The organism is Gordonia asplenii (assembly GCF_012933505.1).
Lineage (GTDB): Bacteria > Actinomycetota > Actinomycetes > Mycobacteriales > Mycobacteriaceae > Gordonia > Gordonia asplenii.
Window position 1 is genome coordinate 115,343 of record NZ_JABBNB010000014.1, and the last position, 55,459, is coordinate 170,801.

At 65.4% G+C, this 55,459-nt stretch carries 56 protein-coding genes, 1 tRNA gene and 1 pseudogene (1 of these 58 only partly in view); 29 read left to right on the forward strand and 29 right to left on the reverse strand.

Features of this window, described 5'->3' with window-relative positions:
- Window positions 1–353 carry the 5' portion of an acyl-CoA thioesterase domain-containing protein gene (locus tag HH308_RS14900; protein ID WP_170195003.1) on the reverse strand. It extends 490 nt beyond the left edge of the window, so the window shows 353 of its 843 coding nt (coding positions 1–353); the start codon lies at window positions 351–353; its stop codon lies off the left edge, out of view.
- Between the two features lie 75 nt (window positions 354–428).
- Here HH308_RS14900 and HH308_RS14905 point away from each other — a divergent pair, with 75 nt between their 5' ends.
- On the forward strand, window positions 429–998 hold the full coding sequence (locus HH308_RS14905; RefSeq protein WP_170195004.1) for an HdeD family acid-resistance protein: 570 nt from the start codon (window positions 429–431) through the stop codon (window positions 996–998).
- Window positions 999–1,171: 173 nt separating this feature from the next.
- Here the strand turns inward: HH308_RS14905 and HH308_RS14910 are convergent, their stop codons facing one another.
- Window positions 1,172–1,726, reverse strand: a complete 555-nt coding sequence (locus HH308_RS14910; protein WP_170195061.1) for a hypothetical protein — start codon at window positions 1,724–1,726, stop codon at window positions 1,172–1,174.
- Window positions 1,727–1,800: 74 nt separating this feature from the next.
- On the opposite strand from HH308_RS14910, the gene HH308_RS14915 reads away from it, so the two are divergent.
- Window positions 1,801–2,712 carry a cation diffusion facilitator family transporter gene (locus tag HH308_RS14915; RefSeq protein WP_170195062.1) on the forward strand — a complete coding sequence of 304 codons (912 nt, stop codon included), beginning with the start codon at window positions 1,801–1,803 and terminating at the stop codon, window positions 2,710–2,712.
- 20 nt (window positions 2,713–2,732) lie between these two features.
- Entirely contained in the window at window positions 2,733–3,128 is a 396-nt protein-coding gene (locus HH308_RS14920) for a DUF5709 domain-containing protein (protein WP_170195005.1), read from the forward strand.
- Between the two features lies 1 nt (window position 3,129).
- Here the strand turns inward: HH308_RS14920 and HH308_RS14925 are convergent, their stop codons facing one another.
- Together HH308_RS14925 and HH308_RS14930 are read right to left on the reverse strand one after the other, a co-directional pair.
- Window positions 3,130–3,858 (reverse strand): Clp protease N-terminal domain-containing protein, encoded by a 729-nt coding sequence (locus HH308_RS14925; RefSeq protein WP_170195006.1) that lies wholly within the window; start codon window positions 3,856–3,858, stop codon window positions 3,130–3,132.
- A 31-nt stretch (window positions 3,859–3,889) separates the two neighbouring features.
- Window positions 3,890–4,825, reverse strand: a complete 936-nt coding sequence (locus tag HH308_RS14930) for an oxygenase MpaB family protein (RefSeq protein ID WP_170195007.1) — start codon at window positions 4,823–4,825, stop codon at window positions 3,890–3,892.
- A gap of 130 nt (window positions 4,826–4,955) precedes the next feature.
- Between HH308_RS14930 and HH308_RS14935 the strand changes: the two genes are divergently transcribed.
- The 8 genes from HH308_RS14935 to HH308_RS14970 all read left to right on the forward strand — a co-directional run bounded on the left by HH308_RS14935 (window position 4,956) and on the right by HH308_RS14970 (window position 14,537).
- The gene (locus tag HH308_RS14935) at window positions 4,956–5,528 is read left to right on the forward strand and encodes a TetR family transcriptional regulator (RefSeq protein WP_246284618.1); all 573 of its coding nucleotides are present in this window, start codon (window positions 4,956–4,958) and stop codon (window positions 5,526–5,528) included.
- A gap of 92 nt (window positions 5,529–5,620) precedes the next feature.
- A complete protein-coding gene (egtB, locus tag HH308_RS14940) occupies window positions 5,621–6,865 on the forward strand; it encodes an ergothioneine biosynthesis protein EgtB (RefSeq protein WP_170195009.1) in 1,245 nt (414 codons plus the stop codon).
- Window positions 6,862–7,830, forward strand: a complete 969-nt coding sequence (egtD, locus tag HH308_RS14945; protein WP_170195010.1) for an L-histidine N(alpha)-methyltransferase — start codon at window positions 6,862–6,864, stop codon at window positions 7,828–7,830. The genes egtB and egtD overlap by 4 nt, the downstream gene beginning before the upstream one ends.
- A gap of 492 nt (window positions 7,831–8,322) precedes the next feature.
- Entirely contained in the window at window positions 8,323–8,703 is a 381-nt protein-coding gene (locus tag HH308_RS14950; RefSeq protein ID WP_170195011.1) for an SHOCT domain-containing protein, read from the forward strand.
- Between the two features lie 76 nt (window positions 8,704–8,779).
- A complete protein-coding gene (locus tag HH308_RS14955) occupies window positions 8,780–9,778 on the forward strand; it encodes an ABC transporter permease (protein ID WP_170195012.1) in 999 nt (332 codons plus the stop codon).
- Window positions 9,779–10,792, forward strand: a complete 1,014-nt coding sequence (locus HH308_RS14960) for an ABC transporter permease (RefSeq protein ID WP_170195013.1) — start codon at window positions 9,779–9,781, stop codon at window positions 10,790–10,792.
- A complete protein-coding gene (locus tag HH308_RS14965) occupies window positions 10,789–12,882 on the forward strand; it encodes a dipeptide ABC transporter ATP-binding protein (protein WP_170195014.1) in 2,094 nt (697 codons plus the stop codon). Before HH308_RS14960 ends, HH308_RS14965 begins: the two co-directional genes overlap by 4 nt.
- A 2-nt stretch (window positions 12,883–12,884) precedes the next feature.
- A complete protein-coding gene (locus HH308_RS14970; RefSeq protein ID WP_170195063.1) occupies window positions 12,885–14,537 on the forward strand; it encodes an ABC transporter family substrate-binding protein in 1,653 nt (550 codons plus the stop codon).
- A 24-nt stretch (window positions 14,538–14,561) separates the two neighbouring features.
- Here the strand turns inward: HH308_RS14970 and HH308_RS14975 are convergent, their stop codons facing one another.
- The 3 genes from HH308_RS14975 to HH308_RS14985 are packed head-to-tail and all read right to left on the reverse strand — an operon-like array spanning window position 14,562 to window position 17,021.
- Window positions 14,562–15,023, reverse strand: coding sequence for a nuclear transport factor 2 family protein (locus HH308_RS14975; RefSeq protein ID WP_170195015.1), 462 nt, complete (start codon window positions 15,021–15,023; stop codon window positions 14,562–14,564).
- Window positions 15,020–15,919 carry an SCO6745 family protein gene (locus HH308_RS14980; protein ID WP_170195016.1) on the reverse strand — a complete coding sequence of 300 codons (900 nt, stop codon included), beginning with the start codon at window positions 15,917–15,919 and terminating at the stop codon, window positions 15,020–15,022. The genes HH308_RS14975 and HH308_RS14980 overlap by 4 nt, the downstream gene beginning before the upstream one ends.
- A 13-nt stretch (window positions 15,920–15,932) precedes the next feature.
- Window positions 15,933–17,021, reverse strand: a complete 1,089-nt coding sequence (locus HH308_RS14985; RefSeq protein WP_170195017.1) for a DMT family transporter — start codon at window positions 17,019–17,021, stop codon at window positions 15,933–15,935.
- Between the two features lie 132 nt (window positions 17,022–17,153).
- On the opposite strand from HH308_RS14985, the gene HH308_RS14990 reads away from it, so the two are divergent.
- Window positions 17,154–18,338, forward strand: coding sequence for an ATP-grasp domain-containing protein (locus tag HH308_RS14990; protein WP_170195018.1), 1,185 nt, complete (start codon window positions 17,154–17,156; stop codon window positions 18,336–18,338).
- Window positions 18,339–18,543: 205 nt separating this feature from the next.
- On the opposite strand, the gene HH308_RS14995 is transcribed toward HH308_RS14990, so the two are convergent.
- Window positions 18,544–20,658, reverse strand: coding sequence for an FAD-dependent oxidoreductase (locus HH308_RS14995; RefSeq protein ID WP_170195019.1), 2,115 nt, complete (start codon window positions 20,656–20,658; stop codon window positions 18,544–18,546).
- A gap of 218 nt (window positions 20,659–20,876) precedes the next feature.
- Here HH308_RS14995 and HH308_RS30445 point away from each other — a divergent pair, with 218 nt between their 5' ends.
- The 4 genes from HH308_RS30445 to HH308_RS15015 are packed head-to-tail and all read left to right on the forward strand — an operon-like array spanning window position 20,877 to window position 24,211.
- On the forward strand, window positions 20,877–21,251 hold the full coding sequence (locus HH308_RS30445; protein ID WP_312870603.1) for a response regulator transcription factor: 375 nt from the start codon (window positions 20,877–20,879) through the stop codon (window positions 21,249–21,251).
- A 34-nt stretch (window positions 21,252–21,285) separates the two neighbouring features.
- Complete coding sequence (locus HH308_RS15005; RefSeq protein ID WP_312870604.1) at window positions 21,286–21,939, forward strand: response regulator transcription factor; 654 nt, start codon at window positions 21,286–21,288, stop codon at window positions 21,937–21,939.
- Window positions 21,909–23,165 carry an ATP-binding protein gene (locus HH308_RS15010; protein WP_170195020.1) on the forward strand — a complete coding sequence of 419 codons (1,257 nt, stop codon included), beginning with the start codon at window positions 21,909–21,911 and terminating at the stop codon, window positions 23,163–23,165. Before HH308_RS15005 ends, HH308_RS15010 begins: the two co-directional genes overlap by 31 nt.
- Window positions 23,162–24,211: a DUF8320 family protein gene (locus HH308_RS15015; protein WP_170195021.1), complete on the forward strand. Its 1,050-nt coding sequence runs from the start codon at window positions 23,162–23,164 to the stop codon at window positions 24,209–24,211. The genes HH308_RS15010 and HH308_RS15015 overlap by 4 nt, the downstream gene beginning before the upstream one ends.
- Window positions 24,212–24,362: 151 nt before the next feature.
- On the opposite strand, the gene HH308_RS15020 is transcribed toward HH308_RS15015, so the two are convergent.
- Both HH308_RS15020 and HH308_RS15025 read right to left on the reverse strand, forming a co-directional pair.
- Complete coding sequence (locus HH308_RS15020; RefSeq protein ID WP_170195022.1) at window positions 24,363–24,707, reverse strand: DUF1801 domain-containing protein; 345 nt, start codon at window positions 24,705–24,707, stop codon at window positions 24,363–24,365.
- Window positions 24,708–24,738: 31 nt separating this feature from the next.
- Window positions 24,739–25,140, reverse strand: a complete 402-nt coding sequence (locus tag HH308_RS15025) for a PaaI family thioesterase (RefSeq protein ID WP_170195023.1) — start codon at window positions 25,138–25,140, stop codon at window positions 24,739–24,741.
- Window positions 25,141–25,277: 137 nt separating this feature from the next.
- Here HH308_RS15025 and HH308_RS15030 point away from each other — a divergent pair, with 137 nt between their 5' ends.
- From HH308_RS15030 to HH308_RS15040, 3 genes are all read left to right on the forward strand, one after another.
- The gene (locus tag HH308_RS15030; protein WP_170195024.1) at window positions 25,278–25,457 is read left to right on the forward strand and encodes a hypothetical protein; all 180 of its coding nucleotides are present in this window, start codon (window positions 25,278–25,280) and stop codon (window positions 25,455–25,457) included.
- 609 nt (window positions 25,458–26,066) lie between these two features.
- Window positions 26,067–27,218, forward strand: coding sequence for a hypothetical protein (locus HH308_RS15035; RefSeq protein WP_170195025.1), 1,152 nt, complete (start codon window positions 26,067–26,069; stop codon window positions 27,216–27,218).
- Window positions 27,219–27,423: 205 nt separating this feature from the next.
- A complete protein-coding gene (locus HH308_RS15040; protein WP_170195026.1) occupies window positions 27,424–27,774 on the forward strand; it encodes a hypothetical protein in 351 nt (116 codons plus the stop codon).
- Window positions 27,775–27,878: 104 nt separating this feature from the next.
- Here the strand turns inward: HH308_RS15040 and HH308_RS15045 are convergent, their stop codons facing one another.
- Window positions 27,879–28,397, reverse strand: a complete 519-nt coding sequence (locus HH308_RS15045; protein WP_170195027.1) for a hypothetical protein — start codon at window positions 28,395–28,397, stop codon at window positions 27,879–27,881.
- A 103-nt stretch (window positions 28,398–28,500) separates the two neighbouring features.
- Here HH308_RS15045 and HH308_RS15050 point away from each other — a divergent pair, with 103 nt between their 5' ends.
- Both HH308_RS15050 and HH308_RS15055 read left to right on the forward strand, forming a co-directional pair.
- Window positions 28,501–28,740, forward strand: coding sequence for a helix-turn-helix domain-containing protein (locus HH308_RS15050; protein ID WP_170195028.1), 240 nt, complete (start codon window positions 28,501–28,503; stop codon window positions 28,738–28,740).
- A gap of 93 nt (window positions 28,741–28,833) precedes the next feature.
- Window positions 28,834–30,261, forward strand: coding sequence for a hypothetical protein (locus tag HH308_RS15055; RefSeq protein WP_170195029.1), 1,428 nt, complete (start codon window positions 28,834–28,836; stop codon window positions 30,259–30,261).
- Here the strand turns inward: HH308_RS15055 and HH308_RS15060 are convergent.
- The 9 genes and pseudogenes from HH308_RS15060 to HH308_RS15095 all read right to left on the reverse strand — a co-directional run bounded on the left by HH308_RS15060 (window position 30,258) and on the right by HH308_RS15095 (window position 35,516).
- Window positions 30,258–30,626, reverse strand: a complete 369-nt coding sequence (locus HH308_RS15060; protein WP_170195030.1) for a tyrosine-type recombinase/integrase — start codon at window positions 30,624–30,626, stop codon at window positions 30,258–30,260. The genes HH308_RS15055 and HH308_RS15060 overlap by 4 nt on opposite strands.
- 125 nt (window positions 30,627–30,751) lie before the next feature.
- Window positions 30,752–31,696 (reverse strand): tyrosine-type recombinase/integrase, encoded by a 945-nt coding sequence (locus tag HH308_RS15065; RefSeq protein ID WP_170195031.1) that lies wholly within the window; start codon window positions 31,694–31,696, stop codon window positions 30,752–30,754.
- A 2-nt stretch (window positions 31,697–31,698) separates the two neighbouring features.
- Window positions 31,699–31,908 (reverse strand): recombinase family protein, encoded by a 210-nt coding sequence (locus tag HH308_RS30195; RefSeq protein ID WP_281362977.1) that lies wholly within the window; start codon window positions 31,906–31,908, stop codon window positions 31,699–31,701.
- Window positions 31,897–32,232 (reverse strand): annotated as a pseudogene (locus HH308_RS30200) (recombinase family protein); the annotation flags it as partial. The pseudogene HH308_RS30200 and the gene HH308_RS30195, both read right to left, overlap by 12 nt.
- Before the next feature lie 95 nt (window positions 32,233–32,327).
- Window positions 32,328–32,540 carry a hypothetical protein gene (locus HH308_RS15075; protein WP_170195032.1) on the reverse strand — a complete coding sequence of 71 codons (213 nt, stop codon included), beginning with the start codon at window positions 32,538–32,540 and terminating at the stop codon, window positions 32,328–32,330.
- Between the two features lie 197 nt (window positions 32,541–32,737).
- Window positions 32,738–33,184, reverse strand: a complete 447-nt coding sequence (locus HH308_RS15080) for a hypothetical protein (protein WP_170195033.1) — start codon at window positions 33,182–33,184, stop codon at window positions 32,738–32,740.
- Window positions 33,185–33,404: 220 nt separating this feature from the next.
- Window positions 33,405–33,638, reverse strand: coding sequence for a hypothetical protein (locus tag HH308_RS15085; protein ID WP_170195034.1), 234 nt, complete (start codon window positions 33,636–33,638; stop codon window positions 33,405–33,407).
- A 508-nt stretch (window positions 33,639–34,146) separates the two neighbouring features.
- Window positions 34,147–34,220: transfer RNA gene (locus HH308_RS15090), tRNA-Gly, on the reverse strand.
- Window positions 34,221–34,274: 54 nt separating this feature from the next.
- Window positions 34,275–35,516 (reverse strand): lipase family protein, encoded by a 1,242-nt coding sequence (locus HH308_RS15095; RefSeq protein WP_312870606.1) that lies wholly within the window; start codon window positions 35,514–35,516, stop codon window positions 34,275–34,277.
- A gap of 96 nt (window positions 35,517–35,612) precedes the next feature.
- On the opposite strand from HH308_RS15095, the gene HH308_RS15100 reads away from it, so the two are divergent.
- The 5 genes from HH308_RS15100 to HH308_RS15120 all read left to right on the forward strand — a co-directional run bounded on the left by HH308_RS15100 (window position 35,613) and on the right by HH308_RS15120 (window position 41,572).
- Window positions 35,613–36,203 (forward strand): serine O-acetyltransferase, encoded by a 591-nt coding sequence (locus tag HH308_RS15100; RefSeq protein ID WP_170195035.1) that lies wholly within the window; start codon window positions 35,613–35,615, stop codon window positions 36,201–36,203.
- Window positions 36,204–36,349: 146 nt separating this feature from the next.
- Entirely contained in the window at window positions 36,350–38,278 is a 1,929-nt protein-coding gene (locus HH308_RS15105) for a carbohydrate-binding domain-containing protein (RefSeq protein ID WP_170195036.1), read from the forward strand.
- Between the two features lie 349 nt (window positions 38,279–38,627).
- Window positions 38,628–39,212 (forward strand): dCTP deaminase, encoded by a 585-nt coding sequence (gene dcd / locus HH308_RS15110; RefSeq protein ID WP_170195037.1) that lies wholly within the window; start codon window positions 38,628–38,630, stop codon window positions 39,210–39,212.
- Between the two features lie 107 nt (window positions 39,213–39,319).
- Complete coding sequence (locus HH308_RS15115; RefSeq protein WP_170195038.1) at window positions 39,320–40,729, forward strand: UDP-glucose dehydrogenase family protein; 1,410 nt, start codon at window positions 39,320–39,322, stop codon at window positions 40,727–40,729.
- Between the two features lie 3 nt (window positions 40,730–40,732).
- Window positions 40,733–41,572, forward strand: a complete 840-nt coding sequence (locus HH308_RS15120) for a hypothetical protein (RefSeq protein WP_170195039.1) — start codon at window positions 40,733–40,735, stop codon at window positions 41,570–41,572.
- 412 nt (window positions 41,573–41,984) lie between these two features.
- Here the strand turns inward: HH308_RS15120 and HH308_RS15125 are convergent, their stop codons facing one another.
- Window positions 41,985–42,743 carry a MerR family transcriptional regulator gene (locus HH308_RS15125; protein WP_170195040.1) on the reverse strand — a complete coding sequence of 253 codons (759 nt, stop codon included), beginning with the start codon at window positions 42,741–42,743 and terminating at the stop codon, window positions 41,985–41,987.
- Between the two features lie 47 nt (window positions 42,744–42,790).
- Window positions 42,791–43,399, reverse strand: coding sequence for a TetR/AcrR family transcriptional regulator (locus tag HH308_RS15130; protein ID WP_170195041.1), 609 nt, complete (start codon window positions 43,397–43,399; stop codon window positions 42,791–42,793).
- 111 nt (window positions 43,400–43,510) lie between these two features.
- On the opposite strand from HH308_RS15130, the gene HH308_RS15135 reads away from it, so the two are divergent.
- Complete coding sequence (locus HH308_RS15135) at window positions 43,511–45,097, forward strand: DHA2 family efflux MFS transporter permease subunit (protein ID WP_170195042.1); 1,587 nt, start codon at window positions 43,511–43,513, stop codon at window positions 45,095–45,097.
- On the opposite strand, the gene HH308_RS15140 is transcribed toward HH308_RS15135, so the two are convergent.
- Genes HH308_RS15140 through HH308_RS15150 form a run of 3 tightly spaced genes read right to left on the reverse strand, consistent with a single transcriptional unit; the run spans window position 45,057 to window position 48,564 of the window.
- On the reverse strand, window positions 45,057–46,592 hold the full coding sequence (locus HH308_RS15140; RefSeq protein WP_170195043.1) for an acyl-CoA synthetase: 1,536 nt from the start codon (window positions 46,590–46,592) through the stop codon (window positions 45,057–45,059). The two genes, HH308_RS15135 and HH308_RS15140, sit on opposite strands and share 41 nt — an antisense overlap.
- A 7-nt stretch (window positions 46,593–46,599) precedes the next feature.
- Complete coding sequence (locus HH308_RS15145; protein WP_170195044.1) at window positions 46,600–47,727, reverse strand: DUF5938 domain-containing protein; 1,128 nt, start codon at window positions 47,725–47,727, stop codon at window positions 46,600–46,602.
- Window positions 47,728–47,772: 45 nt separating this feature from the next.
- On the reverse strand, window positions 47,773–48,564 hold the full coding sequence (locus HH308_RS15150; protein ID WP_170195045.1) for an SDR family NAD(P)-dependent oxidoreductase: 792 nt from the start codon (window positions 48,562–48,564) through the stop codon (window positions 47,773–47,775).
- Between the two features lie 198 nt (window positions 48,565–48,762).
- On the opposite strand from HH308_RS15150, the gene HH308_RS15155 reads away from it, so the two are divergent.
- Window positions 48,763–49,410: a TetR/AcrR family transcriptional regulator gene (locus tag HH308_RS15155; protein WP_170195046.1), complete on the forward strand. Its 648-nt coding sequence runs from the start codon at window positions 48,763–48,765 to the stop codon at window positions 49,408–49,410.
- A 22-nt stretch (window positions 49,411–49,432) separates the two neighbouring features.
- Here HH308_RS15155 and HH308_RS15160 read toward each other — a convergent pair whose 3' ends face one another.
- From HH308_RS15160 to HH308_RS15175, 4 genes are read right to left on the reverse strand one after another with little or no spacing between them, the layout of a single operon-like run.
- Window positions 49,433–50,377 carry a polysaccharide deacetylase family protein gene (locus tag HH308_RS15160; protein ID WP_246284620.1) on the reverse strand — a complete coding sequence of 315 codons (945 nt, stop codon included), beginning with the start codon at window positions 50,375–50,377 and terminating at the stop codon, window positions 49,433–49,435.
- Window positions 50,378–50,422: 45 nt separating this feature from the next.
- Window positions 50,423–51,538: a PDR/VanB family oxidoreductase gene (locus HH308_RS15165; protein ID WP_312870607.1), complete on the reverse strand. Its 1,116-nt coding sequence runs from the start codon at window positions 51,536–51,538 to the stop codon at window positions 50,423–50,425.
- 1 nt (window position 51,539) lies between these two features.
- A complete protein-coding gene (locus HH308_RS15170) occupies window positions 51,540–52,457 on the reverse strand; it encodes a metal-dependent hydrolase (protein WP_170195047.1) in 918 nt (305 codons plus the stop codon).
- 49 nt (window positions 52,458–52,506) lie between these two features.
- Entirely contained in the window at window positions 52,507–54,276 is a 1,770-nt protein-coding gene (locus HH308_RS15175; protein WP_246284621.1) for an SDR family oxidoreductase, read from the reverse strand.
- A 105-nt stretch (window positions 54,277–54,381) separates the two neighbouring features.
- On the opposite strand from HH308_RS15175, the gene HH308_RS15180 reads away from it, so the two are divergent.
- Window positions 54,382–55,119, forward strand: coding sequence for a WecB/TagA/CpsF family glycosyltransferase (locus tag HH308_RS15180; protein ID WP_170195049.1), 738 nt, complete (start codon window positions 54,382–54,384; stop codon window positions 55,117–55,119).
- The last annotated feature ends 340 nt before the right edge of the window (window positions 55,120–55,459 follow it).

The following is a 55,459-nucleotide window of genomic DNA, read 5'->3' on the forward strand; positions in this document are numbered from 1 at the left end:
CCCGGCGGGTTGGCGGACTCGCGGACGAACACCGTCGTCGACCGTGCGACGGTCACCACATCGTCGCCGTCACCCTCCTGCACGACGTCGACTTCGACCGTGCGGATCCGTCCGCCGTCGCGCACGATCCGGCCCACCGCACTCGTCGGGCGGTTGCGAGCAGCCTTGAACAGGTCGATGGTGAACCGCGCCGGCCGGAAACCCTCACGTCCGTACCGTGTTTCGGCGAAGCGCGCGGCGACGCCGCACACCGCCGGGCCGTGCAGCATGTCGTCCGCCCACAGGCTCCGTGAGAAGCGAGTCGGTATCAGTCGACCGTCGTCAGCCGGGGCGAAGAATGCGGTGGGCTCCATCTCGCCATCATGACACCAGCTCGGCAATGTGACCGTAGCCGGGCGCGCGTCGTTCGTCCGGTTTAGGCTTCGGGCATGACATTCGCAATCAATGTTCGGCAGTATCCCGCCGAGCTGATCAATATGGTGCGCACCACGATCATCGTGACGTCGATTCTGGGCATCGCGCTGGGCGTGGCGATTCTGGTGTGGCCCAAGGCAACTCTGCACGTCGCCGCGCTGCTGTTCGGGCTTTCGCTGATCTTCACCGGATTGATGCGCATCTACCAGGCCGCGGTCGCGTCGTTCCTGTCGGCGGGATGGCGAATCCTGTTGGGAGTCTTGGGCGTTGCGATTCTCGCGGTCGGCATCGTCGCGCTGTTCCACCCTGCCGAGTCGCTCTACCTGCTCGCAGTATTCATCGGCGTCGGCTGGCTGATGCAGGGCGTCGGCGAATTGTTCGCCATCGGCAGCGGCGCAAAGCACGCCCCGACCGCGCTGCTGGTGCTGTCGGGAATCATCTCGATCATCGCCGGTGTCGTGATGATCGCGATGCCCGGTCTGGCGCTGGTGACCTTCCTGTGGGTCGGTGCGATCATGCTCATCGCGGTGAGCATCGCGAGCCTGTTCACACTGCCGAAGAAGGTCGACGCGACGCCGGAATAGCTTTGCTGAGAACCAACTTGGCCGCACCCGACTCGGCGACGGTCCGCTCGTTCATCGCGAGGGTCGAGCGGTCTGTCTGACCGGGGAGCGGTGAGTTCGCGTCCCCGTCACAGGTGGTGGAGGGAGCATTGCCCTTCGACATGCGTGAGGGGGACGTTCGCGACACAGCCCGACTACAACTGGAGCCCATCGACGGTCAGGGCCGCCTTCGCCGACGATGCGTCGGCGGCCACGGACTCGATCAGATCGTTGAGGGTGGAGACCACTTCCAGCGAATGCCGCAGGGCGGCGGCGTCGATCAGTGGTGTCGGGTTCACCTCGACGCGGTGCGCGGCGACGGCGCCGATCAACCTGCGGGCCGACATCGGGTCGTCGTCCCACAGGGCGTCGGCGGTAGACAGATACAGCGTCAGCGCCGGCGGCAGCTGACCGACGTGCAGCATCGCCCAGGCCCACAGCTTGGCCACCTCCACGGTGTCCTGCTGGGCCCGACCATGCGTACGAATGTACTTGCCGTGCAACTCTTTACAGAGCGGCATGCTGTCCGACCACAACTCCAGGTGGTACATGCAGCGCACGCAGGAGTGCAGGTTCGCGAGATACATGGGGGAGTATGGTCCTTCGCGTCGTCCGCGGATCTCGCGAAGGACCGAGTATTCGGCGAGTGCGTGCACGTACTCGCCGTGAGCTTCGAGTTCGTCGGCGTCGGCCTGCATCTCTTCGATCATCATGTCATTCTGGCTGTGCGGCGGGCGCTTCGCAGTGGTTCGACGAACAGTTTTCGACGGTGAAAGATGGACTCATGACCCTCGGTGGTTCGGATCCGCGTGCCAGTCTGGTGCGATTCGCGTGGCTCTCGATCGCAGCCGCGATCGTCACCATCGCATTGAAAGTGGGCGCCTGGTACCTCACCGGTTCGGTCGGACTGCTCTCCGACGCCGCCGAGTCGACGGTCAATCTCGTCGCCGCGGTCGTCGCGCTGTTCGCCTTGCGCGTGGCCGCGCGCCCGCCCGACGACGACCACAACTTCGGGCATTCCAAGGCCGAGTATTTCTCCGCGGTCGTCGAGGGCGTGATGATCGTGGTGGCCGCGCTGTTCATCATCGCCACCGCCGTCGACCGGTTGATCAACCCGCGTGACGTCGAGTCCATCGGGATCGGTGTCGCGATCTCGGCGCTGTCCATCGTCGTGAACGCCGGAGTCGCGTGGGTTCTGTTGCGCGCCGGACGAACTCACCGGTCGATCACGCTCACCGCGGACGGCAAACACCTGCTCACCGACGTCGCGACGACGGTCGGCGTCATCGTCGGAATCGTCATCGTCGGACTGACCGGATGGCAGCGGCTCGACCCGATCATCGCGCTCGCGGTGGCGGTCAACATCATCGTCGTCGGGTGGCGGCTGGTCGCCGAATCGACCGCGGGTCTGATGGACACCGCGTTGCCCGACGCCGATGTCGCCGACATCGAAGCGGTGCTCGAGCACTTCCGCGGCGACGGCATCGACTTCCACGACGTGCGGACTCGTGCGGCCGGCCACCAACGATTCGTCCAGCTGCACATGCTGGTGCCCGGCGACTGGTCGGTGCGCGCCGGCCACGACCTCGTCGAGCAGGTGGAGGAGTCGATGCGCGACGCCGTCGAAGATCTGATCATCACGATCCACCTGGAGCCGGTCGAGGATCCGCGCTCGTATGAGTCATGGCGCCGCTGACCGCGTGGCAGACTTGGGCCATGACTGACGACATCGGCGGCACCGACTACGACGTCGACGACGACGACCAGTTGCAGCCGGAGGACACTCTGGAGCAGCTGGGCGTCGACGATGTTCTCGACGAGGGCTACTCGCCGCCGGATCGGGAGCCGTGGGCGGTGCGGCAGGGACTGCTCGACGGTCAGGAGACCCTGGATCAACGGCTTGCCGAGGAAGAACCCGACATCAGCGAATTCGACCCGGTCGCACCGCTTGCGGGCAGCGCAGGAGCGCGGGCCGGTCGACTGGTCGCACCCGACGAAGGGGTCGGCGAAGACTCCGAATCGGAATTGCTGGCCTCCGACGTCGGCATCGACGGAGCCGCGGCCTCCGCCGAGGAAGCCGCGGTCCACTATGTCGACGAGGGCGCCGAATAGCCTACTTCTTGGTGAGTTCGGCCAGCTGGTCGAGTATCGCCTTCTCGAATGAATCCTTTTGTACGCCAGCAGAATTGAGTGCCGGTCCGACGTCGGGGTCGTCGAATGCCGCGATCAGCAGATGCTCGGTCCCGACGTAGTTGTGGCCCAGCCGCAGCGCGACCTGAACTGTCTGCTCCAGTACGGATTTCGCCGCGTCGTCATAGGGGATGAACGCGCGCGCCTGCGTAGCGTCGCCGGGAGACGTGGGCTTCAACGATTCATCGAGGGCGGGTAGGTCGACGCCGAGACCGCTCAGCGCGAGGACGCCGAGCGACTGATCCTCGTCCAGCACGCCGCGGGTCAGATGCGACGGCGACACGAACTCCGCCGACTCTTCGACGGCCAGATTGTGAGCCGTCACCACCGCGTTGCGGGCGCGAGGTGTGAAGCGCGCGAACGGATTCGACGCCGCGTCGTCGGGGGCGCTGGGCGTCTGTCCGACGAACCGCTTCTGCGCGGCCTGCTTGCTGACGCCCATCGACGTGCCGATGGCCGTCCACGACGCCCCCGCGCGGCGCGCCTGGTCGACGAAGTGACCGATCAGCGCGTCGGCGATCTCGCCGAGATGCTCGCCGGCGAGCACGGCGTCGGTCAGTTGTTCGAGGGGGTCGTCGTGGACTTTCCCGATGGTCTCGATGAGGTCGCCGAGGCGCACTCCGGTCAGGTTCTTCTTCGTTGTCTCTGTCATGCGTCAACTGTAGGTTGACGAAGTCGGATCGTCAACTGGCGGTTGACGCTGTGACGACTTTCCCTGATCGAGCCTCGCTCGGTGTCACCACATGTGGGAAGGCGGGAATCGGGCTGCGGCGATGTTCGCGCAGCGTCTGGCCGGTCATCGGCGCCACGAGGCCGATCATGCGTTCGGCGACGATCGGATTGCGGGTGGCGGCGACACCGATGCGTGCGGCCAGCGTCGCGACACGATCGAGCGCAGCGGACTGGTCGAAGCCGCCGGCCTGGCGCATCCACTTGGGTAGCGTCGCGATCGAGATCGGCGCGAGTGCGCGACTGGCCAGCCAGAAGCGTGCGCCGCCGAGGTCGTAGTCGGTGCGCAGCAGGTAGTGCATGCCGCGCAGCGCCACCTGCGAGGTGCACAGTTGCGGCCGCACTCGGGCGAAGTACTCGCGAACCTCGGCGCGGCTGGTCGGGACGTCGGACGGCTTGCAGGTCTGCAGCTGCGCCGCGATCACGCATTCGCGCCAGTATTCGGACTCCTCCTCGGGGGTCAACGGGCCGGGCCCGAACATCTCGTAGCATTTGAGCACCGAATGCCAGCCGGTGACGTGAATCCAGAGCTGCGACGCGGGGTTGTTCGCGGCGAATCGCCTGCCCGAGATCGGTTCGATCCCGGTCATCGCGGCGTGGATCTTCATCAAGTGTTCGGACTCGTAGAGCGCCCGTTGCGCGTCGCCGACTGCCACGGTGAGGAAGTAGGCGAGCGTGTGGTCGAGTCGGACCGCGGGCTTGCGGTAGATGCCTTGCGAATCGGCAACTGCCGCAGCGAGAAACGGGTCGAAATGCTCGAGAACCACCGAACGCTGGAAGCCGATGACCGCGGTCGGCGAGGTCCAGATCTTCCAGGATTGTGAATCGGGACCGAAGAAGCCGTAGTCGTTGACGCGCAGCGGCGGTCGGGTTGCGGGTGTGGAACTCATCGATGTCCTCCTGATTGCTACACCTATGTAGCTAATTACTACAACCATGTATCTTTGATCGGGGAAGGTCAAGAGGTTCGGGTTCGGAGAGGAAGTCGAGATGGCGCCACGACGCCCCTACGCTGCACGGATGTCGATCGAGCAGCGTCGAGATCAGTTGCTCGACGCCGCGCTGGCAATCGTCGTGTCCGACGGTCACGCCGCGGTCACCATGGGCTCCGTCGCCGCGCGCGCCGACGTGACCAGGCCCGTCGTGTACGGCGTATTCGCCGACCGGGCGGCGCTGTTGGCTGCGCTGCTCGACCGCGAGAGCGCGGCCGCCGCCAAACAGGCCGCGGATGTCGTGAGCGGCGACGTGGACGCCGTCCTCGGTGCCGACCTTCCGGTATTCGTCGAGCGCTTTCTGCGCGCGGTACACGAGGCTCCCGCGCGATGGTTCTGCATCGTCATGCCGGTCACCGGGATGCCCGCCGAATTCCATGCCGCGCGTGACGCCGTCCGCAATCGGATCGTCGAGCGAATCGCCGCGGCGGTGCGGCGCCGCGCTCGCGATGCGGATGCGCAGCTTGTCGCCGAGATGATCGTCGGCATGCTCGAATGGGCCGCCAGAACAACCCTCGCCCAGCCCGACGACTACCCGCCCGAGCGCTTCGCCGCGGCATTCGCGCCGGTCGCGGCGTTGCTGGAGGCGGTCGACGCGTGATCGGTTGTCGCTGATCGGGATTGCGCATACGGTGGACGTCGGCCCTGATTCATGCCGTCAACTCTGATCATGCCGTCAACTCTGGGAGTGTCATGAGCACCGTTGCACCGCCGCATCCACTACTCGACAGGTTCACCTCGGTGCGGGCGCTGACCGATACGCTGACCGCGACCCTGTCGGCCGAGGATCAGACACCGCAGTCGATGACCGCCGCCAGCCCGGTGAAATGGCATCGCGCACATGTCACTTGGTTCTTCGAAGAGTTCATTCTCTGGGCGCAACCGGGCTACGCCGTCTACGACGACACCTATCGCTACTTGTTCAACAGCTACTACGAGGCCGTCGGCGCACGCCATCCCCGCCCCGACCGCGGGCTCGTCACGCGGCCGGGCATCGACGACATCACGCGCTACCGCGAGCACGTCGACGCCGCGTTGATCGATCTGCTCCAACGTGGCGATCTGGACGAATCTGCTTGTGCGCTGATCGAATTGGGCTGCAATCACGAGCAGCAGCATCAAGAGTTGATTCTCATGGATCTCAAACATCTGTTGTCGCGCAATGCTTTCGAACCCGTTTATGTCGACCGGCCGATCGAATCATCCGGTGCCGCGGAGTCGATCACCTGGCGGTCGATCGCAACGGGATTGCAGCAGATCGGATCCGACGGGGCACCCGCCTTCGCCTACGACAACGAGGGGCCGCGGCACACCGTGTACCTCACCGGCGCCGAAATCGCCTCGCGCGCAGTCACAAACGCCGACTGGCTGGAGTTCATCGCCGACGACGGCTACCGCCGCGCCGACCTGTGGTTGTCCGATGGTTGGGCCACTGTCAACGAAACAGGCTGGGCCGCACCGGAATACTGGGAATACAACCCCGACGACCCGGCGTCGTCGACGACGTTCACCCTGTCCGGCCGGCGTCCCATCGTCCTCGACGAACCGGTGCTGCACGTGTCCTTCTACGAGGCCGACGCCTACGCGCGCTGGGCGGGTGCCCGACTGCCCACCGAATTCGAATGGGAAGTCGCCGCAACCGATTCGGAGTCCAGGCGCGGCCAACTCCTCGATCCCGCGCGTTGTCACCCCGGTCCGGCGGGCCAGGCGATGGTCGGGGACGTGTGGGAATGGACCGCGTCCGCGTATCTGCCCTATCCGGGATTCGTCCCGGCCAACGGTGCGGTGGGCGAATACAACGGCAAGTTCATGTCCGACCAACACGTGCTCCGCGGAGCGAGCGCCGTCACGCCGGCCGGCCACGAGCGCATCACCTACCGGAACTTCTTTCCGGCATCGTCGCGGTGGGCCTTCACCGGGCTGCGGTTGGCCCGATGACCGCACTCGACGCCGGACTGATCGCCGACGCCGCGACCCTGTGGAACAACCCGCCGACGCTTCCGACGAAATGGCTCTACGACGAGCGGGGCAGCAAACTCTTCGACGAGATCACCCGCCTGCCCGAGTACTACCCGACTCGACGTGAGACGGAGATACTCGCCGCCCACAGCGTCGACATCGCACAGCGCACCGATGCCACCCTGGTAGCCGAATTCGGTTCGGGCACATCGACGAAGTCCCGGTTGGTGTTGACCGCCTTCGCCGACCGCGCGGCGGCGAAGGGACGATCGCTGAGCTATGTGCCGATCGATGTGAGCGCCGAGGTCTTGGTGCAAGCCGCGCGGGAGCTGTCGGCGGATTACCCGACGGTCGACGTCGAACCGCTGCTCGCCGACTTCACCCGCCCGCTCGAACTTCCGCCGTCGGACGGGCCGCGACTCGCGATGTTCCTCGGCGGCACCATCGGCAACTTCGACGCCGGCGGTCGCGCCGATTTCTTCGCGCGTATCGCTGCGGCGCTGAATCCGGGCGATTTCTTCCTACTCGGTGCCGACCTCGTCAAAGACACCGGTCGACTCGTGGCCGCCTACGACGACAAAGCCGGGGTGACAGCCGATTTCAATCGCAACATCGTCGAAGTGTTGCGAACGTCGCTGAACGCGACCGGACTCTACGCCGACGACTTCGATCACATCGCACGGTGGAATCCGCGCGAACATCGGATCGAGATGTGGCTGCGCGCCCGGCGCGACGTCGACGCGCATTTCGCCGCGCTGAACCGCGATTGGCACCTGCCGCGGGGAACCGAGGTGCTCACGGAGATAAGCACTAAATTCGACGTCGGCGCGCTCGGCGGGGAATTGGCGTCGGCCGGGTTGACCGAGCAGGACTCGTGGACCGATTCGCACGGCGACTTCGTCGTGATGTTGGTGGGGCTGCGGGCGCGTCGCGCTCTGGACTGACGAAGGAGTAGCGTCGCGATGCTCGTACCACTGAGTGAGGTGGTACCGATGGCATCGCGGTGCTGCGAGTGAGGAGGGAAGAGCGCGAGATCAGCGCCTGCAGCGCTGCGAGCGGAGCGAGCCAATACTGCTGCGGGCGCGTCGCGCTCTGGACTGACGAAGGAGTAGCGTCGCGATGCTCGTACCACTGAGTGAGGTGGTACTGATGGCATCGCGGTGCTGCGAGTGAGGAGGGAAGAGCGCGAGATCAGCGCCTGCAGCGCTGCGAGCGGAGCGAGCCAATACTATTGCGGGCGCGTCGCGCTCTGGACTGACGAAGGAGTAGCGTCGCGATGCTCGTACCACTGAGTGAGGTGGTACTGATGGCATCGCGGTGCTGCGAGTGAGGAGGGAAGAGCGCGAGATCAGCGCCCGCAGCACTGCGAGCGGAGCGAGCCAATACTATTGCCATGCCGACTCGGCATGGTGCCGAGTCGTTCGAAGGAGCTCGTCATGTGGGATACAGTCTGGGGATTTTTCTGGCATACGATCGTGATCTTCGCGTTCGTCGCCTACCTCATCGTGCTCTGGCACATCGTCACCGACCTTTTCCGGAACAAGAAGACGTCCGGATTCGCGAAGGCCATTTGGATCATCTTCCTGATCGTTCTGCCGTATTTGACCGCCATCGTCTACCTGCTGATCAACGGCTCGGGCATGGCGCACCGTGAGAAGGCGGCGTACGACGAGGCGAAGGAACAGTCGGACGCATACATCAAGAACGTCGCGGGCCACAGCCCGGCGCAGCAGATCGCTGACGCGAAGGCGCTGTTGGAATCCGGTGCGATCACCCAGGAGGAGTTCGACACGCTCAAGGCCAAGGCGTTGAGCTGACCTCATCGATCGTTAGCCAGTCGTACGGGCGCCCGTTACCTCACCGTAGCGGGCGCCCGCTGCTATTCTCGCCGCTGTGATCGCATATGTCGCAAAGCGAGTGGCGTCGTGGGCGGCGCTGGTCTTCATTGCGACAAATCTCGCCTTCTTCCTAGCCAGTGCCTTTCTCGACCCACGGTCCAACTATGCGGCCCGACGCCCCCCGCTTCCCGAGTCGGTGGTCGACACGACGCTGAACTCCTACAATCTCAACGACAAGACGCCGATTCTCGAACGCTGGTGGAATTGGTTGTCGGGCATACTCTTTCACTGGAATTGGGGAACGACGCCGGTCGGCGTGAGCGTCAACGAGCAGGTGTCCTTCCGTATCTGGTCGTCGGTGCAGCTGGTCGCGGGAGCGACGGTGATCGCGACCGTGCTGGGCATCGGGCTCGGCGTGTACACCGCGCTGCGGCAATACAAACTGGCCGATCGGGCCTGGCAGCTGGTCTCGATCGTGATGATCAACATTCCGGTCGCCGTCGCCGGCCTCGCCGTCGTGCTCATCGGCATCGCGATCAACCAGGGAACCGGTGACACCGTCTTCTTCGTGTCCGGGGCGTCGAGCATCGACGTCCACGGGTTCTGGCCGGTGCTGACCGACCGCGTCGCGCACCTGATCCTGCCGACTGTCACCCTCGTCGTCGTGCAGTACGCGGGCTTGCACTTCCTGCAGCGAACACTGTTGCTGGACACCATCAATGCGGACTTCGTGCGGACCGCGCGGGCCAAGGGCCTCACCCGAACCAAGGCGGTGCGGCGGCACGCACTGCGGACGGCGATCATTCCGGTCGCGGTCGGCGTCGCATTCGCGGTGCCCGCGGTGTTCACCGGCGCGGTGATCACCGAGACGATCTTCGGATGGGAGGGGATGGGCCGCTACTTCGTGACGTCGATCGGAACCAATGACGTCCACGGGGCGGTCGCGGTGGCCGCTTTCGGCGCATTCGCGACGGCCGTCGGCGCGATCCTCGCCGACGTCGTCGTCGTGTATCTGGATCCGCGAGTTCGTATCGCCCGGGGAGGTGCAGCGTAAATGTCTGCGCCGCAACATGAATCACCTCAGTTCGAGTCCACGGCGACGCCGGTGAACGTCGTCGGCGCCGAGGCGTTGCCCGCGGGCGAACTCGCCCCGGGCGGGGCGCCCCTCGCTACCCGACCGTCGGGACGGGTGCGGTTGATCGCCCGCCGCTTCGCCCGGAACCGGTCGGCGCTGGCCGGTCTGATCGTCTTCGCGGTGCTCGTCTTCTTCGCGATCTTCGGCGGGCTGTTCACCCGGTACAGCTACACCGACACCGACTTCCTGGCGATCGGGTTTCCGCCCGGCGACGGGCACTGGTTCGGTACCAACGATGCGGGAAACGACCTGTACGCGCAGGTCATTCACGGTCTCGGGCGCTCGCTGATCATCGGCTTGTCGGTGTCGATCGGCACCACGGCGCTCGCCGCGGTGATCGGTTGCACGGCAGCGTATTTCGGTGGCTGGGTGCAGCGGGTGATCCTCGGCCTGTGCTATCTGCTGCTGGTGGTGCCCACCTTCCTGGTCCTCGCATTGATCTCCAACAAGACCGGCGGAGACTGGCGGTGGCTGATCGTCGTGCTGATCGCGACCGGCTGGATGATGCTGGCCCGGGTCGTTTTCTCGCTGGCGGAGTCCATCCGGGCGCGCGACTACGTGACCGCCGCCCGGTATCTCGGTGAGCCGCCATGGAGAATCGTTGTGCGGCACATCATTCCGAACCTCGGTTCGCTGCTGGTGATCAACTTCGCGCTGGGTGTCGTGGCCACCGTGCTGGCTGAGACCGGCTTGTCCTTCCTCGGACTCGGCGTCAAGATCCCCGACGTCACACTGGGGTCGCTGCTGCAGTCCGGGGCGGGAACGCTGGCGGCGTCGCCGTGGCTGTTCTACTTCCCGGCCGGCGCACTGACACTGTTGACCGTGTCGATGACGCTGCTCGCCGACGGCTTGCGGGATGCGCTGGATCCCAATGCTTCTCGCCGGCCCAAGCGGCGTCGACCCGCCGGGGCCGACGCGAAGGGGAGCTCATGAGTCCGGTCCTGACCATCGCCGACCTCCACGTCGACTTCGACACCGAGGCCGGTCTCGTCCAGGCGGTGCGCGGCGTCAGCCTCGAGGTCGACGCCGGGCAGACGCTCGCCGTCGTCGGCGAATCCGGGTCGGGAAAGTCGGTGACTGCACTGGCCGCGATGGGCCTGCTGCCCGACGCCGCCGCGGTGCGCGGGTCGGTGCGGCTGGCCGGTGACGAGCTCATCGGGCGCACCGACAAGGAATTGTCTCGTGTTCGCGGACAACAGATCTCGATGGTCTTCCAGGATCCGCTGTCGTCGTTGACGCCGGTGTTCACCGTCGGCGCACAGGTCGTCGAGGCGCTGCAGATCCATCGCTCGATGTCGAAGCAGGCGGCGTGGCGCCGTGCCGAAGAACTTCTCGATCTGGTCGGGATCGTCGATCCGGCGCGTCGCGCGCGGTCGTATCCGCACGAACTCTCCGGCGGCATGCGGCAGCGGGTGATGATCGCGATGGCGATCGCCAACGACCCCGCGGTCATCATCGCCGACGAGCCGACGACGGCTCTCGACGTCACCATCGCCGCGCAGATTCTCGCGCTGCTCAAGACTGCTCAACGCGAAACCGGCGCCGCGCTGATGCTCATCACCCACGATCTCGGCGTCGTGGCGGCGACTGCCGATCAGGTGGCGGTGATGTATGGCGGGCGGATCGTCGAGCGGACCGATGTCGACGAGCTGTTCGGTCGGCCGCGTATGCCCTACACGATCGGCCTCCTCGGTGCGGTGCCGCGCGCCGACGTCGAAAACATCGGCGCCGGTGGACGTCTCACACCGATCGAGGGGGCACCACCACTGCTCGTCGACGTCGCCGATCGATGCCAATTCGTGCCGCGCTGCCCGGTGGTGCAGGATCGGTGCACTGCGGCCGAACCTGCGCTCCGGGAGGTCGGGCCGGGGCATTCGGTGGCATGTGTGCGCGCGTCCGATGTCGACGTCGACGGTCGGATCGGCGGGGTGCTGATCTTCCCGCTGCGCATGGAAGAGACTGTGCGGCAGAAGGATTCGACCGAATCTGGCGGACCGATCGTCACTGTCTCGAGGCTGCGGCGCGAATTCCCGCTGACCGAGGGCATTCTCAAACGGCGGGTGGGTACCGTTGCGGCGGTCGCGGGCGTCAGCTTCGACATCCGGCCCGGGGAGACGTTTGCGCTCGTCGGCGAGTCCGGGAGCGGCAAGACAACGACGGTCACCGAGTTGGTCAACTTCGACCAGCCCGCCGGCGTGATCGGTATCGACGGCGTCGACCCGGCGACGCTGAGCAACCGGGCCCGACGCGGTCTGCGGCGCGGTGTGTCGATGGTCTTCCAAGACCCGGCGCAGGCACTCGACCCCCGCTTCACCGCTTACGACATCATCGCTGAACCGTTGCGCGCCTTGGGAATCGACAAACAGGAGACGTCCCGGCGGGTGGGCGCGCTGATGGCACAGGTGGGACTCGACGCCGCGCACGCCGATCGCTTTCCGCTGGCGTTCTCCGGCGGTCAACGTCAGCGCATCGCGATCGCCCGGGCACTTGCGTTGTCGCCCAAGCTGATCGTGCTCGACGAGCCGTTGTCTGCGCTAGATGTATCGGTGCAGGCCGGAGTGGTCAATCTGCTCAAGGACCTGCAGGATCGGACGGGTGTCTCCTTCTTGCTGGTGGCTCACGACCTCGCCGTCGTCGCGCAGATCGCCGATCGGATCGCTGTGATGTACCGGGGTAAGTTCGTCGAAACCGGTACTGCCGCAGAGGTTTTCGTGACGCCGAGGCATCCGTACACTCGCGCCCTGCTGTCCGCGGTGCCGGTACCGGATCCGGCGGTGCAGCGTCGTCGGCGACCGGTCTTGTTGCGCGGCGAGGCCCCCGGCGTCGGGGCCGCGGTCGCCGGTTGTTCGTTCGCCGGGCGCTGCCCACTGCTGCCGCTGCTCGCCGACGCCGAGCAGTCGAGGTGCCGGTCAGAGGAGCCAGAACTACTGGTGGACAACGGAAGTCACGCATTCGCCTGCCATTTCGCGGAGCATGATGCGGCCGCGGGACTCGGTTCGTCCGAACAGGGGGCGCAGGCATGAGGATGTCGCGATGGTGGCTCGTCGTCGTATTCACCGCGACGATCGCGCTCGTCGCCGGTTGCGGGGTCGACCTCGCGGGTGGTGGGAGTTCGTCGAGCACGCAGCCGCAGATGAACTTCCAACCGCGGGACAAACTGCGCGACGGCGGCAGCCTGACCACCGCCATCGTCGAAGTGAGTCCGCAGTGGAACACCTTCCACGCCGACGGCACCGCGTACACGTTGGCGCTGTGGCGTTGGTACAACCCGAGTTTGGCGTTCTTCGCGCCGGATGGCACCTACTCGTTCAACCGCGACTATCTGACCGACGTCCGGACCGAACTGATCAACGGCAACACCCAGGTCACCTACACGATCAACCCGAAGGCCGTCTACAACGACGGAACACCCATCGACTGGCGGGCGTTCGAGAACACCTGGCGGATCAACCGGGGGACCGATGCCAACTACGTGATCAGCGCCTCAGACGGCTACGACCGCATCGCGTCGGTGACGCCCGGACGTGACGCCCGCCAAGCGATCGTCCGGTTCAACGGGGTGTGGGCGTGGCCGAACGGGTTGTTCAACATCCTCGTCCATCCCAAGGTGGATACGCCCGATCTGTTCAACAAGGCGTATCTGCAAGCGCCGCACAATGAATGGGGTGCGGGGCCGTATGTGGTGAAGTCGTACGACCGCAACGCCGGCGTCGTCGTGTTCGAGCGCAATCCCAAATGGTGGGGCCAGCCGGGCAAACTCGATCGTCGGGTGTTCCGGCAGATGGAAGATCAGGCCGCGATCAACGCCTTCAGCAACGGCGAGATCGACGCCATCGGCGTCGGATCGAAGGACAATCGGGCGCGCGTGCTGACGATGTCGAACGTCGACATCCGGACGTCGGCGACCCCGCAGCAGTCGTTGTTGGTCGTGAACCTCGATACCCCGGTCCTGCGCGACATCCGGGTCCGCGAGGCGCTGCTGCGCGGCATCGATCGCGCCACCCTGGCCCGCATCCGGTTCACCGGACTCAACTATTCCGAGCCGCTGCCGGGGTCGTTATCGCTGTACGCATTTCAGCCCGGCTACGAGGACAACGTCAGTGCGTCGATCACCTACGATCAGGCGAAGGCCCGCGCTCTGCTCGATCAGGCGGGATGGACGCCGGGTGACGATGGGATCCGACGCCGCGGCGGCGCCGCGCTCGAAGTGAGCCTTCCGATTCTCGGCGACTCTCCGGCGATCACCAACATCGTGCGCGCGCTTCAGGCGATGCTGGCCCAGATCGGCGTCAAAGTCGACATCGTCGTGCGGCCCAGCTCCGACTTCTCCAAGGTGATCATCAACAAAGAGTTCGACTTGTTCATGATGGGGTTCGCATCCAGCGACCCGTATGGCATGGCCTATTTCTGCCAGGTCTGGTGCAAGGGGTCGCAGCTGAACAAGGCGGGCGCCGGCTCCCGCGAACTCGACGCCGAGATCGCCCGCGTCGCCACCATCGCCGACCCAGCCGAACAGATCAAGGCCGGAAACATCGTCGAGCGCAAGGCTTTTGCGCAGTACTCCGACCTCCCGCTGTTCAACGGCCCGCAGATGGTCGCCGTCAAACACGGGCTGGCGAATTACGGCGCCGGCCTGTTCTACATCGGCCCGGTCGAGAACATCGGGTGGGAGAAGTAGGCAGCGGCACCACGCCACTTCGGTCTACAACCGGACCGCGGGCCCGACTTTCAGGTTGAATCCGGGCAGTTCGTTCAACGGCACCGACAATTCGTAGGTTCGGTCGTAGCCGGTGGAGCTGATGCGCCAGCCGTCGTCGGTCCGACGATAGGTGTCGGCGTAGAACGCGGCGCCGACGAGCATGAAATTCATCTCGGCGACGATCACCTTGTCCTGCAGATACCAACGGCCGGTTGCGGTATCGCCGTCGACGTCGATTTCCGGATGTGCGACGCGGTGCTCGCTGACCATCCGCGGGCCCATGTTCTTGCGCATGAACGCGACGATTTCGCTGCGACTCGTCAAATTCAACTCCCCGTAGTTGCCGGTCGCATCCTCGGTCAACGTGTCGGAAAAGGTGTCCCAGTCCTTGGTGTCCAATGCACGCAGGTAGCGATACTTGTTGGCCTTGATGGCGGCGATATCGGCGTAGAGCGAGTCGGTCACTGGGTGGGAGCTTCTTTCTTGCGAGTGCCGGGCAGAACGCCGGCGTCGAGGATTGCCTTGACGTAAGGCCTTGTGCGAGTGATGATTTCGGTTGCCTCGGGCGCCGTCCAGGCGGCCGCTGTCGCATTGTCGGTGCGCAGCTCGACGGCGTTGTACAGGGCGAACCCCGCGTCGGTCAGTCGGTGGCCGGTCTCCGTACGCTGCGCGAGACCGCGCTCGACGAGCCGGTCGATGGACGCTTGCCAATCGTCCTGCGACCACCCGCGGCTGATGAGAAAGAACTTCATGCCCAACGCCCGGCGCACGACGGTGGGGTCGGGGAGTTCGGCTTCGTGTAGGGCCGCGGCGTCGATGCCGTCGAGTCCGTACAGCACCAGCGCCGCGATGTGATGGTCGCCGCGCCATTCGCGCAGCACCGAGAGGTGTCGCCACAGTGCGAGGTGCGCGGCGTCGGGGACGACGGTGCTCGCCCACGCCGCGGCGAGCGGGCGTCCGCTCATCGGGAGTCCGTCGACGGTCTTGCCGTACCACGCGGCCAATTCGGCTAGTTCGACGTCGTTGACCCGATCCCCGAGGATCTGCCGATACTGCGCGTCGAGCATCTGCTCACGCCGTGCCATCACGCGCTGGAGCCCGACGTCGCGTGCCGCGGCCCATGCCGTCGAAATCATCTGCGGCGCAAAGTTGTAGAACATCGCGGAGACGGCCGACGACGTGCACTCGCCGAGCACACCGGCACGCGCACCGACGTAGAATGCGTGCGCGTCGAGGCCGGTGTCGCGCTGGGCGTCACCGAGTCCGGGATTGAAATACGCCAGAACGTGGTACGGCTCGAGGGTTTGATAGGCGAGACGGGCGACTGCGGCAGGCGATGCTCCGGCGTCGGATGAGGTCATACCTCAACAGATGTCATGAACGCCGACGACTGTCAACCTTCCGCGGGTCCGTCGGCGATTGTTCCCGATCAGCGGGAGGCGTAGTCCCGGCGTCGGTCTCCGGTGGGGCGGTCGACTGAAAAGTACTGTCGGAGAACAACTCTGCGATGTGCGACGCGTCGTCTTCCGCGGCGGCTTCGCGACCGCGGCGCCAACCACCCTTGAGTGGCGGCTCCTCGGCGAAGTGATCGGCGTCGACCGAGCCGTACCAGGCGACTAGGACGGCGCCGACGAATGCTCCGATGAATCCGAGGACTGCCAGCCACGCATACCCCGACTTCGCGGTATCGCCCAGGAACACCACCCCGACGAGGCTCGGGCCGGCGGTCTCGCCGACGACGAGTACCGCGGTGACACCGTTCACGGCGCCGAGTTGCAGTGCGACGGTCTGCACGTAGAAGCCGACGGCACCGGCCACGGCGATCGTCCACGCGGCTGGATCCAGCAGCAGCGTCCAGACATTGAGCGGATGGACGCCGTCGAGAACACGCACCGCGATGGCGATCACGCCGAACAGCAGTCCCGCTGCCGCGCCGCCGACGATCGCACCGCGCGTGCCGAGTTTGTAGACGGCCCACAGCGCGAGCGCGCAGAGCACGACGGTGGCGCCGAACATGCCCCAGTGGAAGCTGCGCTCCTCACCGCCGCCAGTCGAATGCGACGATGCCGCGCCGAGTAGGCACAGCGATACGACGACCATCCCGATCGCGATCCAGTCGCGCGCGTGCAGCACGATGCCGAGCAGCACCGTGCCCAGCAGCGCGGTGACGACGAGGTTGGCCGACACGATGGTCTGGGACAGGAACAGGGGGAGGAATCGTGCGGCGATGGCACCGCCGGCGAAGCCGACCACGACCATCAGCGTGCCGAGAACGAAGGACGGGTCGAAGAACGTGGACACGGTCGAGTTGACCGACGGGCCGCCGGTCGAGGTGAGCTGGTCGGTACGACCCTGCTCACGGGCTTCCTGAGCCGTGCGTCGAGCGCCAAGCGCGCGGAGAACCGTCGACATGCCGTACGCGACGGCCGCCAGGCTCGCTGCGATCACGCCGATGACGAACATGAGTGCTCACCTCCCCTTGACTCGATCTGACTCTTAGCAATAGTAGTTATTATCAACCCTGGCGTTTACCTGGATATTCCCGCCGACGGGTGATTCTTCGGATACTCGCAGACGGCGTTAGACTCTGCCCCGATGCATACTTCCGAGGGAAAACACGTACTCATCACCTTTGCGCGCTCGTTCCTCACTCTCGAGTTGTCGCGGCTGATGGCCGCCGCAGGACATCGGGTCACCGTCGTCGACAGCATCTCGATCACGGTGAGCCGCTACTCGAAGGCGACGTCGAAGTTCATCAAGGTACCGCCGCCGAAGTTCGAACCGCAGGCGTACTGCCGCAAACTGTCGCAGATCGTCGTCGACGAGGGGGTCGACTTGGTCATCCCCATCCACGAGGAGACCGACATCCTGGCGATGATGGTCGGCCTGTTCGACCCGTCCGTCAAGTTGTTTTTGACCGACTTCGCCACCCTCGACACGCTGCACAACAAGGTCTCCTTCCAGCGCAAACTCGACGAGATGGGTCTGCCGACGCTGGGTTTCGCGTCGGTGTCGAACGACGCCGAGCTCGCCGCCGTCGACTTCGGCGCGCCGTTCGCGCTCAAGCAGTCGTATTCGCGCGGGTCGCAGAACATCTACAAGGTGGTCCCGGGGCAGCCGCTGCCCAGCCCCGTCTATGAGGACGGTAACGAGTGGCTGGCGCAGGAGTGGACGTCGGGGACGAGCTATTGCACGTACTCGATCTGTCACGAGGGAAGGATCTACGCGCACGCCACCTATCCGGTGCGCTACGCGATCGACGGGAAGTCGTGCCTCACGTTCACCGAGACCCGGCATCCGGGCATCTTCGACTGGGTCACCAAGATCGTCGCTGAGACCAACTTCACAGGGCAGATCGGCTTCGACTTCATCGACAACCCCGACGACGGCCTGCGCTGCATCGAGTGCAACCCGCGCGCGACGAGTGGGATCATGATGTTCCGCGAGCACAATCGCGTCGACCGCGCCTTCTTCGGCGACAACGTCGACGCCGCGGGCAACGTGGAACTCATCGAACCCGACCCCGACGTCGACAAGATGATCGGCGTCGGCATGCTTCTCTACGGTTGGCGCAAAGAGGCGTACCCGGACAACACGCTGCGCGGATTCACCAAGGAATTCCGGCGCGCCCAGGACGTTATCACACGCAAGGGCGACGAGCGACCGGCGGTGATGCTGGTGCCGTCGTACGCGGCGATCCTGCGAACCTGCATGAAGTACAAGGTGGGGCTTGCCGAGGCCTTCATGCACGACCACGAGTGGGACGGCCGACGGTACTAGCGATGATCGACGTACTGCTGGTGTGACCGGGCAGTCTCGCGCGTTCACCTTGTTTACTCGCAGACACCTCGCCGAGCTGGCGAGGTTTGTGCGAGTAGATGAGGTGAATTGCGCCGACGTCGTCGCTGGATCCAGGCTCAACCACAGGACGGGGCCTGCCGTCGGTGAATCCTGACTCGACCAGCGGGGAGCTCCCTCCGCAACTTCAATACGTGGTTGCGAACTTCCAGGCGGATCTGATGGCGCCCTCGATGTAGTCGACGGAACCGGCGTCGCCGACCACTTCGACTGAAATGCCTGCCGCAGCGAGGGTTTCGGCCAGCGGTGCGCCCGACGTCGTGTCAGCGGCGTAGACAACCATGTCCGCCGGTGCCGAATGGGTCGTGTCTTTGACGGTGAATTCGACTGCGGTGGAAGTGATTCGGGTAACCAGCGCCTGCCGGTGAACGTCGACGCCGAGCTCGCCCGCGCGTCGAACGGCGGTCCATCGACGGGGCATCGCCATCGGCAGCCCGAGCTGCTTGCCGGAGTCCAGCAGCGTCACCGAGCGGCCGCGATCGGCGAGCCACTCGGCAAGCTCCAGCCCGACCAGGGATCCGCCGATCACCACGACGTTGCGCCCCATCGGCAGGAAAGTCCGCGTCAGCCTCCGAATTGCATTGGGACTCTTGGTGATTCCGGACAACTTGCCGAGCTTGCCGATCGCCCGCAGGGTGCGGGAGCCGTCCGAGTCCTCGGCGCTTCCGAGTAGCAGACTTCGTAGTGTGTCGCCGGTGTGGACGTGGGGGAGGTCGCCGCCGGGGATATCCGGGCGCGGTCGGACCGCGCCGGTCGCGACGACGACGTGGTCGGGACCGAGCGCGGTGATCAATTCCGTTGTCGCAGTGGTGTTCAGCCGGACGTCGACGCCGAGCCGGGTGATCTCGTCGGTGAGCCAGTCGAGGAGCCGCTCGTTGTCGGGCGTCGTCAGCGTCGAGAACCAGAGCGTGCCGCCGAGGCGGTCGGACTTGTCGACGACGGTGACCCGATGGCCGCGCAGCGTGAGCAGCCGCGCGGTCTCCAAGCCCGACGGCCCCGCCCCGATCACCACGACGCGTTTGGCGGCACGGGTGGGCTGCAGGGGTAGTAGCTCTTCGTTGCCCAAGGTCGGGTTGACGGCGCACAGCGGAGTGTCGTCCCAGAAGTTCTCCTGCACGCAGACATAGCAATTGATGCACGGACGCACCTGTTCGGGCGTGCCGGCGGCGAGCTTGTTGACCAGGTCGGGGTCGGCGAGCAGTTGGCGGCCCATCGCGGCGAAGTCGATGCGGCCGTCGGCGATGGCCTGCTCGGCGACGTCGGGCAGCATGCGCCCGACGGCGATCACCGGGACAGTGACGTGCTTGCGGACCTCGGCGGCGAGCTCCACATACGCGCCGACCTTGTTCGGCAACGGCCCATCGGTGAAGTTGGAGAACGGGTTTCGGCCCCAGCCGGTCACATGGATGGCATCGGCGCCCGCCTTCTCGAACATCGTCGACGCCGCGCAGGCCTCGGCATTGGTGAGGCTGCCCTCCTGACCGAATTCTTCGCCCGCGACACGCACGATGACGGCCATCGTGTCGCCGACGGCCTCCTTCACCGACGCGATGACCTCGCAGGCGAGGCGGGCGCGATTCGCCAGGCTGCCGCCGTATTCGTCGGTGCGCTGATTGTCGGCCCGAGCGAGGAATCCGCCGAGGACATAGCCGTGGGCGCAATGGATTTCGATGGCGTCGACGCCGGCCTTCCGGCAGCGGACGGCGGCGTCGGTCCACGACTGAATCAGCCACGCGATGTCGTCGGCGGTGGCTTCCCGATAGCTGCCCTGCTTACCCGCGGTGACCGCGGCCATCTTCATCAGTTCGTCGGTGGTGCAGTCCGCGAGCGCGCTCATGTCGTAGCTGAAGTTCGGTGTGCTGGGCACCAGCATGGCGCGGTCGTCGAGGGTGTCGATACGCGCGATCTTGCCGTGATGGGTGCTTTGCACGCACAGTTTGGCGCCGGCGGCGTGTACGGCGTCGGCGAGCGCGGTCAGACCGGGGATGAACCGGTCGTCGGAGAGTCCGGGCTCTTTGGTACTGGTGGCACCGATCGGATAGGCGATGGCCGATGCCCCGGTGATGATCAGGCCTGTTCCGCCTGCGGCTCGAGCGGCGTAGTGGTCGATGTCGGCTTGCTCGATCTCGCCGTCGACGCAGACGTTCATGTCCATCGCGGGCAGGACCACACGGTTGCGCAGCGTCATCGGCCCGATTCGGCCGGGCTGCAGGATATGGGAATAAGAACGTGTTCTAGCCATGCGGTTGAGCGTACCGCAGATTCAATCAGTGATTGAACAAGTGATGGAATTCGGTGCCCGGACCGTCGGCCCATCGACTGAGCGTCGAGCAGTTCCTTAGCGGTGCGAAGCGTGCCCATCGATTCAGGGGCAAGGCTTTTCCGTCTTGTCCTCTACGCGGCATTCTCACAGGATTGGTCAGTCGGGCAACAGCTGAGAATGGGGTGAGGGTGACTACCGTGTGGACAGCGAGTCCCGAGAATTCGACGAGTACGACAGGGCAGTGCGACGGTGCCGGCCATCGACCGCTGGAGATGCTGCGACGTCGGGCGATGCATCCGCCCGCGGTCGGACTTCGCGGCGGACTGGCCGCGCACCGCACCGCACCGCCGCAACTCAGCCAACGCGAGCGCGAGGTGCTGCGAATGTGGGTGATGACCGATTCGAAGACCGAAGCCGCACAACGACTGTTCCTCAGCACGTCGACGGTGAGCACGCACATCACCCGCATTCGGCAGAAGTACGACGACGTCGGGCGGCCGGCGCGGACCAAGGCCAGCCTGCTGGTGCGAGCCCTGCAGGACGGTCACGTTCGCCTCGATGAGCTGGACTAGCCTCAGATCAGTCGGCTGATCAGGAGGGTGCACCGTGCAGAACGGATTACGTCGAATCGGACTTGTCGAGGACCATGAATCGGTGGCACTCGGACTGCGCGCGATGCTCGTCGACGAGGCTGATCTGGAACTGACGGCATGGGCGCCGACCGTGGGCGAATTGCTCGCCGACAGCGCGGATTTCGCCCTCGTCGTCCTCGACCTGCGACTCGCCGACGGCACCTCGCCCAAGGCGAACGTCGAAGCGTTGCACGATGCCGGACTCGAAGTGCTGATCTTCACCGGCGGAGAGAATCCGTACCTGGTGCGGTCGGCGGCGCGGGCAGGGGTGCTCGGCGTGATCCGCAAGTCGGAGCCGGCGGCGAAAGTGGTCGAGGCGCTTCGAGTCGCGGCGTCGGGCGGTCACGTGATGACCACCGACTGGGCCGCGGCCATCGACGCCGACCCCGACCTGCCCGACGTCGGCCTGAGCCCGCGCCAGCGAGAAGTGCTGGCGTTGTACGCATCCGGTGAGAAGGTCACCCGGGTGGCGCGGTTGACCGGACTCGCCGAGCAGACCGTGAACGACTATCTCAACCGGATCCGGCGCAAGTACGCCGAGGCGGGCCGGCCGGCGCCTACCAAGACCGACCTGTACAAGCGAGCTGTGGAGGACGGGTGGCTGCCGATACCGCACTACGGCGAGTAGCGGCACCACGCCCGCGGACCGGCCTGGCCTGGCGAGTCGGCGTGCTCGACGTCGGACCGGCCGAACGTCGGCTGGCGCGGATGTTCGCCCGGTTCGTCAGCGTCGGATACCTGCTGTTTCTGCTGGTGCTGGCGCCGCAGATCATCGAACAGTCGGCGTGGATGCCCGCGTGGTGGACGCCCACCCTGGTCGTGGTCGTGTGGGCGCCGGCGTTCGCCCTGGGGGCGGTGACGTTCGGCCAGGAGCGGTGGATCGCGCCGACGGCGGCGCTGACCGCGCTGTCGTTCCTGGTCGCGCCGATCAGTTGGCTGCTGATCGCACCCGGTGTGGTGGCGCCCGGCGGGCAGGCGGGAGCCGTCCCGTGGATGGCGCTGATGCCGGGGCTCGCTGCGTTGGCCGCGTCGTTGCCGTGGTCCACTCCGTTCGTGGCGATCCACTTGCTGACCATCTGCACGCTGTGTCAGCTGGTCGCCCACAGTTCGCGGGGATGGAACGGCGCGACCATTCTCGTCCTCGACACGTTGTTCTCCGTCGGCTTCTGCAGTGTGTTCGTCGGCGGTGCGGTGATGGCGATCCGAACGGGTCGTCACCTCGATCAGGCTACGGTGACCGCCCGCCGACACGCTGCCGCGGCCGCCGAGGCCGAGGCGCGGGAGGTGGAGCGCGAACGATTCGACGCGCTGGTGCACGACGGCGTGCTCTCGACCCTGCTGCTCGCCGCGACCACCGGCGTCGACGCGTCCTTGCAGCGCCAGGCCACGCGGACCCTTGCGCAGATTGACGGGCTGCGCCACGCCGATCGCCGGCAGGATCCGCTTCGGACTGTCGAGGCGGTGGCGCTGTTGCGGGCCGCCGCCACCGATGCCGACGAGAACATCACCTTCCGGGTGCTCGACCCGTCGTCGAATCACGAGGTGCCGGCGCACGTGGTCCGGGTGGTGGCCGCCGCGTTGGGTGAGGCGGTGCGGAACAGTGTTCGCCATGCGTCGGGGCCGCTCGTCGCGGCTCGACGCTGGGTGGTCGTCGAGATCTCCGACGGCGCGTTGCGAGTGGTGGTCAACGACGACGGTGTCGGCTTCGACATGAAGCGAATCGCGCACCACCGCATGGGAATCAAGGTCAGCATCCTGGGCCGGATGAGCCAGCTCGACGGCGGGGCGGCCGAAGTACTGTCCGCGCCGACGGAGGGCACCGTGGTGTCGTTGCGCTGGGTGGCGCAGGCATGAGCGCTCGACTCGCCGGGGCCGACGGTGACACCCGGACGCTGCTCGGCCTCCACACGCGGACCGCGTGGTTCATCTTCGGTCTCAACACGGTGGTCAACCTGGCCCTCGTGGTGTGGTGCGGTGACCGGCTGTCGCCGCTGTGGCTGCCGCTGGTCGGGTGGTGTCTGGTGGTGGCGAGCGGCGCGGCACTGCTATTGGTCGGCGGCGACCCGCTGCCGGTCTGGGCGTCGGCGTGCATCGCGCTCAGCGGCCCCCTCGCCGTCGTCCTCACGGTGCCCGCGATATCGATGGATACCTATGACCCGCACGCGATTTGGATGACCGGTCCGGTGACCTGTGTCCTCGCCTACCTGTGCGTCCGCGGCCGATCCGCCTTCGGCTGGTTGGGACTGACCACCATGATCGGGGCGTTGGTGGTTTGGACGTGGCGTGTTGGGATGGGGCCGACTGCCGGATTGGTGCTCGCCGGAAGCAATTTCGCGGCGCTCGGGATGGCGACCTTCTTCGCGTACACGATTCGTCCCGCGGCGGAGTCGATCTACGCCCTACGCAGCCGCGAAGCGCAGCGGGCCGCCGACGAGGCCGGCGCGGCGGCGATTCTCGACGTCCGCGACCGTCGCATCGAACAACTCGACACCGATGCGCGACCCCTGCTCCAACGGATCGCCGACGGCGCCGAACTCACCACCGACGAGCGCATCGAGTGCCGCATGCTCGAGGCGCACCTGCGAGATGGGTTGCGCGGCACGGTTCTCGCCGCGGAACCGGTGGTGACCGCCGCTCGGGCGGCCCGGCTGCGCGGCGTCGAAGTGGTGCTGCTCGACGACGGCGCCATCGCGTCGGTCGACTCGCCGCAGGCCCGCGCGGTACGCGCGACGCTCGCCACCGAGCTCGACGCCGCCCGCGACGGGCGGGTGACCGCGCGCGTCCTGCCGACCGGGCGCGAGCGGCTGGGCACCGTCGTCGCCGACACCGGCACCGGCTACCGCCGACTGGAGTTCGGGCCCACCGGTGAGGTGGTGTCAGTGCTGGTCGACGACGAGTGATCGGCGTGGCTCGTGGGAGGTATGAGCGGTTCTGGAGCCGCTGACTCTTCGCTCCACCACTTTCGGTCGTGCGGAAGCACGAACGCTGGGGCGTATCTGTCCGGGACCGGGGTTCACCGGGCCGACGTCGCGGATCAGGTTTGTGCGGCGGTCAGCCGCCGCGATTGAACGCCACGGCTGCCCGGACCAGATCGACGAACGCGGCGTCGTCGAGCTTGTCGGATTCTTTGAGGTCGACGGCGCGACGCGTTCCGGCGGTGAGGCTGGAATTGAAGATCTTGGTCGGGTCGGCCAGCGCGGCGCCCTGGGCAAAGGTGACCTTGACCTTGTCCTTGTAGGTTTCGACGGTGCAGACGAGGCCGTCGAGCGAAAACGTCGGCACGCCATCGGGATTGGACGGCTTGCGCCATTTGATCTCTTCGGCGACGTCGGGGTCGGCCTGCCGGATCAGTTCGCGGATGTCGTTGACTCGGGTCTCGCGCCAGTCGCTGGTCATCCGCCCACGCTAACCGATCCGGCGGACGACGTCACAGGGACGCCTGGGTCTGCGTGGTCTTCGCGACGAGTTTGCCTGCGTCGTCACGGATTTCGGTTTCGACGACGATGAAGGATCGTCCCGCGTGCAGGGGAGTGGCGGTCGCTGTCGCGTGGCCGGATCTGATCGACCGGAGGAAGTTGGTCTTCGACTCGACCGTCGTCGTCGCTTGTTTACCCTCGGGGAGATTGAGGTAGGCGCAGACGGCTCCGGTGGAGTCGGCCAACGCCATCAAAGTCCCGCCGTGCAGCGCCCCGCCGATCGTGCACAGGCTCTCGTCCCACGCGAGTCGGCTGCGGACCCGTTCTGGCGTGACTTCGAGCGCCTCGACGCCGAGCTTCGCGGACAGGGGCATGGTGGAGTGGAACAGCGCGGTTCCGTCGGTGTCAGTCATGGCCTCGAGGATGCCGGGTGTCGGGGCCGGAAGCGATTACTTCCGAGGTAATGGTGAATTTGCCGGTTGCGCGCGGGTTTACAATTAGTCGGACTAACATTTCGACGTCGTGTGCGTCGACCACGATTGGAGCCCACATGAAGAAGCGAATCATCACCGGTCTCCTCGCGGTGGCCGCCGCAGGCGCCGTGGCAACGGCAGTTCCGACGACCGCATCGGCCGCACCCGTTGAGCCGCACCAGGTTTCGGCGTTCGGTTCAGTGTCGCTGTGCTTCGGAGTTCCGTTGGGGCCGGTCAGTGTGACGGTGTGCTTGTAGGGCATGGATCCTACCTGGATCCACCGACGGCACGCCCCATCCGCTGGTTCGTCGAGTGGCATTGGGCCGAGCGCAAATCGGCCGACCAGAGCGAGTGTGCTGCGGCGTGACTGGCGTTGGAGAACCTTGGGAGACCGCTCTACCTGCACAAACACTGGATCCGATGACGGGAATCGAACCCGCGTATTCAGCTTGGGAAGCTGATGTTCTGCCATTTGCCGAGTAATACCACCAGCCCTTAAGTTTGCGAGATCTCAGCATTCTCGCAGGTGAGAGCTAGCGTATCGCTACCGCCTGCGTACCTGCGGCCACCGCTGAACTAGTGACAGCTTGGCCCCCGGTGGCAGGGGTGGTGCCGGGGTAGGGCTGGGCCTACAGTGGCCGGTAGCCGGGCTGTGCCCGGTCAGCTCCCGTTCGATGCTCCCGGGTGCGTCTCCAATTCCACGTTTCTTGCGCACCTCGGAGCATTAATCGCCTTTCGCAACAGGCTGTGCCTGTTGCATCCCCCGCTCTCGGGTTGAACTCGCGAGCAGTCGGAATCCTCAGTGGTTGAAACCGCGCAGACAACCGGATTCTGCTTCTCTCGCAAAATCAATCTAAGGAGTACCAATGACTCTCACCGATCTTCACGACCTGTTGGCGTACGGCGCGGACAGCGCGCGCGGCTATTCCACCGAAGGCGACGTCCTCGTTTCCCAGACCGGCGACGGCGTCGACCTGAATCTCATCTGGGACGAAGTTGCCGCAGTCGTGGCTCAATGGAACAGCAAGCGTTCCGCGCTGGCCTCGCTCGTCAGCTACCCGACCGTCGTGCCCGGCGACGCCATCCCGCAAACCCTGGGCGGCGACAACTTCGAGGAAGCCAGCGAGTTCGGTGAGCCGAAAGGCATTGCGGCAGAACCAGATGCGCTGATCCTCGGCTACACCCTCAAAGACTTTGACCTCGCCAGCCGCATGACCTGGAAGTTCCTCCGCGCGGCCAGCGCCGAACAAGTGCGCAGCGCCATCAACCGCGCCTTGGAGGCCGACAATCGTCTCGTCACGGGCACGATCCTGCGTCGGCTGTTCGATCCCGCCGAGGGTGCGAATGAGAACATGACTCGCGTGTTCGGGCTGTGGAACGGTACCGACGGCCTGGTTCCGCCGAGCTACGCCGGTCAGAACTTCGCGGCCAGCACGTCGCACTACCTGGTTTCTGGCAATTCTGAACTGGACCCCGGCGACCTGGTCGACGCGATCAATGCGGTACGCAGCAAAGGATTTGGCGTAGACGCGCTATCGCGGCTGCTCGTGCTGTGCCACCCGGCCGAGGCCGAAGTCATCTCGACGTTCAAGGCTGGCGTGGAGACTAGCGGCGTCGAGTCGAAGTACGACTTCGTGCCCAGCGCCAGCGCACCCGCGTACATGACTACCGACAACATCGTCGGGCAGATCGCACCCGGCGAGTTCGGCGGCCTGGAAGTACTGGGCTCGTACGGACCGGCGTGGGTATGTCCCAGCGCATACGTGCCTCTCGGCTACGTCGCCGTCGTTGCGACCGGCGGACCGAACAGCCCCGCCAACGTGATCGGCTTCCGCCAGCACCCCAACCCCGACTATCAGGGGTTGCGTCAGATCGCGGGAACCGTAGCGCGGTATCCGTTGCAGGACAGCTTCTTTCAACGTTCGTTCGGTGTGGGCGTCCGCCGTCGCGGAGCTGCGTGTGTGGTGCAGGTGAAGGCCTCCGGCGCGTATACCGCTCCCACGTGGGCGTGGCGCTGATGTACGACAACGAGCATCAGCCTCGACCGACCGGCGAGAAGGCGCTCGGAGCCGGCGAATACTCCTGGGGACCGGGCCTCGTGCCATCGGGCTTGGAAGACGCACCGCCAAGCCGCGGCGGAATATACAGGGGCACAACGCCTCCCGTCGCCAACCCGTTAGGCCAGCTGGCCGACGAACTGGCTGACCGGCAGGGAGGCCGCCGATGAGTCGCACCTATAAACGCGACCCGCTGGGACGGTTTGCTGGCGCGGGTACGAAAGTCACCTCGGCCACCAAGCGCGCCTACGTGTCGGGCAGCTTCACCAAGAACCTCGCGGTCGGCAAGGGCGGAGCGTACAAGGGTGTGAAGGTCGGCGCCGAGTTCCGCACGCCCAAAGGTCGCGGCGCGGTGGCCAAGGGCATCGTCGGATATCGCGGCAAGCCCAACCGCAAACTCGACATCACCCCGTCGTTGGTCAAGTCGCAGAAGAAGCTGACCGTGACAGCGCGGCCCGCAAGCGTTGACGCGCGCAGCACCCCCCCAGGCACCAGCACGGCGTCGCTGATCCGATAGCGCACCGCTCAGCCCGCTCCAAAGACCTCGGGTTACCCCACTGCCCGAGAAGCCCGAACCCCGTTCACACCTCACTCCGTGAACGGGGTTCGCGCTGCTAACGGCTACGAACCAACCTTGTCAGGCTTGATTGGCTGGCTCTCCGATCCTGCGGCAGCCTGAACCGACGTTCGCGGGCTCAGGTAGTACGGATGCTGCAATTCTTGCTCGCTGACCACGATCGGTTTGTAGTCGCCCACCGTGATTTCATACGCCGATTCTCCGGCCTTCACTCCCTTTATGCTGAACGCCAGGTCGCACAGGTCGGAGGTGGTGTCCACGTGATCCAGTACGAGAGTGCTCTTGCCTAGCAGGCTTCCGTCGGCGCCTTTCAGCACAACCGGATCGCCGGGCTGCAAGGAAGCATCGTAGAACTTGCACAGGCCGCTCGCGTACGACTTGTCGGCCATTCCCGCGACGTGCATGTTGATATCGAAGGTGCCGGACTTCGCCTCCGCCGTAGTTGTCGCCTGGGCCTGCGTTGTGGTGGGTGCGCTTGTGTCGACGCTGTCGCTACACCCGGCCAGGGCGAAGGTTGTCGCTGCCACGACTGCGACGATGCTGCCGATTCGTTTGTTTGTCACATCTGTCTCCTATGTCTGGTTGGACTGACTCATTCAACACCACCAGCGGATACGACGTTTCAGCTCTGGACGATCGCAGTTGGGGCGTATGTGGTTGGTGGCAATGCCCGCCGACCGCAAGCCCGCCACGAACGCCACCCTGGCGGCATTCGGCGACCGCGTACGGCAGCAACGCGAATCTCTCGGCCTGACCCAAGAAGGCGCAGCTGAGGCGATCGGTGTTCACTGGACGTACCTCGGGCAGGTCGAGCGCGGACAACGGTCTGCCCGCGTTGAGAACATTCTGAAGATCGCGCACGGCCTGCGCACCACCCCCGGCGCTTTGCTCGACGATTTGGTCTGAACGGACGCGACGGTTACACGCGTAAGCGGGTTCCTGCACGCCCGCGATGATGGCGGCATGTAGCTCACGCGCTCCTCGTGCCAGAATGATCGAGTGACATCTGCAGAGCGCGAGATTCTCCGAGTACCCGACAGGTTTGAGGCGCTGGCCGCTGAGGACGCTGCGACCCTCCGAGGGGTGGTGACGCCAGTCGAAACTAGCCTCGGCGCCGTCGATCAACGATTCCTTGAAATTCGCTCTGCAGCGCGTGGCGGGCTGATGATCTTGAAAGGCGTGTCAGGTGCCGGGAAGTCGACATTCGCCAAGACTATAAACCTATTTCGAGAAGTTGATATCGCGTCAGTCGACAGTCAGCAAGAATTGCCAGCAGCGTTGCGCGAATTGCCCATGACTACCAACCCTCGGCTCGTCATCGTCGAAGGGCGCGAAGCGCTAGGTGAAGTGGCGCGCGAGTCCATAGAGAGCTACCTTCACGCTGCCAACAACTTCGTGCGGACCGAAGCCGGGCGGACCAGCCTCCTTGTCTGGCCTGTTAACACCGACAGCATGGTGGTACTTCTCGCAGACATAGCACGCAGCGTCGGCGCGAAGGCATTGCTCGGTTTCGACGATGAGTTTCATCTGTTTACAGGGCCACCCAAGTCCGATTTTGTCAAAATCGCAGATCAGACAATCGGTGCGCTCAATCAGGGTGCGTCCATCTACAACCTGGGGTTGAGCGTAGAACGTGCCGAAGAGTTAGTTGCCAGCAGCGAGACAATTGGCGAATTCCTGGGGCATGTGCGAGTTGAACTTCAAAAGAATTTGAAACTAGTGCGGGGTTTGATGCCCCAAGAATCACTGCGAGTTTGGACCATTGTTGTCTCCGATTCGAACGCCGAGGGCGCGGTGAATGCGGTTACGCGTGGTCGCGACGCCTATGCCGATATTGATCGCATGATGACATCAACCAATGCGAACATTGTTGCTGAACTCCAGAGGTTCCCGGACCGGTTGGGAATATTGGGTACGGTGCTGGACGCCCGAGTCGTGTACTTGGATGTCTTCGCTGCGCTAGCTGTAGCACGCACGTTCGCGGACGATAATCTTCGTCAGCTAATGGCAGACAAAGGGATGTCGACTAGCAAGGATTCCAAGGCCCTAGATCGAATTAGAGACTCGACTCTCGCAAAGCTGCTGCTAGGCTCTACGCTCGGTACCGGGCGTAGAGGGGCGAAGGCAAAAGGCAACACATTGTCGGCTTTCTCAAACCTGACGGCGATAGCTTCAGATAACGACACGCTAATAAACAATGCCATCGCAATCGCCCTGAAAGAAGCGGGAGTAATCGCGGATTTTGAAGCCGAGAAACTGTTCGGCAAGGATCGGAAATATTACAGCGATCTCATTGTTACGCTGCCTACTGGGGAATTGATTCGCCTTGAATTTATGTGGCGAAATTCGACAGGATCGGCTGATATATCGAACTATGTACTCAAGAAGCTTGAAATTTACGGAAAGTCGATCGGCCTATTCGATTAGCTCTTCAGTCGAATGACGTTCCCTCCGGTGGTCGGCGTGCCCATCGCAGCCAGGGCGTTCATTGCGTCGGCGTGGTCGTCCTCGAACAGGTGCGCGTACACCGTGAGCGTCGTGGTGACCTTGGCGTGGCCCATGAATCGCGCGATCTCCAACGGCGGAATGCCCGCTGCCACGCACAGGCTCGCGTATGTGTGCCGGAGGCTGTGGAATTTCAGCGCGGGCGGCAAGCCTACGAGCGTTGGCTGACGGTTGGCGCGCAGCACCGCAGGTCGGAACACCGCCTTGTAGAAGTTCTGATGCCTGACGGCCTGGGACCAGTCGAGTTCTATACGTTCCTCGGCCTCTGCGACGGTGAGCGCGGCCAACGCGTCGGCTTGGCGTGCTGGTGCAGATCCTACGGCCCTGTTCTTGACGCCCGTGGGCTTCTGCGCGATCAGCCGGAACGCTGGGAATAGGGGAGCGGTGGGTTCGTCGGCGCGCGGGTGCATTTTCAGGTAGTCGCGGAAAATCTGTGCCGTCGCCGGGGGACCGGTACGACTCGTCGGCTACCGCGCGTCTTGGGAGTGTCGTAAACGGGTTCGCCAGCCTGAATGCGAAGAGTCTGGTCAACTCGTAGCGCCGTCGGCTTGGGGCTGACTTGCCGCGCGGGCAGATGCACGTCGCCCACCTGTAGCCCGGCCAGCTCTGCGGCCCTCAGGCCGCTCCAAGCGGCTACGTGGATCAACACGTTGTACGGCCAGGGCGTGGCGTCCACCAACGCCGATACCTGTTCGGCGGTCAGAAACATGTCTGGGTCGTCGACGACGCCCGGCGTCCCACTCTCGGGGGTGCGCTCGGTCGGCAGTTTGACGTGATCGGCTGGATTGTCGCGCAGCAAGCCGTCTGCCACGGCTTGTTCCAAGATCATCTTCACGACGAAGTAGGCGTGCCGGACGGTTGAGGGCTTCTTACCCGCTGCGGTGAGCGCCTGCACCCATTCCGCGATCTGCTGACGGGTGATGCTGCCGACCGCCTTACAGCCGAACGTGGAGATGACAGACAGGTGCGCGGTGCTCTCGCCGCTGGTGTCCTTATGGGCTTTCACTTTGGGGCGCAACAGATTCTCGTACTCGACGCGGGTGCTGGCCTTCAGGTCGGTGCGACTGGCTAGCCAGGCTTCCGCCGCGTGTGCGAACAGCTTCTCCCGCGGCACCGCGACTCCGCCCGGCTGATGCTTCTCCGCGTTGAGCTGGTCCCGAAAGCGTTCTGCCGCTTCACGATCTACGAAGGACTTCTGGCGACTCTGGTACTTCTTCCGCCCCTCGGGGTTGGTTGGGTCCGCTGGAACAGGCAGCCCGCGTTCGTCGCGCACGGGTTCACGCCAGATCATCTCGTGGCGTTTGATCGCGCGGCCTTTACGCTTCTGCATCGTGTTGTAGGTGCGGATGTAAGCCATGTCTAGTTCGCTTTCTGTGCGATGCGTGCGAGGGCTCGACGCACGGTGGAGTAGTGCCAGGTGTCGCCGCCTGTGGCGGTGGGTACGCCTTCGCGGGTGAGTTGCGCGGCGATCGCCTTCGCGCCCAGACCTTGGTATGCGAGTACCTGGATGCGGCGCTGTGTGCTGGTGTTGATGAGACCGGGCTCGTTGCGCTTTCGCTTGGCGTCCAACGCTTCTCGGGTGCGGGTGCCGATCTTGCGGCGCTCTTCGGCTGCCACGGCCAGTCGTACGTCCGCGACGAGCCGCTGGCTTGGATCGCCGCTGTCGGCGCCTTCCGTGTCCATGAGTCGCCAGCCGTAGTCGTTGGCGCGCTTCATGATTTGGGCTGCGTCCAACTGATCGCGGGTGACCCGGTCCAGAGCGCGGACGAGCAATCCGTCGGCCACGCCGTGCTCGACAGCCGCGATTGCTACCTCGCGGCCGAACATGGCGTCGTTCTTGGCTCCGCTGATCACGTTGGTGGTCACGGTGAGCAGGTCGTGACCGTGCGCTCTGCACCATGTTCGAGCGAATCGCGTTGCGCCTCAAGGCCAAGGCCACTTTCGGCCCTGCCTGTCGGTGCTTACGCGCACATAACCGATTACGCGCATCACAGGCCTCCCGCGTATGGGCGCACGTCGACGACGTACATGCCGGGCAGGTAGTCCGGCGCGATGATCGACTGGGCGACGGCTTGGGCGTCTGCGTTGGTGCTGCCCGAGGGTACGAGCACGTCTATCGCCTCGTACTGCTCGCCGTCGGTGAAGGTCACCGTCCATACGTCGCGGCCGATCGGGACTCGTCCACCGTGGTACTGAGTCATGTCGTCTCCCTCGGGGTCTGAGGGGTGCAGCCCTGCCTGCACCCCTTGCACCCCACTGTACGCAACGTCAAGTTTCCTTGACGTGGCGAATCCTGTTGTCTCGCTTGTTATTTCGCGCTCAGTGGTTGAGATGCCCGGATGGGGCGTGTGGGTGCGCAACACGCCCGGTAACCCGCGTGCGGGGCGCGCAGCAGCGTCTATTTGGGTGCTGTGTGCGCCGTGGGCGGTTGCGCCTCCTGTAGCGTGGCTAAGGCGTCTTCGAGCGACTGCAGTCCACCCGTATTCGGTTGCGCGGGCAAGACTTCCACCGTCTCGGCGTCGATAACGTCTAGTTCTTCGGTGTCGGGCTGCACTGCGCGAGCGCTGGTGTGCTCGTACTCGTCGGCGTCGTCCACAACCTGGGCGGTCAGCTCCTCCTGGACCCACGACAGCGCCGGGTCTACGTCGTCGACTTCCCCTCGCGCTGAACGACTCTTGCTCCGCAGCCCACCGAGGATCTGCTCGAACAGCGGCGTCGTCACCGAGACTTCCACTTCAGACTTGCCGCTCACGTTCGCGCGATCCAGGGCGTCTTTCACTGCAGCCAGCTTCACGTTGGGCGGCAAGTCGGGATCGGTCGCCATACCCAGCAATTCGCGCGCCATGCGGTCGGCTGCGCCTTCAAGCCGAGCCTTGGCCTTGGCTCGCACAATCGGCGATTTTCCCCGTGCGCCGGGCAGACGTTGCCGCCCGCGATGGCGATCCGCGTGCAGGGTTCGCCGTTGGTCCGCCGTGCCGTACACACCCGGTTGGCAGTCAACCCCTGCTCCTCGGTCATGCCAAGGACCGGGAAGTCGTTGTTCATCTGCCTGCGTTGCTTGCGGTTCACTCCGTCGCCCCGGCAACCGGGAGAGCCATCCCCTGAATCCAGTCGAAAAGCGCCTGCGGGCTGGTCGCATTGACCCCTCCCACCTTCCAGACCTTCAATTCGCGGCGCTCGAATCCCCTTCGCATTCGGGTGAAGCTTATGGGCACACCGAAGGTGTCGTTGCAGAGCTGAGCCGCAGCCTCGCGGCCGATGATGACCGGGGTATTGCCTAGCTCGTCGCGATTGATCACGCGCTGCCGGAGGCGCTGATCATCTCGGCCAGTATTCGCGGGCCGGTTCCCAGGCAGGTTGGCGCTAACTCTTTGGCTCATGGCTTCCTCCAGAACTCTCGTCTGGGAAATGGCAGACCCATTCACATCTCGTCCCAGACACGTACATGTCCAGCTGAGGTGCGAAGCTCCGCCTCTACACGACGCCTACCACGAGGAGTCCGCCGCCGTGCTACCCGGCAACGCAGCCACCAGTATGCACACCAACGGCCCATTGCGCAACACCACGGGGCACTAAAGCTGTTCTGCTGCAGTCCTTTTGGTCAACATTCGTATTACATTCGCATAGCCAAGCGTCGCAATTCGCCACCTATCGCGGGTGATGCTGGCGCGACGGTTTCGGATCGGCACGGTCGTCGTCCACTCGGTGACTGTTACGTGCTGCGCGCCGTGCCGGGGTAGTGCCGGGGTGAAAGTACGCCTGATTGGCGGTTGAAGCGCACCAGAGGGGCGCTACCTGCGCCAACACTGGAGCCGATGACGGGAATCGAACCCGCGTATTCAGCTTGGGAAGCTGATGTTCTGCCATTGAACTACATCGGCGTGCGAGGTGACTCGCAGAGCACAGCGTAGCAAACGCGGTGCGGGGTGCTGAACTCAGGCCGTCGTCGTGCACGACGTCGGCGGGCGCGCGCCGTGGAGCATGGTGGCGAGCCACTCGTAGCCGGCCATGTCGTCGCCGATGTCGTGGTTACGACCGTCAAGCTTGCGGTAGGTCACGACCGTGCCCAGCTGGCAGGCTTGGCTGACGGCCGTGGTGGTCGACGACGCCGCGACGACGGGATCGGCGGTGCCCTGCGTGACGTACAGCGGGACGCTGCTTCGACGCTGTGGCAGCGAGTACGACTGCAGGACGTCGGTGAGCGCCGTTTGCGCGTCCGCTGAGTCTGGGATCACGTCGCCGGAACTTATTGCGTCCATGGCCTTTTGGCGGTTGGCATCGTCAGCGGCGTTGCACGACACCAGCAATGCGAGATTGTTCCTGGCCGACCCGCGGATGAAGTCCCAGCGGTTGAGGCTCGGATCAGACACCGACAGTCCGGTGATCAGCATCGGCATCAGCCACTCCTCGTGCGAAGTGTAACTGCCGTCCGATACCCGCCCGAGTCGTCGCAGGTTCACCGCGGGCGCCTGCGCCGACGCCGCGACCAGCTGCAGCTCGGAAGCGTACGCGGGTGCGAATTCGGCTGCGGCCCAAGCGGCTTGGCCACCCTGCGAATGTCCGGCGGCCGCCCAACGGGTGCTGATGCGGCCGGGATACACCGCTCGCATCGCGCGCACCGCGTCGGCGAGGTTGTACGCCGCCGACCGTGGCTCCAAGTACGGGTGACGCGGGTTGTCGGCGGAGGCGTCGGTGCCGTCGGCGGCGATTCCCAGGCCCTGGTAGTCGATCAGCGCGACCGCGAAACCGTCCTTGAGAAGCATTGCGACAGGCGCGATCTGGCTCAGTGTCGCCGGATCGCGAGAGGGGCCGCAGTCCGGTGACAGTCCGGTGGTTCCATGGCCGATGGCGATCGTCGGCCAGCCGCCCGCCGGCGGAGTTCCGCTCGGAACGAAGAATGCTCCGGAGACCTTGGTCGGGGCCCCTGTCGCGCCGTCGGTCGAGCCGTAGACGGCGAGCTTGCCGCGGCCGAGGGAACCGGCGACGGTGTCGACGACGCGCGTCGGCCGGCCGGCCGCTTCCTGTGCCGCGGGCTGTTGGGGCGTGGTCAGCGGCGCGGCCAGCAGCTCGGTGGGTGGCGGCGCGTCGGGGGAGCATGAGGTGAGCGCTGAGCACGCGAGCGCAGCGGCCACGACAGCGGTGAGTAGCCCGGTCAAAGCCGGTCGACGATGGTGCACCCACCTAGGATAGCGATCAGTGCATTATGCACTAGTGATCAAGAAAGTAATCAAGGCTATTGCCTGTCAACTTACTGATAGCGAATACTTCGCACGATGAACTACGGTCCGCCCTTGTGGTTTTCGCGCCTCTACAGTCTTCCGCTGCTGCTCTTGGTGCGATTGGCGGGCATCGGCGACCTGGTCGAGCGCGAGTCGCGACGCTGGGTGCAATGCATGGGCGACAAGACCCTGCTCGACGCGTCGCCGAGGGACCGCTTCGCGGTGCTCGCCACTCGACTGCCGGAGTTCCGAAGTCTCATCCACTACCGGGCGCGCAACGTCTCCTTCTTCCTCCGCGTGCCCATGCGAATGCTGTTTCCCGGCGAAGCGACGCTCAAGTTCGGTTCGGAGAATATCGGCGTCGGACTGTTCGTGCAGCACGGGTTCGCGACTGGAATCGACGCCGTGCGCATCGGCGAAGACTGCTGGATCAACCAGCAGGTCACCATCGGCAACACCACCAAGGGCAAGCCGACGATCGGTGATCGCGTGATCATCTGTGCGGGAGCAATGGTGCTGGGGCCGATCACGATCGGCGACGACGCGATCATCGGGGCAAATGCGACTGTCGTCACCGACGTGCCGCCGGGAGCGGTTTTCGTCAGCCCCGCCGCGGTTGAGCTGCGACGATCCGCCCACGACTGACGGGACCACACGCCGGCAGCGATGCCCGTACTAAACAGGGACCTAACCGTCACCATTCGGTGACGTGTTGAGCGCGCTCACGGGCCGCGTCGTTGCCTATCTTCAATCACTGAGATTTGATCGATAGTTCTCAGTGAAGGATTTCAATGTCGGTGTGTGTGCGCGGTGCGCGGTTGTTTCCTGTTGTCGTCGTCGCGGTAATCGCGCTGTGCGCCAGCGTGATCGGTGTCGTCTTTCTCAATCCGGCGACGGCCCGGGCAGCCACTCTCCAGGCAGATCAGCTTACGGCGACGGGCACCGTCTATCCCTTCAACGACTCGACGGCGACCGGCGGCAAAGCGCTCACGCTGGCGGCGACCGGCAGTGCCGTCAGCTATACCGAAACCACGCCGGCGTTGTCCGGCTTGAGTATTCGAGCACGCGGCGTCAACTGCACCGGCTGGCCGGTGATACAGGTGCTCGTCGACTCGACGGTTCGGACGACGATCACCGTCTCGTCGCGAACCTGGACCGACTACACCGCGAATGTGGCGATCCCGGCGGGAACGCACACCATGATGGTGCGCTTCAGCAACGACTTCTCGTGGTTGCTGTGCGATCGCAACGTGGACATCAACACCATCACCGACATCCCAAGCGCCGCAACGACAACCACCCCGACGACCACGTCCACGACGACGCCGCCCGCAACGACGACACCGACGACAACACCCACCACGACACCCGCCACCACCACCCCGACGACAACACCTCCGACCACCACCACCACGACCACGGCGACGACGACCACGACCACGCCCACAACGTCTGGCTGCCCGACGAACTCGTACCAGGCGCGCTATTTCAACAACACGACGGCGTCCGGGCAGCCGGTGTATCAGGCATGCGGCTGGTCGGTGGGCGGCAACTTCGGCTCCGGCTCCCCTGCGACCGGCGTCAACGCGGCGGGGTATTCGATCGAATACGTTGGCTCCCTTGAATTCCCAATCACGGGCCCGTATACGTTCGCGGCCGATACCGGCGACATGGGTGTCGCGGTGTGGCTCGACGGTGCCGGCGTGATGGATCATTCGGGCGCCGACAACTGGGGCCGCTACGAGCAGGTCCGGACGGTGCAGGCGGGCACCCACACCGTGCGTGTCGTCGTATCGAATACGTCTGGGACGGCGATCGAGAACTTCTCCGTCTCACAGGCCACCCAGGGCACCAAGACCTCTGACGGCCGCTACTTCGCGGCGAACTCGTTCTGGAACACTCCGATCCCGGCGTCGTCGACGGTCGATTCACGTAGCACGACGTGGATCAACGCGCTGCTGACCAACTCGGCGATCACCCAGATCTCGCTGAACCAGAACGCGTGGAGCACACCGATTTATCGGGCGCCGGCGGGAACCCCCACGCAAGCGATCCGAATCACCAACTCCAACAAGACGGTCTCGGTGCCGTACCTGTCGTCGTATGCGCCGAGTCCCGACGCCGATTCGCACCTCGTCGTGATCGATCAGGCCACCGGTTGCCTCTACGAGTTCCAGAGTTTCTCGGCGAACTCGCGCACCGCGATCGCTCATGCGAGCTATCACGCCTACACCGGTTCGGGCGGGCACGCCAGTGGCCCCGCGCATGCGGGTGGCGAGTTCTCCTACGTCGCGGGCATGATCACGCCCACCGACGTCGCCTCCGGAGTCATCTCCCACGCCCTGCGCATCGCCATCCCGCAGACCAGCGGGCTGTTCGCGTACCCGGGTACCCGCTCGGACGGCACCAATTCGGCGGGCATGCCGCAGGGCACCCGGATCCGGCTCAGCCCGTCGCTGAACCTCGACGCCCTGGGACTGACGCCGTTCCAGAAGATGGTCGCCGTGGCTATGCGCGACTACGGCGCATACGTCGCCGACACGTCGTCGGCGTTCTCGATCTATGCCGAGAGCACCATCGACGGCAGCACCTACAGTCAGACGCTCGGCAACCTGCCGAAGTCACTGATCGGACAGCTGCAGGCGCTCGACTCGCAGATCAGCTCGACCAGTGTGCAACTCGACTCGGCGTCGGACACCACCTGTGCACAGCAGGGCTGACGTCAGACGAGCCACCAGATGAGAAGACCGATCGCCACCCAGAACAACAGTGCCAGAACAATCGCGACGTAGAGGCCCCGGAAGAAGGTGCCACGCGTCTCACCAGCCACTTTCGGCTTGGTGAGGCGGGTTCGGTCGTGTGTTCGGATGATCGCTCCTGACGACGTGGTCTTCTCAGTATGAGGTATGCGTCACACTGAATCTAGACGAGTCTGTGAAACCGTCATGTTTGAGGGAAGACGGTAGCAGGCGTCCGCGACGGCTCATCGGCGTGCACGGGTCGCCGTGACGTGCGTGCACGGTCCTAACGTGCGCGGGGGCGTCTGCGGCGTCCGATACGCTGTCGGGCGTGCTGCTCTCTGACCGCGACATCCGCGCCGAGATCGCCGCGGGCGCGCTGGCGATCGACCCCTACGACGCCGCTCTGGTGCAACCGTCGAGCGTCGACGTTCGCCTCGACGGACTGTTTCGAGTGTTCAACAACACGCGCTACACGCATATCGATCCGGCGCAGCGCCAGGACGAGCTGACGTCCCTGGTCGAACCGGCCGACGGTGAACCGTTCGTCCTGCATCCGGGCGAGTTCGTCTTGGGTTCGACGCTGGAGGTGTGCACGCTTCCCGACGATCTGGCCGGTCGACTGGAGGGCAAATCTTCACTCGGGCGCCTGGGGCTGCTGACGCATTCGACGGCGGGCTTCATCGACCCGGGCTTCTCAGGTCACATCACCCTCGAGTTGTCGAATGTGGCGAATCTGCCCATCACGCTGTGGCCGGGAATGAAGATCGGCCAGCTGTGCCTGATCCGCCTGTCCTCACCGGCCGAACATCCGTATGGCAGCGACGCTGTCGGATCGAAGTATCAAGGGCAACGCGGACCGACGCCGTCGAAGGCCTATCTGAACTTCACGCAACCGGATTCCGCGCAGAGTTAACGGCGGTCGACGGGGACGCCAACGGCAACCTTGTGCGCCAACAGCATTCACTTCGACGCCATGTCCGGGCCGCTGCGATGACAAGCTGACCGCGTAGTCAGTTGGTTATGAAGGTGACAGTGATCGGATGCGGATATCTCGGTGCCACTCACGCGGCCTGCATGGCCGAGTTGGGGCACGATGTCCTCGGTGTCGACACCGAGGACGCCAAGATCGCGAGCCTCTCCCGCGGCGAGGTGCCGTTCTTCGAGCCGGGGCTCTCAGATGTGTTGCGCCGCAACATCGATGCCGGACGATTGCGGTTCACCACCGACTACGACGAGGCCGCGGCTCATGCGTCGGTGCACTTTCTGGGCGTCGGAACGCCACAACAGCAACGTTCGCACGGAGCCGACCTCAGCCAGGTGTTCGGAGCAGTCGAGTCGCTGGTGACGCGGTTGCACGGGGAACATCTCATCGTCGGTAAGTCGACGGTGCCGGTGGGTACCGCGGCCGAACTGAGTCGTCGGATCGCGGTACTGACCGCGGGTGATGAGGCGACGAGTATCGAGTTGGCGTGGAATCCGGAATTCCTCCGCGAGGGTTTCGCCGTGGAAGACACCCTCGCGCCCGACCGGATCGTGCTCGGCGTCGACCCGGCCCGGACCGACTCCAAAGCCGAGGGCGTGCTCGGCGAGCTGTATCGGGAGATCTTCGAAGCCGGGGTGCCCTTCGTTCGAACCGATTGGCCCACAGCCGAATTGGTGAAGGTATCGGCCAATGCGTTCCTCGCGACCAAGATCTCGTTCATCAATGCGGTCAGCGAGCTGTGTGAGGTCGTCGGCGGCGACATCTCCACGCTGGCCGATGCCATCGGCTACGACGCCCGCATCGGACGGCGATTCCTCAACGCGGGCTTGGGTTTCGGCGGCGGTTGCCTGCCCAAAGACATCCGTGCCTTCGTCGCCCGCGCCGAGGAGCTGGGTGTCGGCGACAGTCTGGCCTTCCTGCGCGAGGTGGACGCGGTCAACATGCGACGCCGGACCGCGATGGTGGAACTCATCGAGAATGCTTGCGGTGGAAGCGTTCTGGGTGCCAACGTGGCAGTTCTGGGTGCGGCGTTCAAGCCGGAGAGCGACGATGTCCGGGATTCGCCCGCACTCAACGTCGCAGGCCAGTTGGCGCTGCGGGGGGCGCGCGTCACGGTGTTCGATCCCAAGGCGATGGGCAATGCCGGCAAGCTGTATCCGACCCTGCGGTTCGCCGAATCGGCGGCCGCCGCGGCCGCATCCGCCGACGTCGTGGTGGTCGCCACCGAATGGGCCGAGTTCGTGCACATGGCACCCGAAGAACTCGCCTCGACCGTCGCACGACGAGTTATCATCGATGGCCGGCGTTGCTTGAACCCGGAGACGTGGCGGGCAGCGGGGTGGCGATATCTGGCCATCGGCAGCCGCTCGGAGCCGGTTCTGACCGATAGGCAGGCCGGTTTGTTAAGGAAAACAAGCAGTTCGAGATCGACAGGCATGTTAGTTTAAGGCATGGCCCCAGTGCTCCCACCGAACTCGACGCCGCGCGCGCGGCGTGGAGTTCTCGGTGCGGACACCGCCGTCGCCGACGACGTCGCACTGATGACCTACCTGGTCAGCGCCGGTCGCGTGGCCAAGCCGGAGAACGAGCAGTGGCACGATGAACTCCTGCGACTCGTCGCGCAGGCGCGACGCAATCTGGCGCGTTCGGAAGGGACATTCGTCATGGGACACACCCATGTGCGACTGTTCCGTGTCACGCGCGACGATGTGATCTCGGCCGCCGGGAGCGGCTCTCGGCATCGCACCGGCGTCGTCGAGCCCGACGACCCGCCGACGGTGCCGTTCGCCGTGTCGGCGCACCACGTACTGGCCTCCCATCCGGAGTTCACGCCGCGCAGCTCGATCCCTCGCGGCCGGATGCCCACGCCCGCGGATCTGGAGCCGTTGCCGAGCGAGATCCGCCAGCCGATCCCGAAAGTCAAGACCATTCCGACCACACCGTCGCGGGTGGTCTTGGCGGCGGCGTCGGCGTTGCTGGTGGCCGCCGTCGGCACCGTGCTCATCGCGGCCTGGACGCCCGAGTCGGAGCCGGTGACGCAGAACGTCGCGGCAACCCACAGCCAGGTGCCCGCGCTGGCCATCCCCACCACCGAGGTCACCGCGAAGGCGCAGGACGTTTCGATGGCCCGACGTCCGGCGGCGTCGTATGTCGCGCCCCCGCCGAAGATCACCCCGAAGGCGACCGTGCCCGACACGAGTACACGGCGCAAGACGTCGGCACCCAAACGCCAGCATCGACGCACCCTCCCGAATCCGATTCCGGGACTCCCGCCGATCAGACTGCCCTAAGAGGCGCTGATCAGTGCAGACGGTCGACCGCCCCCACCGTTGGTTGAGCCGGGCCGGAGCGTTAGCGAAGGCCCGTGTCGAAACCACGCAAGCCCACGCTGCCAACGCACCAAACACCTAGCGGCAGTTGGTAACTCGTCTCACCGTGGTTTCGACTCGGGCGCGTCTCGCTTCGCTCGTCGGGCCCGGCTCAACCGGCGGGGGCTGGTGCGGTGGTTTCGACTCGGGCGCGTCTCGCTTCGCTCGTCGGGCCCGGCTCAACCGGCGGGGGAGGCGCGGTGGTTTCGACTCGGGCGCGTCTCGCTTCGCTCGTCGGGCCCGGCTCAACCGGCGGAGGAGGCGCGTCTCGCTGCGCTCGTCGGGCCCGGCTCAACCGGCGGGGGAGGCGCGGTGGTTTCGACTCGGGCGTGGCTCAGTCCGACGTCGCGCTCTCGTTGCGGCTGGCTTCGAGGTATTGACTGAGCTGGCGGGCCATGTCCCGATCGAGCGCGCGGTTGAGCATGTTGTGCGACGACACCATCCCGGCTTGCCTCAGTTCGCTGAGAATCTCTGTGGCCCACTGTGATTCGCTCTCGGTCTCGGGGAGCCAGCCGTCCGTGTACTGGTCGGTGATGGCGCGTCGGCCCGACGAGATCAGTGTCGCGGCGATGTCGCTCATCTGCGCGTCCACGCGACCGTGTACTTCGATGATGCCGCTGAGGGCGATGCCGAGTTTCACCAGTCGCGAGTACGCGAAGATGGTGTCGGCGTCGTTGACCCGGTAGGCCGGCGGCGAGGCGTTGGGGATGGGGTCGAGCAGTCCGAAATCGACGAGCCGCTGCATCTGCGCGGGGTTGCCGGTGTTGAGCAGTTCTTTGAGGTCGGCCGCGCTCATCGTGGTCGACGTCGACGACGACCACGGCTCGGTGACCACTTCGTTGAGGCCGAGAACGTCGGCGAGATCGTCGCCGCGCTGCATGCCGAGCAGGAAGTCGCTGATGTGGCGGATCGTGAACCCTCGCTTGAGCAGGTTGTTGATCACCTTGAGTCGCGACAGGTGGGCATCGGTGTAGATGGCGATGCGCCCACGCTTCATCGGGCGCTGCAGTAGGCCACGGTCCTGATATCCGCGTACGTTGCGCGTGGTGGTGCCCGCGGCACGTGCCAGGTCGTCGATGCGGTACTCGGTCATGACAGCCATCTTCTCAGGTCGGCGACAGACGATGCGGGCCGAAGGCGCTACCCGACTCGTGTGGCGGGCGCCAACCCCCGCGCGACTAATGCGATGACGCCCTCGTAGTTCGTTTCGGCGTCGAGCATCTCCGGGAGTCCGCCGCTGAGCTCGAGCGACATCGCGCCGTGGACGCAGGACCAGACCTCCAGGGCGATGCCGTGCGGATCACCGTCGCGGATCACCCCGCCGAGCTGGCCGTAACGGATCACCTCGGCCAGGACGAGGAAGGATTCGTGAGCGATCTGCGCGTCGGGCTGGCAGTCCTTGGCGAACATCAGCGCGTACAGCGTCGGATTGGCCAGCGCGAATCGGCGATACCCGCGGCCGCAGGCGGCGAGGCGTCGTGCGGGATCGTCGTCGGAGGCTGCGATGGTCGCCGCGAATTCGCGAAATCCGTCGGTGACGACGGCGTTGAGCAGGCCCTCCTTGCCGTCGAAGTGGTTGTAGACGCCCATCGGCGCAACCCCCGCGGCCGACGCGACGGCCCGTACGGTCAGCCCCGCCTGTCCGTTCTCTTCGAGGATTCGACGCCCGGCGGCGATCAGTGACGACCGGATCTGGGCGGCTGGTGTGCGGGGCGCGCCGCCGCGCGTGGCTTGACGTTCGTCGGACATGTGCCTCACGTTACAGAACGTTGTTCTACGAATTTCCTTGACAGAGCATATAGTACGGCGTTCTACTGTTGTAGAACAATGTTCTGTAACTGACTGGATGGAAGTCGTCTGATGAAGAACAAATGGATCGCCCTCGTGGCGCTGTGCTTTGCCGAATTACTGGTCATGGTCGACAACACGATCGTGAACGTCGCGCTGCCGACCGTGGCGCGCGACCTCGACGCCGGGATCTCCGGGCTGCAATGGATCGTCGACGCCTACACGCTGGTGTTCGCCGGGCTCCTGCTGACCGGCGGCTACCTCGGTGACCGCTTCGGTCACCGACGGATGCTGGCCACCGGCATCGTCGGATTCGTCGCGGTGTCGGTCGCGGCGGCGTCGTCGAACACCCTCGGAGAGCTGATCGCCAGCCGCGCCGGTCTGGGAATGTTTGCGGCACTGGTCTTCCCGGCCACGCTCGCGCTCATCGTGGCGGCGTTCACCGAGGCCAAGGACCGTGCCGTCGCGGTCGGCGTCTGGGCTGCGACGTCGGGTATGGCGGTGGCGATCGGGCCGGTACTCGGTGGATGGCTGCTCGACCACTACTCGTGGTCGTCGGTGTTCTGGATCAACGTGCCGTTCGGCGCGGTGGCGCTGGCCGGCGCTCTGCTGGTGATCCCGGCCCCGACCGAGCAGCGAATCACGTTGCCGCGCTTCGACATCGTCGGTGTCGTACTGTCCATCGCCGGACTCGGCCTGCTCACCTACTCGGTGATCGAAGGGCCGTCGGTGGGTTGGTCGTCGTGGCGCACGATCGGCGGACTCGTTGTGGCACTGGGCATTGTGGCCGCCTTCGTGTCGCACCAACTGCGCGTCGAGCACCCGATCTTCGACGTCCGGCTGTTCACCAATCGCCGCTTCGCGGGTGCCGCGGGCATGATCGCGGTCGCCTTCTTCGCACTGTTCGGGTTCATCTTCCTGATCACCCAGTTCTTCCAGGCCGTGATGGGCTATTCACCGCTGCAGGCGGGTGTCCGGACACTGCCCTTCGCGCTCGTGGTGGCCGCGCTGTCCCCGGCGGCGATGGCGCTGTCCCATCGGTTCGGTCCGCGGGTCGTCGCGGTGACCGGTGCCCTGCTGATGGCGTCGGGCTTCAGCGTCGTCGAGCTGACCGATCGGGATTCGACATATTTCGGTCTCATCATCTGGTCGATGATGCTGATGGCCGCCGGGTTGGCGATGATCTCCGGCCCCTGCACCCAGGTCATCATGGATGCCCTCACCCCGGAACAGGCGGGAGCGGGATCGGCGATCAACGACACCACCCGAGAGATCGGCGGAACGCTCGGCGTCGCCGTGCTGGGATCGGTGTTGACGTCGGTGTATGCGGCGAATGTGGGTGTGCGACTGCAGGACCTGGGTGTTCCGCAGCCAGCCCGGGAGATCGCCGAGCAGTCGGTGATGGCGGGAGTCCAGGTGGCGATGCGTGCGCCGCAACAAGCCGCCGAGGCGGTTCACGCCGCGGTCGCCGACGTCTTCATCGACGGCCTGCAACAGGCGACCTGGGTGGCGGTCGTAATCTCGGTCTGTTCGGCCGTTGCCGGCGGTTGGGCGATGCGCAGGCGCGCGTCGCACGACGACGATCGACTCGAGTCCGGCGAGACCGTCGCAGCGGAGGTCAATCAGACTGCGACAGCTGAGCTTTCACCTCTGGCTTGAGCACCTTCCCGACCTTGGAACGCGGTAGATCGGGCCACACGTGCACCACCTTGGGCGTCTTCACACTGCCGATTCGTTCCTTGACGAAAGCGGTCACGGCGCTCGGGTCCACCGTGTGGCCCGCTCGCGGCTGTACGACGGCCTCGACGCGTTCGCCCCACTTGTCGTCGGGACGGCCGATCACCGCGCAGTCCTGGATGTCGGGATGGGCGAGCAAAGCCTGTTCCACCTCGACGGAATACACGTTGAACCCGCCGGTGATGATCATGTCCTTCGCCCGATCGACGATGAACAGGAAGCCGTCGTCGTCGAGGAATCCGATGTCGCCGGTGTGGTGCCACCCGAACTCCGACGCCTCGGCGGTCGCCGTCGGGTTGAGGTAGTAGCCGGGCGTCACCAACGACGACCGCACGACGATCTCGCCCCGTTCGCCACGCGGCAGGTGATTGCCCTGCCCGTCCATGATGGCCAGGGTGACCAACGGCGACGGTCGTCCCGCCGACGAGAGCCGTTGTGCGGCAACGGAACCGTCGGGTAGGAAATGATCGGCGGGGGCCATCGTCGACACCATCATCGGCGCCTCGGTCTGTCCGAACAACTGTGCCATCACCGGGCCGATGCGGGTCAGCGCCTCCTCCAGCCGGACCGGTGACATCGGCGCGGCGCCATACCAGAAGCATTGCAGCGCAGAGCGATCCGTCTCGTCGAGCGCCGGATGGGCCAGCACCATGTAGAGCAGCGTCGGCGGCAGGAAGGTGTGCGTGACGCCGTGTCGCTCGAGGTGTGTCAGGAAGTCCCCGACGTCGGGTCTGCGCATGATGACGATCTCGCCGCCCAGGCACATGATCGGAAAGCACAGCACACCGGCGGCATGGGTGAGTGGGGCCAGAGCCAGATAGACCGGACGCCCGTCGAACGGATAGCTCATCAGGGTGATCGCCGACATCGTCTCCAGATTGACGCCGGTGAGCATCACGCCCTTCGGCTTGCCGGTTGTGCCGCCGGTCCCGGCGATCATCGCCAGATCGTCGACGGCGCGGGCGTCGAGCGTCGAATCTGCGCCGGAGGCAAGGAAGTCCGGCCAACTCAGCGCGCCGTCGTCGACGTCGTCGAGGCACACCCACGTGTGCACCTTGCTCAACGCCGGGCGGATCTTGGCAACCAGCGGGGCGAACGACGATTGATAGATCAGTACCGCACAGTCGAATTGGTCGAGCAGCTGCTGATTCTCACCCGCCTCGTTGCGTGGATTGATCGGGCACCACACCGCGCCCGCGCGACTGATGCCGAATACGCAGGTGAACGACGTCGGGTCGTTGGATGACAGGATTCCGACCTTGTCGCCGGGGCTGACTCCTTGTGCGGCAAGGGCATTCGCGATCCGGTAGGACGCCGCGACGACATCGGCGTAGGACACCGACTCGCCGTCGGTCGTGAGGCAGGGCGCCTCGCCGTCGAGCGAGGCGCCCTTGTCGAGGAAGTCGACGATCCGCATGGGTCCGTCAGTTCTCGATCGTCACGATCGGTGCCTGGACAAGTCCGAACGCGCGGAGCACGCCGAGCAGTTCGCGATGACCGAAAGCCTGGCAGCCCGACGCCAAACCTGTTGCGTTGGGCTCCTTTTGGAGCAGCGAGTACGCACCGAACGCCTGCAGCAGGCCGGTTTGCTTGTAGTTGCAGTTGCCGTAGATGACCGTGTGAGCCCGGCCGAGCGGACCGGAGGCGTGTACCGAATCGACCGAGCGGTTGATGCGGGTGTACTCGCGCGGCGGCATCTCGTTCATCACCTGGGCCGCGGTCGCCTGCAATGCCGCCAGCCGCTCGTCGGGGGCCATGTCCTTGGTGGCCTCCAGGGCGCCCGCCACGATCTGCGGCACGCCCAGCATCAGCGCCTTGTTGAACACTCCGCCGAGGGCTTTCACGTTGGCGACGCGCGGGTCCTTGCGGAACCACACCGGGTGCGACGTCCCGCCCCACGGCAGGGCGAGTGCGAGCTCGTGCTGGCCCGGGATGGCGAGGTTGTAGAGGCCGGCCTCCGGATCCCATTCGGAGTACTGATTCTGCTCGAGGTAGTAGGCCTTGGACATGGCGGCATTGACGAGGATGGTCTGCGTGGACGCGATGGTCGGGCTGCCGCCCCAGAACACCGCGATGTCCAGAGTGTCCAAACCCGGTGTCTCCAAGCAGATTTGGGCGGCGATCTCACCGGTGGTGTACATCTGGGCGAGGCCGGGGGACAGCACGAGACCCTTCGCGGCGTAGTCGGCGGCGTATTGTTCGTCGAGCGTGATGAGCCAGTCCTGCTCGCCGGTGGTGTCGAGATAGTGGGCGCCGGCGGCCAGCGCCGCCTGCACGACCTCGTGGCCGTAGGTGGCGAACGGTCCGACGGTGTTGCAGACGACCGACGCGCCGGTGAACAGTTCGGTCAGTGCCTCGACCGTGTTCTCGGTGGCGACGATCTCGTAGTCGGCGGTCTCGATTCCGGGGACGTTGGACTTCATTGCGGCTTCGAGCTTTTCGCGACTGCGCCCGGCGGCGACGAACGGAACGTTGTACTCGCGCAGGTATTCGCAGATGAGACGCCCGGTGTAGCCGGAGGCACCGTAGACGACGACAGGTTTGGTGGTCATGAGTTCAGGCCTTTCGGAGGAGGTAGGAGTCGGTGCGGGGGAGAGTCACATGCCCATGCCGCCGTCGACCGGCAGGCCGATGCCGGTGATGAACTTCGCGGCGTCGGAGGCGAGGAAGACCACTGCGTCGGCCATGTCGTCGACCTGGCCGAGACGACCCCCGGGGGTGAGTTCGATGACCGCCCCCACCGCAGCCTCGGGCGACTCGAAGAGGCCCAGTTCGGCGACGTCGCTGGCCAGTCCGGCGCCCATCGCCGTGGGGACCAGGCCGGGGTAGATGCAGTTCACCCGGACGCCGTAGCCGAGTTTGCCCGACTCCATCGCGGCGACTCGGGTCAGACGGTCTACGGCGGACTTCGTCGCCGAATACACCGCGATGCCGGGGAAGGCGATGGTCGCGGCCACCGAGGCGATGTTGATGATCGAACCGCCTTGCCCGGCCGCTCCGTCGGGGCGCATGGCGCGCAGTCCGTTCTTGATGCCCAGTGTGGTGCCGAGGATGTTGACGTCGAGCATCTTGCGGATATCGGCCGCCTCCACCTCGGTCAGCAGGCTGGTGATCTCGATGCCCGCATTGTTGACCAGGATGTCCAGGCCGCCGAGTTGGGCGACGGTGGCCTCGATCGCCGACGCCCAGTTCGCGTCGTCGGTGACGTCGAGCTTGGTGAAGCCGTGGGCGTCGCCGAGGGAGGCGGCGACGTCGGCGCCGCTGTCGGAGATGTCGGCGATCATCACCGACGCTCCGGCGTCGGCGAGTGCCCGCGCCATCCCTTCGCCGAGGCCCTGCGCACCTCCGGTGACGAGGGCTTTTCTACCGGTCAGATCGATCGAGGTCATGGATGGCTCCTTTGCCTTCGCTGAGGTGAGGTGAGCGGTGAATGTGAGGCGCATCACGTGCGCTCACTCAGCATCGACCCGGTCTTGACAGTTGTCAAGTATTTCCTTGACACTCGTCAAGGAAAGCTTCGATCACGGGTTTGCCGGCGACATCTGGCAGAATGGGCGACAAGTGTGCGCGAAGAAAGGGGATTGGGCATGACTGATCTCGTGCAATCCGATGTCGCGACATCAGATGGTGGAGTGGACCGTTTCGAGCGCGTCGACAAATTTCAACGACGCCGGGGCGAGCTGGCCGACGCGACTCTTGCCACGTTGGGTGAACTCGGCTACGCCCGGACCAGTCTGCGGGAAATCGCCCAGAAGACCGAGTTCAGCCACGGTGTGCTGCACTACTACTTCAAAGACAAGATCGAACTGATCACCTTCGGTGTGCGCCGCTACAAGGAGCACTGCGTCACTCGCTACGACGAGGCCGTCGCGACCGCCACGGACGCTCCGCAGTTGGCGGCGGGTTTCGCCGATGCGTTGGTGGACACACTCGTCGTCGACACCGCGATGCACCGGCTGTGGTACGACCTGCGCACTCAGTCTGCATTCGAAGAAGCCTTGCGGCCCACCGTGATCGACCTCGATCATCAGCTGCAGGACATGATCTGGCGCGTCGTCGTGGCGTACGCGAAGCTGCGCGCAGCGACGGTCGCCGTCGACGAGTTCGCTGCCTACACGATGTTCGACGGACTCTTCGAGAACTGCCTCATCCGCTACGTCTCCGGTGACGGCTCTGTGGTGGAAACCCTACGCGGACAAGCCGTTTGGCTGCTCGACGCCGTTTGCCGCGACTGATCGAACCTAGGTTCAGGCCGGTTCAGGCAGCCAGCAGCCGCTTGCCGAGGAATGCGGCGAACCGCGCGGGGTGCGTGTATGGACCGACCAGCGCGCGATGAACTTCGTAGCGAGACACGTCGGTAGTCGTCACGCCGCCCCAGGTGGTCACCGCATACTCGTAGCCGGCGGCTTCGACTTCTGTCAAAGTCGTTGTGTCGTAATCGTTTCGAGTGCCGTTCGGATACGCGAGGATGGGTACCTCGACGCCGATGCGGTCCTGTAGCAGCCGCTTGGACTCGCGCAGGCTGAACTGCTGATCGCCCGCGGACTCGCGCGAGAGGATCGGATGTTCCATGGTGTGCGACCCGACGGTCAGCCCGGCGTCGGGCAGTGTCGCAGCGGCGTCCCAGTCGAGGAACAGGTCGTCGGTGTCGAAACTGCCGCGCGGCTGCAGGCGTTCGACGAAATCCTCGATGAGCGCAGCACGTTCGGTATGCGTCAGCGTCTTGATGTCCTCTTCGACGGCGCGCTGCGCGGCGATCCGGGCGGTCGTGTCGGCCAGTGGATAGTCGACGCCGTCGTAGCTCAGCGATGGCACGGTGGCCTCGGTGATTGCCCAGCCGAGTCGTTCCCACCACGCGTGCACGGTGCGGTCGAGCAGCCCGGGGACCAGGAAGACGGTGGCCGGCATCGACAATCTGCGGAGCAGGGGAGCGGCAAGGGTGAGGTTGTCGCGATAGCCGTCGTCGAATGTCAGCGCGACGGCGCGCGGCGGCAGCTTCTGGCCCGACCGTAGGGCGTCGAGGGCCTCCCGGAGGTCGACGACGTTAGCGACGCGACGCAGGATCTGCAGATGCTGGGTGAAGGTGCGTACGCCGGTGCCCGCGGCGGCGGGCCAGCACCAGGTGCGCTCGATGTTGTGGAATCCCAGAACGAGGAGGCGATTCTGTGCACCCACCAGTGCGGAGGGGCACATAGTCGACATAACGGACAGAATACCCTGTGCTGGGCGTTTGGTGTGAGGTTGCTGTTACAAATCGAGTACCAGGGTGCCGGACGCGCGTGACACGCAGGTCAGCAGGTAGCCGGCGGCCCGCTCGTCGTCGGTGAGGATCGTGTCGCGATGCTCGACGTCGCCCGACTGTGCCTTGATCTTGCAGGTTCCGCAGAAGCCCTGCTGGCACGAGTACGGCACGCTCGGCATCGCCCGGCGGACGGCGGCGAGCATCGACTCGTCGGACGCGACGGCGACGTCGTCGCCGGTCGACGCCAGGTGCACGGTGAACGGCTTGCCGTTCTCCACCGGCGGCGGGCTGAACCGCTCGTAGTGCAGTTCGACGTCGGGCCGCCCCGACAAGTGGGCGCGCAGGCCCTCGAGCATCGGCACCGGGCCGCACGTGTAGATGGCGGTGCCCGCGGCGCCGTCGCCGACGAGCTCTGCCATGGTGGGCAGACCGTGGTCGTCGTCGGTGCGGATCTGCACTTTGTCGCCGTAGCGGGCCAGTTCGGCGCGAAACGGGATCGAGTCCAGGCTGCGGCCGGTGTAGATCATCGACCAGTCGAGTCCGAGCCGCTCGGCCGAGGCGAGCATCGGCAGGATCGGGGTGATGCCGATTCCGCCGGCTATGAATCGCAGAGTCGTTGCGCTGGAACCGAATCCGGGCAACGCGAGGGGAAACGCGTTGCGCGGACCCTTGATGGTGACGACGTCGCCTACCGACAGGGCGTCGTGCACCTCGACCGAGCCGCCGCCACCGTCGGGGATGCGCCGCACCGCGATGCGATAGCGGTCGGTGTCGGCCGGATCGCCGCAGAGCGAGTACTCGCGCATCCGCCCGGACGGGAGCAGCAGGTCGAGGTGCGCGCCGGCGCGCCAGGCGGGCAGCGGCCCGTCGTCGAGCGCCGCGAACGTGAGTGCGATGACGTTCTGATCGTGAGCGACCTGCTCCCGGCCGATGATCCGCACGGCCATTGTGCCGTCGTTGTGGCGGCGACGGCGCAGCGGCGACAGCGCGCCCCACACCGGGAACCAGGTCTTGAGCAGTCCCGTCGCCAGCAACATCGCGGGGTCGCGTTTGAATCGCCCGGTCAACGACGGTGGCACCGACGTCAGATCGGTGGTGTGCGCGGGATGGTTCGACGTCACGTCAACTCGCCTTCCGGGTGGCCGGTGACTTCGCGAGATACGCGACGGCCTGGGCGGTGTCACCCACTTCCACCGGATCGAATCCCGGGCGGAAGTACGTCAGCGACGCCAGCAGGATGTCGCTGATCTTCGGCACGACGTTGAACCGAACGCCGCGCCGGTACTGCAAGAAGCGGTCGAGTTGCTTAATCGCTCCGCTGGGGTCGTTGAGGGAGATGTAGCGGCCGCCGCGGAACACGACGAACAGCAGCGCGGGCATGGCGACGAGCATGGCCCGGCCGCGACGCAGATAGCTGTCGCCGAAGTACACGGCGACCTCGTGGGCCACCGTGCGATGCTCGACTTCTTCTGCCCCGTGCCACAGGAACAGATCGGCCATGGCGGGGTCGGCGTCGACCTCCAGCCAGGAACTATTCAGCGCGAAATCGCCGAGCACCGCGGTGTAGTGTTCGATCGCCGCGATCAGCCACAGTCGCTCGATGAGGTGCTTGCGCTGAGCCTTCGCCGATTCGGTTCCCTTGGGCGCCAGCAACTTTCGGAACAACCACTCCATCTGGCGGTGGTACGGCTCGGGGTCGATGCCGTGTTCGGTGACGAAATTCCAGACCACCTTGTCATGGGCGTCGGCGTGCATCGCCTCCTGCCCGATGAAACCGCGCATCGACGCCGCGAGTTCGTCGTCGCGGACCAGCGGGAGAGCCTCGTTGAACGTCTTCACGAACCACCGTTCCCCTTCGGGGAGAACGAGATTCAGCGCGGTGATGAGATTCGACGCGTACGGGTGGCCGGGGATCCAGTGCAGATCGACGTCGGCGACGTCGAAACTGACGTTGCGGGCGTGCAGTTCGACGGGGCCGGGGTCGGTGTCGACGGGCGTCGTCTCAGTCGTCGATGGCACTTTGTTGCCGCTCGAAGTCATGTCGCCTCCTGTGGGCGTGGGAAGAGTCGGGGAGGAGTGGTTTCGTGGCTCAGCGCAGAATATCGCCGCGCGCCATCAGGCGGGCGAGCCATGGCGTGAAGCGATACACCCGGTAGCCGAGTTTGGCCTCCGGGGTGACCGGGGCGACGGCCTTGTTGGCCTCCAGCGCGGCGACGATGTCCCGAGCGACCTTTTCCGGGCCGAAGTTGCGGCGCTGGTAGAAGCTGTCGAGCCGGTCGCGGTGCTCCTGCTCGACGGCGTCGTCGTCGAAGCCGGCCAGCGGGGTGTTGGACACGATGTTGGTGTTCACGATGCCCGGGCAGATGGCGGTGACGCCGATCCGATGCTCGGCGAGTTCGGCGCGCAGCGATTCGGAGAACAGCAGCACGCCGGCCTTCGACGCCGCGTAGATGCCCAGCCCCTTTTGGGGGGTGAATGCCGCGGCCGAGGCGATGTTGATGATGTTGCCGCCGATGCCCCGTTCGACCATCTGCCTGCCGAATGCGCGGCAGCCGGTCATGACGCCGCGCAGGTTGATCGCGAGGACCCGGTCGAGCTGCTCGTCGGTGGCCGCCAGGGCGCTGCCGCCGAGGCCGACGCCCGCGTTGTTGACGACGATGTCGGCGACTCCGTGCTTCGCGGCGACGGTCGCGGCGAAGGCGTTGAACGCGGCGACGTCGGAAACGTCGAGGTCATAGGAATGCGCCTGCGCGCCGAGCGCCTTGCAATTGATCGCGGTTGCCTCGGCACTGTCGAAGTCGAGGTCGGCGATGACGATCTCGCAGCCGCGCTCGGCCAGCGCGTACGCGGTTTCGCGGCCGATGCCGCTTCCCGCACCGGTGATCACGGCTAGTTTTCCGGTCAACTTGCCGGGCGTCGACAGCACGCGGGCACGGTCGAGGGTGGCCGGCCGATTACCCGAGCGTCCTTCGAGCGAGTCGATGAAGTCGAGTGCGGTCGCGACGAGATAGTCGGGGTTGGTGTAGGGCAACCAGTGGCCGGTGGAGCTGTTGCGCCGCCATAGGTTCTCGGCGTGGGTGTGGGTGTAGTCGTAGATGGTCGGGCGCAGCGCGACGTCGCGCTCGTTGACGATCTCCAGGACCGGCACCTTGGTGGGACGGGGCTCGGGGTCGGCGAGTTTTTGCCGGATGTTCGCGCGGTAGTAGCGCAGCCCGCTGATGGTGTCGGCGGTAAAGGTGTCACCGAGAACCACGTTGTCCTTCGGGGTGCCCTCGATGCGGTGCAGGAATTCGCGCCACAGGCCGGGGCGGCCCGCTGCGCGCCAGAACAGATTCGGCAGCACGGGGGCCTGGAAGAAGCCGGTGTAGGCCGACGATCCGAGTTGCGAGAACGCCTTGGCCAGGTTCGCCGGCGTCGGCCGGGCGAGATTCTTGCGGGCCCACTCCGAGAGGTAGTCGAGATTGGGGCCGGACACCGACACGAACGACTTGATGCGCTTCTCGGCGCCCGGGGTGGTCACGGCCTCCCAGGTCTGCACCGAGCCCCAGTCGTGCGCGACGACGTGCACGGGAGCGTCGGGACTCACGGCGTCGGCGACGGCGAAGAGGTCGGTGGCGACGTCGGCGAGCCGGTACGGGGCGTCGCCGTCGGGCGCGGACGTCTCGCCGTAGCCCCGTGTGTCATATGCCGCGACGTGATAGCCGGCCGCGGCGATCGCGGGCGCGACGTGCGTCCACAGGTGGTGCGTGTCCGGCCAGCCGTGGACGAGCACGACGGTGGGATTCGACTCGTCCCCCAGCTCGAAAACGGCCAGGTCGATGCTGCCGTTGGACACGGTGCGCCGGCGCCAGTCTGCCATGGTTCTCCCTTGTGAGGTCATAACGATGGATTTAGACGTTACCATCGGTTACACCTAGCCGAAAGTGTGTGCTTTGCCAGCTGCAATCGGTGATAGTTTTTACTGGTGCAGAGGCGAGTGCGGGTATTGGGTGTCGAAGTCACCGATCAATCGATGGATTCCGCGGTCGAGCAGCTGCGTGCAGCCACCTGCGGCGACGTCGTGCGCACGGTGGCCTTTCCCAACGCGTCGACGCTGAATCTCGCCGTCGAGGATCGGGAGTATGCCGAGATTCTCAATACGATGGACTTCGTCAGTGCGGACGGCACCGGCGTTCGATGGGCGGCGCGGATGCGTGGCGTGACGTTGCAGGCCAATCTCAACGGCACCGACGTGATTCCGGCGCTGCTGGCGGCGACACCCGGGCTGCGCGTCTATTTCCTAGGCGGCGACGACGAAGTCAACGAGGCTGCGGTGCAGGCGATTTCGCGAGAATACCCCGACATCGTCGTGGTGGGGCGCCATCACGGCTTCTTCGACCTGGATCGTCCGGACGAGGTGCTGGCCGACATCGCAGCCGCGGCGCCGCAACTGCTGCTGGTGGGATTCGGTAACCCGCTGCAGGAGAAGTGGATTGCCGCGAACCGGGCGAGGTTGTCGGTGCCGCTGGTCGCGGGGGTCGGCGGACTGTTCGGCTTCTGGGCCGGAACTCGTACGCGCGCACCGGGATTCACCCGCAGGATCGGCATGGAATGGGTCGACATCCTGGTGCGTGAGCCGCACAAGGCCAAGCGTTACCTGCTGGGCAATCCGGTGTTCCTGGCGCGCGCGCTGCGAATGCGCAAGCAGGATCTGCGGTCCTGAATAGAGGATTTTGAGGCGCCTTGCAGTGTCGGTTCGAGACGACCTCGCTCCCACCCGCTCGTCGAGTGCCGAAGCGAGGAACGAGCTTCGGTGTAACGAGACGTGGCGCGGCGAGTTCGAGACTCTCCGTCACATCGAGAGTCCTTACTGCACAGTGTCTTTCAGGTCGCCTCCCCCTCGTTACACCGAAGCTCGCGAGCTCGCTTCGGCACTCGGGGAGCGGAGGGGACACGTGCGGTCGCCACGGACTTGGGGAGCGGAGGGGACGCCGTGCGCTTGCCGCGGGGCGCGTTGTTCAGCACGTCGCTTCCCCTCGCTCGTCGAGTGCCGAAGCGAGGGA

What these genes read in the sequence shown, in the direction of transcription:
- HH308_RS15100 (WP_170195035.1), top strand. Translation starts at nt 35,613, where the DNA reads ATGAACTACGGTCCGCCCTTGTGGTTTTCGCGCCTCTACAGTCTTCCG.
- HH308_RS15035 (WP_170195025.1), top strand. Translation starts at nt 26,067, where the DNA reads ATGACTCTCACCGATCTTCACGACCTGTTGGCGTACGGCGCGGACAGC.
- HH308_RS14915 (WP_170195062.1), top strand. Translation starts at nt 1,801, where the DNA reads ATGACCCTCGGTGGTTCGGATCCGCGTGCCAGTCTGGTGCGATTCGCG.
- HH308_RS14980 (WP_170195016.1), bottom strand. Translation starts at nt 15,919, where the DNA reads ATGACCTCATCCGACGCCGGAGCATCGCCTGCCGCAGTCGCCCGTCTC.
- HH308_RS14930 (WP_170195007.1), bottom strand. Translation starts at nt 4,825, where the DNA reads ATGAGTTCCACACCCGCAACCCGACCGCCGCTGCGCGTCAACGACTAC.
- HH308_RS15030 (WP_170195024.1), top strand. Translation starts at nt 25,278, where the DNA reads ATGAAGAAGCGAATCATCACCGGTCTCCTCGCGGTGGCCGCCGCAGGC.
- HH308_RS14965 (WP_170195014.1), top strand. Translation starts at nt 10,789, where the DNA reads ATGAGTCCGGTCCTGACCATCGCCGACCTCCACGTCGACTTCGACACC.
- HH308_RS15125 (WP_170195040.1), bottom strand. Translation starts at nt 42,743, where the DNA reads ATGACCGAGTACCGCATCGACGACCTGGCACGTGCCGCGGGCACCACC.
- HH308_RS15150 (WP_170195045.1), bottom strand. Translation starts at nt 48,564, where the DNA reads ATGACCTCGATCGATCTGACCGGTAGAAAAGCCCTCGTCACCGGAGGT.
- HH308_RS14910 (WP_170195061.1), bottom strand. Translation starts at nt 1,726, where the DNA reads ATGATCGAAGAGATGCAGGCCGACGCCGACGAACTCGAAGCTCACGGC.
- HH308_RS15065 (WP_170195031.1), bottom strand. Translation starts at nt 31,696, where the DNA reads ATGGCTTACATCCGCACCTACAACACGATGCAGAAGCGTAAAGGCCGC.
- HH308_RS14925 (WP_170195006.1), bottom strand. Translation starts at nt 3,858, where the DNA reads ATGACAGAGACAACGAAGAAGAACCTGACCGGAGTGCGCCTCGGCGAC.
- HH308_RS15025 (WP_170195023.1), bottom strand. Translation starts at nt 25,140, where the DNA reads ATGACTGACACCGACGGAACCGCGCTGTTCCACTCCACCATGCCCCTG.
- HH308_RS14995 (WP_170195019.1), bottom strand. Translation starts at nt 20,658, where the DNA reads ATGGCTAGAACACGTTCTTATTCCCATATCCTGCAGCCCGGCCGAATC.
- HH308_RS15105 (WP_170195036.1), top strand. Translation starts at nt 36,350, where the DNA reads ATGTCGGTGTGTGTGCGCGGTGCGCGGTTGTTTCCTGTTGTCGTCGTC.
- HH308_RS15115 (WP_170195038.1), top strand. Translation starts at nt 39,320, where the DNA reads ATGAAGGTGACAGTGATCGGATGCGGATATCTCGGTGCCACTCACGCG.
- HH308_RS14935 (WP_246284618.1), top strand. Translation starts at nt 4,956, where the DNA reads ATGTCGATCGAGCAGCGTCGAGATCAGTTGCTCGACGCCGCGCTGGCA.
- HH308_RS15050 (WP_170195028.1), top strand. Translation starts at nt 28,501, where the DNA reads ATGCCCGCCGACCGCAAGCCCGCCACGAACGCCACCCTGGCGGCATTC.
- HH308_RS15015 (WP_170195021.1), top strand. Translation starts at nt 23,162, where the DNA reads ATGAGCGCTCGACTCGCCGGGGCCGACGGTGACACCCGGACGCTGCTC.
- HH308_RS15080 (WP_170195033.1), bottom strand. Translation starts at nt 33,184, where the DNA reads ATGGCGCGCGAATTGCTGGGTATGGCGACCGATCCCGACTTGCCGCCC.
- HH308_RS15140 (WP_170195043.1), bottom strand. Translation starts at nt 46,592, where the DNA reads ATGCGGATCGTCGACTTCCTCGACAAGGGCGCCTCGCTCGACGGCGAG.
- HH308_RS14985 (WP_170195017.1), bottom strand. Translation starts at nt 17,021, where the DNA reads ATGTTCGTCATCGGCGTGATCGCAGCGAGCCTGGCGGCCGTCGCGTAC.
- HH308_RS15160 (WP_246284620.1), bottom strand. Translation starts at nt 50,377, where the DNA reads ATGTCGACTATGTGCCCCTCCGCACTGGTGGGTGCACAGAATCGCCTC.
- HH308_RS14990 (WP_170195018.1), top strand. Translation starts at nt 17,154, where the DNA reads ATGCATACTTCCGAGGGAAAACACGTACTCATCACCTTTGCGCGCTCG.
- HH308_RS14960 (WP_170195013.1), top strand. Translation starts at nt 9,779, where the DNA reads ATGTCTGCGCCGCAACATGAATCACCTCAGTTCGAGTCCACGGCGACG.
- HH308_RS14920 (WP_170195005.1), top strand. Translation starts at nt 2,733, where the DNA reads ATGACTGACGACATCGGCGGCACCGACTACGACGTCGACGACGACGAC.
- HH308_RS15145 (WP_170195044.1), bottom strand. Translation starts at nt 47,727, where the DNA reads ATGACCACCAAACCTGTCGTCGTCTACGGTGCCTCCGGCTACACCGGG.
- HH308_RS15130 (WP_170195041.1), bottom strand. Translation starts at nt 43,399, where the DNA reads ATGTCCGACGAACGTCAAGCCACGCGCGGCGGCGCGCCCCGCACACCA.
- HH308_RS15135 (WP_170195042.1), top strand. Translation starts at nt 43,511, where the DNA reads ATGAAGAACAAATGGATCGCCCTCGTGGCGCTGTGCTTTGCCGAATTA.
- HH308_RS15155 (WP_170195046.1), top strand. Translation starts at nt 48,763, where the DNA reads ATGACTGATCTCGTGCAATCCGATGTCGCGACATCAGATGGTGGAGTG.
- HH308_RS15020 (WP_170195022.1), bottom strand. Translation starts at nt 24,707, where the DNA reads ATGACCAGCGACTGGCGCGAGACCCGAGTCAACGACATCCGCGAACTG.
- egtB (WP_170195009.1), top strand. Translation starts at nt 5,621, where the DNA reads ATGAGCACCGTTGCACCGCCGCATCCACTACTCGACAGGTTCACCTCG.
- HH308_RS15170 (WP_170195047.1), bottom strand. Translation starts at nt 52,457, where the DNA reads ATGACTTCGAGCGGCAACAAAGTGCCATCGACGACTGAGACGACGCCC.
- HH308_RS14970 (WP_170195063.1), top strand. Translation starts at nt 12,885, where the DNA reads ATGTCGCGATGGTGGCTCGTCGTCGTATTCACCGCGACGATCGCGCTC.
- HH308_RS14950 (WP_170195011.1), top strand. Translation starts at nt 8,323, where the DNA reads ATGTGGGATACAGTCTGGGGATTTTTCTGGCATACGATCGTGATCTTC.
- HH308_RS15075 (WP_170195032.1), bottom strand. Translation starts at nt 32,540, where the DNA reads ATGACTCAGTACCACGGTGGACGAGTCCCGATCGGCCGCGACGTATGG.
- HH308_RS14905 (WP_170195004.1), top strand. Translation starts at nt 429, where the DNA reads ATGACATTCGCAATCAATGTTCGGCAGTATCCCGCCGAGCTGATCAAT.
- HH308_RS15175 (WP_246284621.1), bottom strand. Translation starts at nt 54,276, where the DNA reads ATGGCAGACTGGCGCCGGCGCACCGTGTCCAACGGCAGCATCGACCTG.
- HH308_RS15120 (WP_170195039.1), top strand. Translation starts at nt 40,733, where the DNA reads ATGGCCCCAGTGCTCCCACCGAACTCGACGCCGCGCGCGCGGCGTGGA.
- HH308_RS15040 (WP_170195026.1), top strand. Translation starts at nt 27,424, where the DNA reads ATGAGTCGCACCTATAAACGCGACCCGCTGGGACGGTTTGCTGGCGCG.
- egtD (WP_170195010.1), top strand. Translation starts at nt 6,862, where the DNA reads ATGACCGCACTCGACGCCGGACTGATCGCCGACGCCGCGACCCTGTGG.